Annotated in this window: 61 protein-coding genes; 22 read left to right on the forward strand and 39 right to left on the reverse strand. The window is 57.4% G+C overall.

Annotated features, from left to right (window positions below):
- A partial coding sequence (locus Q1K07_RS16220; protein WP_300313145.1) for an FAD-binding protein occupies positions 1-795 on the forward strand: 795 nt, incomplete at its 5' end.
- A gap of 137 nt (positions 796-932) precedes the next feature.
- Here the strand turns inward: Q1K07_RS16220 and Q1K07_RS16225 are convergent.
- The gene (locus tag Q1K07_RS16225; protein ID WP_300313147.1) at positions 933-1,397 is read right to left on the reverse strand and encodes an Lrp/AsnC family transcriptional regulator; all 465 of its coding nucleotides are present in this window, start codon (positions 1,395-1,397) and stop codon (positions 933-935) included.
- A gap of 226 nt (positions 1,398-1,623) precedes the next feature.
- On the opposite strand from Q1K07_RS16225, the gene Q1K07_RS16230 reads away from it, so the two are divergent.
- Together Q1K07_RS16230 and Q1K07_RS16235 are read left to right on the forward strand one after the other, a co-directional pair.
- Positions 1,624-2,352 carry an AzlC family ABC transporter permease gene (locus tag Q1K07_RS16230; RefSeq protein WP_300313150.1) on the forward strand — a complete coding sequence of 243 codons (729 nt, stop codon included), beginning with the start codon at positions 1,624-1,626 and terminating at the stop codon, positions 2,350-2,352.
- Between the two features lie 15 nt (positions 2,353-2,367).
- Positions 2,368-2,697 (forward strand): AzlD family protein, encoded by a 330-nt coding sequence (locus Q1K07_RS16235; protein WP_300313153.1) that lies wholly within the window; start codon positions 2,368-2,370, stop codon positions 2,695-2,697.
- 28 nt (positions 2,698-2,725) lie between these two features.
- On the opposite strand, the gene Q1K07_RS16240 is transcribed toward Q1K07_RS16235, so the two are convergent.
- The 4 genes from Q1K07_RS16240 to Q1K07_RS16255 all read right to left on the reverse strand — a co-directional run bounded on the left by Q1K07_RS16240 (position 2,726) and on the right by Q1K07_RS16255 (position 9,416).
- Positions 2,726-3,073, reverse strand: a complete 348-nt coding sequence (locus Q1K07_RS16240) for an antibiotic biosynthesis monooxygenase (protein ID WP_300313156.1) — start codon at positions 3,071-3,073, stop codon at positions 2,726-2,728.
- A gap of 27 nt (positions 3,074-3,100) precedes the next feature.
- Positions 3,101-6,169, reverse strand: a complete 3,069-nt coding sequence (locus tag Q1K07_RS16245; protein WP_300313158.1) for an EAL domain-containing protein — start codon at positions 6,167-6,169, stop codon at positions 3,101-3,103.
- 153 nt (positions 6,170-6,322) lie between these two features.
- Positions 6,323-8,200 carry an ABC transporter ATP-binding protein gene (locus Q1K07_RS16250; RefSeq protein ID WP_300313161.1) on the reverse strand — a complete coding sequence of 626 codons (1,878 nt, stop codon included), beginning with the start codon at positions 8,198-8,200 and terminating at the stop codon, positions 6,323-6,325.
- Between the two features lie 112 nt (positions 8,201-8,312).
- On the reverse strand, positions 8,313-9,416 hold the full coding sequence (locus tag Q1K07_RS16255) for a Xaa-Pro peptidase family protein (protein ID WP_366945087.1): 1,104 nt from the start codon (positions 9,414-9,416) through the stop codon (positions 8,313-8,315).
- Between the two features lie 267 nt (positions 9,417-9,683).
- Between Q1K07_RS16255 and Q1K07_RS16260 the strand changes: the two genes are divergently transcribed.
- Together Q1K07_RS16260 and Q1K07_RS16265 are read left to right on the forward strand one after the other, a co-directional pair.
- On the forward strand, positions 9,684-10,406 hold the full coding sequence (locus Q1K07_RS16260; RefSeq protein ID WP_300313165.1) for a YebC/PmpR family DNA-binding transcriptional regulator: 723 nt from the start codon (positions 9,684-9,686) through the stop codon (positions 10,404-10,406).
- Positions 10,407-10,596: 190 nt separating this feature from the next.
- Entirely contained in the window at positions 10,597-11,736 is a 1,140-nt protein-coding gene (locus Q1K07_RS16265; RefSeq protein ID WP_300313168.1) for a GGDEF domain-containing protein, read from the forward strand.
- Here the strand turns inward: Q1K07_RS16265 and Q1K07_RS16270 are convergent.
- Both Q1K07_RS16270 and Q1K07_RS16275 read right to left on the reverse strand, forming a co-directional pair.
- On the reverse strand, positions 11,651-12,430 hold the full coding sequence (locus Q1K07_RS16270) for an META domain-containing protein (RefSeq protein WP_300313171.1): 780 nt from the start codon (positions 12,428-12,430) through the stop codon (positions 11,651-11,653). The genes Q1K07_RS16265 and Q1K07_RS16270 overlap by 86 nt on opposite strands.
- A gap of 42 nt (positions 12,431-12,472) precedes the next feature.
- Positions 12,473-12,937: a DUF4399 domain-containing protein gene (locus Q1K07_RS16275; protein ID WP_300313173.1), complete on the reverse strand. Its 465-nt coding sequence runs from the start codon at positions 12,935-12,937 to the stop codon at positions 12,473-12,475.
- A gap of 478 nt (positions 12,938-13,415) precedes the next feature.
- Here Q1K07_RS16275 and Q1K07_RS16280 point away from each other — a divergent pair, with 478 nt between their 5' ends.
- Positions 13,416-13,721 carry a hypothetical protein gene (locus Q1K07_RS16280; RefSeq protein WP_300313176.1) on the forward strand — a complete coding sequence of 102 codons (306 nt, stop codon included), beginning with the start codon at positions 13,416-13,418 and terminating at the stop codon, positions 13,719-13,721.
- Between the two features lie 124 nt (positions 13,722-13,845).
- Here the strand turns inward: Q1K07_RS16280 and Q1K07_RS16285 are convergent, their stop codons facing one another.
- Complete coding sequence (locus Q1K07_RS16285) at positions 13,846-14,685, reverse strand: sulfite exporter TauE/SafE family protein (protein ID WP_366945088.1); 840 nt, start codon at positions 14,683-14,685, stop codon at positions 13,846-13,848.
- A 76-nt stretch (positions 14,686-14,761) separates the two neighbouring features.
- Between Q1K07_RS16285 and Q1K07_RS16290 the strand changes: the two genes are divergently transcribed.
- Complete coding sequence (locus tag Q1K07_RS16290) at positions 14,762-15,532, forward strand: helix-turn-helix transcriptional regulator (protein ID WP_300313178.1); 771 nt, start codon at positions 14,762-14,764, stop codon at positions 15,530-15,532.
- Between the two features lie 10 nt (positions 15,533-15,542).
- On the opposite strand, the gene Q1K07_RS16295 is transcribed toward Q1K07_RS16290, so the two are convergent.
- The 3 genes from Q1K07_RS16295 to Q1K07_RS16305 form a co-directional block, all read right to left on the reverse strand.
- Positions 15,543-16,448: an NAD(P)/FAD-dependent oxidoreductase gene (locus tag Q1K07_RS16295; RefSeq protein WP_300313181.1), complete on the reverse strand. Its 906-nt coding sequence runs from the start codon at positions 16,446-16,448 to the stop codon at positions 15,543-15,545.
- A gap of 120 nt (positions 16,449-16,568) precedes the next feature.
- Positions 16,569-17,006: an Rrf2 family transcriptional regulator gene (locus tag Q1K07_RS16300; protein ID WP_300313183.1), complete on the reverse strand. Its 438-nt coding sequence runs from the start codon at positions 17,004-17,006 to the stop codon at positions 16,569-16,571.
- A gap of 127 nt (positions 17,007-17,133) precedes the next feature.
- Positions 17,134-17,850, reverse strand: a complete 717-nt coding sequence (locus tag Q1K07_RS16305; protein ID WP_300313186.1) for an NAD(P)H-dependent oxidoreductase — start codon at positions 17,848-17,850, stop codon at positions 17,134-17,136.
- A gap of 115 nt (positions 17,851-17,965) precedes the next feature.
- Between Q1K07_RS16305 and Q1K07_RS16310 the strand changes: the two genes are divergently transcribed.
- A complete protein-coding gene (locus Q1K07_RS16310; RefSeq protein WP_300313189.1) occupies positions 17,966-18,862 on the forward strand; it encodes a LysR substrate-binding domain-containing protein in 897 nt (298 codons plus the stop codon).
- A gap of 2 nt (positions 18,863-18,864) precedes the next feature.
- Here Q1K07_RS16310 and Q1K07_RS16315 read toward each other — a convergent pair whose 3' ends face one another.
- Positions 18,865-19,758 carry a dihydrodipicolinate synthase family protein gene (locus tag Q1K07_RS16315; RefSeq protein WP_300313192.1) on the reverse strand — a complete coding sequence of 298 codons (894 nt, stop codon included), beginning with the start codon at positions 19,756-19,758 and terminating at the stop codon, positions 18,865-18,867.
- A gap of 143 nt (positions 19,759-19,901) precedes the next feature.
- The gene (locus Q1K07_RS16320; protein ID WP_300313195.1) at positions 19,902-20,678 is read right to left on the reverse strand and encodes a helix-turn-helix transcriptional regulator; all 777 of its coding nucleotides are present in this window, start codon (positions 20,676-20,678) and stop codon (positions 19,902-19,904) included.
- A 104-nt stretch (positions 20,679-20,782) separates the two neighbouring features.
- Between Q1K07_RS16320 and Q1K07_RS16325 the strand changes: the two genes are divergently transcribed.
- Positions 20,783-21,934, forward strand: a complete 1,152-nt coding sequence (locus Q1K07_RS16325) for a multidrug effflux MFS transporter (protein WP_300313197.1) — start codon at positions 20,783-20,785, stop codon at positions 21,932-21,934.
- 17 nt (positions 21,935-21,951) lie between these two features.
- Here Q1K07_RS16325 and Q1K07_RS16330 read toward each other — a convergent pair whose 3' ends face one another.
- Both Q1K07_RS16330 and Q1K07_RS16335 read right to left on the reverse strand, forming a co-directional pair.
- Positions 21,952-22,305, reverse strand: coding sequence for a VOC family protein (locus Q1K07_RS16330; RefSeq protein ID WP_300313200.1), 354 nt, complete (start codon positions 22,303-22,305; stop codon positions 21,952-21,954).
- A gap of 115 nt (positions 22,306-22,420) precedes the next feature.
- Positions 22,421-22,786 carry a MerR family transcriptional regulator gene (locus tag Q1K07_RS16335; protein WP_300313203.1) on the reverse strand — a complete coding sequence of 122 codons (366 nt, stop codon included), beginning with the start codon at positions 22,784-22,786 and terminating at the stop codon, positions 22,421-22,423.
- A gap of 88 nt (positions 22,787-22,874) precedes the next feature.
- Between Q1K07_RS16335 and Q1K07_RS16340 the strand changes: the two genes are divergently transcribed.
- Positions 22,875-23,690 (forward strand): aminotransferase class IV family protein, encoded by an 816-nt coding sequence (locus tag Q1K07_RS16340; RefSeq protein ID WP_300313205.1) that lies wholly within the window; start codon positions 22,875-22,877, stop codon positions 23,688-23,690.
- A 72-nt stretch (positions 23,691-23,762) separates the two neighbouring features.
- Here the strand turns inward: Q1K07_RS16340 and Q1K07_RS16345 are convergent, their stop codons facing one another.
- The 4 genes from Q1K07_RS16345 to Q1K07_RS16360 all read right to left on the reverse strand — a co-directional run bounded on the left by Q1K07_RS16345 (position 23,763) and on the right by Q1K07_RS16360 (position 26,559).
- Entirely contained in the window at positions 23,763-24,443 is a 681-nt protein-coding gene (locus tag Q1K07_RS16345) for a phosphoribosyltransferase (RefSeq protein WP_300313207.1), read from the reverse strand.
- Positions 24,444-24,583: 140 nt separating this feature from the next.
- Positions 24,584-25,486 (reverse strand): carbon-nitrogen hydrolase family protein, encoded by a 903-nt coding sequence (locus Q1K07_RS16350; protein ID WP_300313209.1) that lies wholly within the window; start codon positions 25,484-25,486, stop codon positions 24,584-24,586.
- 55 nt (positions 25,487-25,541) lie between these two features.
- Entirely contained in the window at positions 25,542-26,150 is a 609-nt protein-coding gene (locus tag Q1K07_RS16355) for a GNAT family N-acetyltransferase (RefSeq protein ID WP_300313213.1), read from the reverse strand.
- Between the two features lies 1 nt (position 26,151).
- Positions 26,152-26,559: a ketosteroid isomerase-related protein gene (locus Q1K07_RS16360; protein WP_300313216.1), complete on the reverse strand. Its 408-nt coding sequence runs from the start codon at positions 26,557-26,559 to the stop codon at positions 26,152-26,154.
- A gap of 173 nt (positions 26,560-26,732) precedes the next feature.
- Here Q1K07_RS16360 and Q1K07_RS16365 point away from each other — a divergent pair, with 173 nt between their 5' ends.
- Entirely contained in the window at positions 26,733-27,647 is a 915-nt protein-coding gene (locus Q1K07_RS16365) for a LysR family transcriptional regulator (protein ID WP_300313219.1), read from the forward strand.
- 48 nt (positions 27,648-27,695) lie between these two features.
- On the opposite strand, the gene Q1K07_RS16370 is transcribed toward Q1K07_RS16365, so the two are convergent.
- The 6 genes from Q1K07_RS16370 to Q1K07_RS16395 form a co-directional block, all read right to left on the reverse strand.
- Positions 27,696-28,703, reverse strand: a complete 1,008-nt coding sequence (locus tag Q1K07_RS16370) for an ArsA family ATPase (protein WP_300313222.1) — start codon at positions 28,701-28,703, stop codon at positions 27,696-27,698.
- Between the two features lie 128 nt (positions 28,704-28,831).
- Positions 28,832-29,134, reverse strand: coding sequence for a cory-CC-star protein (locus Q1K07_RS16375; protein ID WP_300313224.1), 303 nt, complete (start codon positions 29,132-29,134; stop codon positions 28,832-28,834).
- A gap of 14 nt (positions 29,135-29,148) precedes the next feature.
- On the reverse strand, positions 29,149-30,828 hold the full coding sequence (locus tag Q1K07_RS16380) for a carbon starvation protein A (RefSeq protein WP_300313227.1): 1,680 nt from the start codon (positions 30,826-30,828) through the stop codon (positions 29,149-29,151).
- Between the two features lie 258 nt (positions 30,829-31,086).
- Complete coding sequence (locus Q1K07_RS16385; RefSeq protein WP_300313230.1) at positions 31,087-31,659, reverse strand: nuclear transport factor 2 family protein; 573 nt, start codon at positions 31,657-31,659, stop codon at positions 31,087-31,089.
- Complete coding sequence (locus tag Q1K07_RS16390; RefSeq protein ID WP_300313233.1) at positions 31,656-32,096, reverse strand: Atu4866 domain-containing protein; 441 nt, start codon at positions 32,094-32,096, stop codon at positions 31,656-31,658. The genes Q1K07_RS16385 and Q1K07_RS16390 overlap by 4 nt, the downstream gene beginning before the upstream one ends.
- 10 nt (positions 32,097-32,106) lie before the next feature.
- Positions 32,107-32,826 (reverse strand): SDR family oxidoreductase, encoded by a 720-nt coding sequence (locus Q1K07_RS16395; protein ID WP_300313236.1) that lies wholly within the window; start codon positions 32,824-32,826, stop codon positions 32,107-32,109.
- A 111-nt stretch (positions 32,827-32,937) separates the two neighbouring features.
- Here Q1K07_RS16395 and Q1K07_RS16400 point away from each other — a divergent pair, with 111 nt between their 5' ends.
- On the forward strand, positions 32,938-33,813 hold the full coding sequence (locus Q1K07_RS16400; RefSeq protein ID WP_300313239.1) for a LysR family transcriptional regulator: 876 nt from the start codon (positions 32,938-32,940) through the stop codon (positions 33,811-33,813).
- A gap of 104 nt (positions 33,814-33,917) precedes the next feature.
- On the opposite strand, the gene Q1K07_RS16405 is transcribed toward Q1K07_RS16400, so the two are convergent.
- Positions 33,918-34,805: a LysR family transcriptional regulator gene (locus tag Q1K07_RS16405; protein WP_300313242.1), complete on the reverse strand. Its 888-nt coding sequence runs from the start codon at positions 34,803-34,805 to the stop codon at positions 33,918-33,920.
- Between the two features lie 149 nt (positions 34,806-34,954).
- Between Q1K07_RS16405 and Q1K07_RS16410 the strand changes: the two genes are divergently transcribed.
- Both Q1K07_RS16410 and Q1K07_RS16415 read left to right on the forward strand, forming a co-directional pair.
- The gene (locus tag Q1K07_RS16410) at positions 34,955-35,569 is read left to right on the forward strand and encodes a glutathione S-transferase family protein (protein ID WP_300313245.1); all 615 of its coding nucleotides are present in this window, start codon (positions 34,955-34,957) and stop codon (positions 35,567-35,569) included.
- Positions 35,570-35,671: 102 nt separating this feature from the next.
- Entirely contained in the window at positions 35,672-36,082 is a 411-nt protein-coding gene (locus tag Q1K07_RS16415) for a VOC family protein (RefSeq protein WP_300313248.1), read from the forward strand.
- Positions 36,083-36,185: 103 nt separating this feature from the next.
- On the opposite strand, the gene Q1K07_RS16420 is transcribed toward Q1K07_RS16415, so the two are convergent.
- Both Q1K07_RS16420 and Q1K07_RS16425 read right to left on the reverse strand, forming a co-directional pair.
- Positions 36,186-37,214: an alpha/beta hydrolase gene (locus Q1K07_RS16420; protein ID WP_300313251.1), complete on the reverse strand. Its 1,029-nt coding sequence runs from the start codon at positions 37,212-37,214 to the stop codon at positions 36,186-36,188.
- On the reverse strand, positions 37,211-38,155 hold the full coding sequence (locus tag Q1K07_RS16425; protein ID WP_300313253.1) for an MBL fold metallo-hydrolase: 945 nt from the start codon (positions 38,153-38,155) through the stop codon (positions 37,211-37,213). Before Q1K07_RS16425 ends, Q1K07_RS16420 begins: the two co-directional genes overlap by 4 nt.
- 73 nt (positions 38,156-38,228) lie before the next feature.
- Between Q1K07_RS16425 and Q1K07_RS16430 the strand changes: the two genes are divergently transcribed.
- Entirely contained in the window at positions 38,229-39,152 is a 924-nt protein-coding gene (locus Q1K07_RS16430; protein WP_300313254.1) for a LysR family transcriptional regulator, read from the forward strand.
- A 114-nt stretch (positions 39,153-39,266) separates the two neighbouring features.
- Here Q1K07_RS16430 and Q1K07_RS16435 read toward each other — a convergent pair whose 3' ends face one another.
- From Q1K07_RS16435 to Q1K07_RS16450, 4 genes are all read right to left on the reverse strand, one after another.
- Positions 39,267-39,617: a molybdopterin cofactor-binding domain-containing protein gene (locus Q1K07_RS16435; RefSeq protein WP_300313377.1), complete on the reverse strand. Its 351-nt coding sequence runs from the start codon at positions 39,615-39,617 to the stop codon at positions 39,267-39,269.
- Entirely contained in the window at positions 39,506-41,308 is a 1,803-nt protein-coding gene (locus Q1K07_RS16440) for a molybdopterin cofactor-binding domain-containing protein (protein WP_366945089.1), read from the reverse strand. The genes Q1K07_RS16435 and Q1K07_RS16440 overlap by 112 nt, the downstream gene beginning before the upstream one ends.
- A 202-nt stretch (positions 41,309-41,510) precedes the next feature.
- Positions 41,511-41,960, reverse strand: a complete 450-nt coding sequence (locus tag Q1K07_RS16445) for a (2Fe-2S)-binding protein (RefSeq protein ID WP_300313258.1) — start codon at positions 41,958-41,960, stop codon at positions 41,511-41,513.
- Positions 41,957-42,754 (reverse strand): SDR family oxidoreductase, encoded by a 798-nt coding sequence (locus Q1K07_RS16450; protein ID WP_300313260.1) that lies wholly within the window; start codon positions 42,752-42,754, stop codon positions 41,957-41,959. Before Q1K07_RS16450 ends, Q1K07_RS16445 begins: the two co-directional genes overlap by 4 nt.
- A 202-nt stretch (positions 42,755-42,956) precedes the next feature.
- Here Q1K07_RS16450 and Q1K07_RS16455 point away from each other — a divergent pair, with 202 nt between their 5' ends.
- Entirely contained in the window at positions 42,957-43,880 is a 924-nt protein-coding gene (locus Q1K07_RS16455; protein WP_300313263.1) for an AraC family transcriptional regulator, read from the forward strand.
- 26 nt (positions 43,881-43,906) lie between these two features.
- On the opposite strand, the gene Q1K07_RS16460 is transcribed toward Q1K07_RS16455, so the two are convergent.
- Positions 43,907-44,758 (reverse strand): putative RNA methyltransferase, encoded by an 852-nt coding sequence (locus Q1K07_RS16460; protein WP_300313266.1) that lies wholly within the window; start codon positions 44,756-44,758, stop codon positions 43,907-43,909.
- A 299-nt stretch (positions 44,759-45,057) separates the two neighbouring features.
- Between Q1K07_RS16460 and Q1K07_RS16465 the strand changes: the two genes are divergently transcribed.
- Positions 45,058-46,638 carry a DHA2 family efflux MFS transporter permease subunit gene (locus Q1K07_RS16465; RefSeq protein ID WP_300313269.1) on the forward strand — a complete coding sequence of 527 codons (1,581 nt, stop codon included), beginning with the start codon at positions 45,058-45,060 and terminating at the stop codon, positions 46,636-46,638.
- A gap of 29 nt (positions 46,639-46,667) precedes the next feature.
- Positions 46,668-47,825: an HlyD family secretion protein gene (locus Q1K07_RS16470; RefSeq protein ID WP_300313272.1), complete on the forward strand. Its 1,158-nt coding sequence runs from the start codon at positions 46,668-46,670 to the stop codon at positions 47,823-47,825.
- 286 nt (positions 47,826-48,111) lie between these two features.
- On the opposite strand, the gene Q1K07_RS16475 is transcribed toward Q1K07_RS16470, so the two are convergent.
- Complete coding sequence (locus tag Q1K07_RS16475) at positions 48,112-48,852, reverse strand: dienelactone hydrolase family protein (RefSeq protein WP_300313274.1); 741 nt, start codon at positions 48,850-48,852, stop codon at positions 48,112-48,114.
- Between the two features lie 214 nt (positions 48,853-49,066).
- Between Q1K07_RS16475 and Q1K07_RS16480 the strand changes: the two genes are divergently transcribed.
- On the forward strand, positions 49,067-49,774 hold the full coding sequence (locus Q1K07_RS16480) for a class I SAM-dependent methyltransferase (protein ID WP_300313277.1): 708 nt from the start codon (positions 49,067-49,069) through the stop codon (positions 49,772-49,774).
- 14 nt (positions 49,775-49,788) lie between these two features.
- Here the strand turns inward: Q1K07_RS16480 and Q1K07_RS16485 are convergent, their stop codons facing one another.
- Both Q1K07_RS16485 and Q1K07_RS16490 read right to left on the reverse strand, forming a co-directional pair.
- Entirely contained in the window at positions 49,789-50,103 is a 315-nt protein-coding gene (locus Q1K07_RS16485) for a metalloregulator ArsR/SmtB family transcription factor (RefSeq protein ID WP_300313279.1), read from the reverse strand.
- Between the two features lie 21 nt (positions 50,104-50,124).
- Entirely contained in the window at positions 50,125-51,093 is a 969-nt protein-coding gene (locus tag Q1K07_RS16490; protein ID WP_300313282.1) for a cation diffusion facilitator family transporter, read from the reverse strand.
- 263 nt (positions 51,094-51,356) lie between these two features.
- Here Q1K07_RS16490 and Q1K07_RS16495 point away from each other — a divergent pair, with 263 nt between their 5' ends.
- From Q1K07_RS16495 to Q1K07_RS16505, 3 genes are all read left to right on the forward strand, one after another.
- Positions 51,357-51,626 (forward strand): helix-turn-helix transcriptional regulator, encoded by a 270-nt coding sequence (locus Q1K07_RS16495; protein ID WP_300313285.1) that lies wholly within the window; start codon positions 51,357-51,359, stop codon positions 51,624-51,626.
- Complete coding sequence (locus tag Q1K07_RS16500) at positions 51,616-51,999, forward strand: HipA N-terminal domain-containing protein (protein ID WP_300313288.1); 384 nt, start codon at positions 51,616-51,618, stop codon at positions 51,997-51,999. The genes Q1K07_RS16495 and Q1K07_RS16500 overlap by 11 nt, the downstream gene beginning before the upstream one ends.
- Before the next feature lie 302 nt (positions 52,000-52,301).
- Entirely contained in the window at positions 52,302-53,519 is a 1,218-nt protein-coding gene (locus Q1K07_RS16505; RefSeq protein ID WP_300313291.1) for a hypothetical protein, read from the forward strand.
- Positions 53,520-53,736: 217 nt separating this feature from the next.
- On the opposite strand, the gene Q1K07_RS16510 is transcribed toward Q1K07_RS16505, so the two are convergent.
- The 3 genes from Q1K07_RS16510 to Q1K07_RS16520 form a co-directional block, all read right to left on the reverse strand.
- Positions 53,737-53,889 carry a hypothetical protein gene (locus Q1K07_RS16510; RefSeq protein ID WP_300313293.1) on the reverse strand — a complete coding sequence of 51 codons (153 nt, stop codon included), beginning with the start codon at positions 53,887-53,889 and terminating at the stop codon, positions 53,737-53,739.
- Positions 53,890-53,891: 2 nt separating this feature from the next.
- Complete coding sequence (locus Q1K07_RS16515; protein ID WP_300313296.1) at positions 53,892-54,629, reverse strand: zeta toxin family protein; 738 nt, start codon at positions 54,627-54,629, stop codon at positions 53,892-53,894.
- A gap of 125 nt (positions 54,630-54,754) precedes the next feature.
- Positions 54,755-55,060, reverse strand: a complete 306-nt coding sequence (locus tag Q1K07_RS16520; protein WP_300313299.1) for a hypothetical protein — start codon at positions 55,058-55,060, stop codon at positions 54,755-54,757.
- Positions 55,061-55,265: the final 205 nt, after the last annotated feature.

Below are 55,265 nucleotides of genomic sequence, written 5' to 3' on the forward strand. Positions count from 1 at the left end.
AAGCTGGATGGCGTAAGCAAGGTGCGCGTGGCCGACAATGCCGTGTATGCGCATCAACTGGCCGAACCCCTGGCGGATCTGCTTACAGCGCTGGCCGATGACTACAGCCATGTACTGGCGGCGGCTTCCACCACCGGCAAGGACGTGCTGCCGCGCCTGGCCGCCTTGAAGGACGTGGCGCAGATTTCCGAGATCATTGCGGTCGTAAGCGCCGATACCTTCCAGCGTCCGATCTACGCCGGCAATGCTATTGCCACGGTGCAGAGCAGCGATGCGCTCAAGGTCATTACCGTGCGCCCCACGGCCTTCGATGCCGTGGGCCAGGGCGGTGGCGCGAACGTCGAAGCTGTAGACAGCTCGATCAATAACACCAGGGTCGACAACACCCAGTCCCGCTTCGTTGGTGAAGCACTGGCGCAGAGCGACCGTCCAGAGCTGGGCGCCGCCAAGGTGGTCATCTCTGGTGGTCGCGGCATGGGTAGCGGTGACAACTTCAAGCTGCTCGACGGGATGGCCGACAAGCTGGGTGCTGCCATCGGCGCCTCGCGTGCGGCGGTGGATGCCGGCTTCGTGCCCAACGACATGCAGGTCGGTCAGACCGGCAAGATCGTGGCGCCGGAGCTGTACATTGCCGTGGGTATCAGCGGTGCCATCCAGCACCTGGCCGGGATGAAGGATTCCAAGGTCATCGTGGCGATCAACAAGGATGAAGAGGCACCGATCTTCTCGGTAGCGGACTACGGCCTGGTCGCAGATCTGGTCGAGGCACTGCCCGAGTTGGAAAGCAAGCTGTAATAGCTACGAGCTACAAGTTACGAGTTACGAAGACCGGACCGGGACTCCTTCGCCGAGACATGCGCTCGGCGAGGTTCTTTGTTTCATAGATTCTTGAGTTCATGGGCGCTTTGATTCATGGAACCGCTGCGCCCAATTCAAAGCTCGATCTTCAAGGTGTGCTTGACCTTCTGCATCGGGATATCCGTCTTGATGCTGTGCACCCCCGGGATGTTCGACAGGTGCTTGACCTGAAACTGGCGGTAGGCTTCCAGGTCAGCCACGGCAATACGCAACTGGAAGTCGCAATCCCCTGCCATCAGATGACACTCCATCACCTCAGGCATGCCCTGCACTGCCGCAATGAAGCGATTGACGGTGCCCTCGTCCTGGGCCCCCAGCCACACCCGGGCAAATACCGTCAGGCCAGCGCCTACCTGGGCCGCATCCAACAGTGCCACATAGCCTTCTATGACACCCGCCTCCTCCAACCGCCGCACTCGCCGCAGGCAAGGTGAAGGAGAAAGGCCGACCCTCTTGGCCAGCTCCACATTCTGCAGCCGCCCATCTTCCTGAAGCGCATTCAGGATACGCCGATCGATACGATCCAGCTTGATTGGCACGAACAATCTCCTCAAGAAGGATATTTGGCATTCAATGCCAATATTTTTCTCAAATGGAAAATAAAAGCAACCACATACCACATCAAAAGACGTATATTAGCCGCTCTTTATACTTTGGTTGGAGCTGCTCATGTCTTCCGATGCGATGCACGCACAAACGATTGATTCTGAAACGTCTTCATTCGACGCTTCATCCAGAGAGAGCAAAGATGTCAGGCGTGGCCTCATGGACGCCCTGCCCGTGATGATCGGCTTCATTCCCTTCGCGCTGGTACTGGGTGCACAAGCATCGCAGAAAGGCCTGAGTATCGTGGAAGTGCCACTGATGACCGGGCTGAACTTCGCTGGTGGTTCGGAATTTGCTGCCATCGGGCTATGGACGTCGCCACCGCATCTGGCCCTGATCCTGGCAATTACCTTCCTGGTCAACAGCCGTCACCTGCTGATGGGCGCAACACTCGCTCCCCTGCTGCGCCACTTACCCAAGCGCAAGGCATTCGCAACACTGTTCTTCATGTGCGATGAAAGCTGGGCCATGGGCTTGTCTCATGCACGCAAGCGTGCCGAGGCCGGCCACATGATTCCCTTCAGCCTGCCTTATTATCTCAGCCTGTCTGCTGGTCTTTATCTTACCTGGGTCGTGTTCACGGCACTGGGCGCTTGGCTTGGGCCAATGATTGGCGACATCGAGTCGCTGGGTTTCGATATGGCCTTTCCTGCTGTATTCCTGGTCTTGCTGCGCGGAATGTGGAAGGGCTTTCGCCAGGCACGCCCCTGGTTAGTCAGCCTGGTTGTCGCTGCCCTGACCTATCTGCTGGTACCAGGTGGATGGTATGTGGCTGCTGGAGCGCTATCCGGTATTGTCGCAGCGTATCTGTGGGTGGAAGAGAAAACAGTGGAAGAGAAACCGGTGCAAGAGAAACAGATGGAAGAGAAACAGGTAAAAGAGAAATAACTGGCCGAGGCTAACATGACCGAGACTGACCTGATCGAGACTAATCTGATTGATACCACGGTTCTGCTCACCATCGTGCTGATGGCCTGCGTGACCTATTTCACTCGCATTGCAGGGTATCTGGTAATCCGCCGTGTTTCCCTCAGCCAAAGAGCCATCACCGTACTGGAGGCCGCGCCAGGGTGCGTGCTGGTTTCCGTCATTGCTCCCTACTTCGTCTCCGAGCATCCAGCGGATCTGGCAGCATTGGTCATTACCCTGCTTGCCGCAACTCGCTTTTCCCTCCTGCCAACGGTGATCATCGGTATCGCTTCGGCTGGCGTGCTGCGTCACCTGCTGGCATGACGCAGCACGCCAACATGAAGCTGGCCACCTATAGGCCATACTCCCGTTCGACCTTGCAGATACGGACACGAAAGGTGCTGTACCAGCGCTCACGCCCGAGCTTCTGGGCTTCACGGTGTTCGAGATTGGCCTTCCAGGCAGCAATAGCTTCCAGGCTCTGCCAGTAGGATACCGTGATACCCACGCCCTCCCGGGCAGACTCCACACCAAGGAAGCCTGGCTGCTGGCTGGCCAACGCAACCATGCGCTCGGCCATCTCGCCATAGCCATCATCGCCTTCAGTGCGCAATGAAGTGAAGATCACCGCATAATACGGCGGCTTGGGGGTATTGGCTGGAACAGTGCCCATGGGGGCAGTCGCATTGCTGTCGGCCATGAAAACCCTCTTGTCGGCGGGGAATCATCATGCGCAAAAGGTCTCTGAACCCTGGTCAAGAGGCGCGGGGATGCTGAACAGGTAACCCTGAAAGCAATGGCAGCCATTTTCCAGCAACCAGGCACGTTGAGCTTCGTTCTCCACACCTTCTGCAATCACATCGAGTTCGAGAGTATGGGCCAGCGCAATGGTGCTTGCCACAATGGCTGAACTGGTACTGTTGTCCAGCACGTCGCGAACGAAGGACTGGTCGATCTTGAGCTGGTCCAGAGGCAAACGCTTGAGATAGGAAAGCGACGAATAGCCGGTACCGAAATCGTCGAGGGCGAAGGTCACCCCCAGGGACTTGAGCGCTATCATCCGTTGACGGATATCCTCATGGTCATCCATGAACAATGATTCCGTCACTTCGAGCTTGAGCTTGTTCGCAGGGGCTTCCGTTCTCTGCAGGATTTCATCGACCCGCTGCACGAAATCAGGCGCATGGAACTGCTTCGGGCTGACATTGACCGACAGGGAGAGGGTCGCCCGCGCTTCGCTCTGCGACCAGGCCACCAGCGTTCGGCAGGCCGTTTCTATCACCCATAGGCCAATCTGGTGGATCACCTGCTGTTGTTCGGCGATGGGAATGAACTCCGAGGGAGGTACCAGGCCGCGCAGAGGATGACGCCAGCGTAGCAAGGCTTCAGCACCGATGGTCTTGCCGAATTCATCCACCTGGTATTGATAGACCAGGAAGAGTTCCTCATTGCCCAGTGCCTGGCCCAGATCCTTCTCCAATTGAGTCTGCTGCCGGATGCGTTCCTGCATCTCCTGATCAAAGAAGCAGGCCATGTTGCGCCCCAGGGACTTGGCCTGGAATAACGCCATATCAGCCTGACGCAACAACTCATCTGCCGTTGCATCATGGCGAAACAGGGTAATGCCGATACTGGCAGTGACGGTCAATGTATGGCCCGCCAGGGCAATGGGTTGTTCCAGAACATCCAGCAATGTCCGGGCAACGCATTCTGCCGCTCGACACTCCACCGGCGTACTCGTTTCCAGCTCACCGATCAGCACGACAAATTCATCGCCGCCAAAACGCGCCAGGCTGTCACCTTCCTGCAGAACCGATTCCAGGCGCTGTGCAATGCATTTCAGCAATGCATCACCACCTTGGTAGCCCAGTACCTCATTGACCTGCTTGAAGTCATCCAGATTGAGGAACATCAGGGCACCAAATCCCTCTTTGCGACAATGACTGACCAGGGCCCTATCGATACGCTCCAGCATCAGGCGTCGGTTGGGCAACCCCGTCAATGTATCGAAGAAGGCCAGTTGATGAATCTCCCGCTCAGCCGCCTTGCTCTCGCTGATATCGCTCAGGGTTCCTACAAAATGCGTGCACTGTCCGCACTCATCCTGTACCGCACTGATGGTCAGCCACTGGGGGTAGGCTTCACCATTCTTGCGCTGACTCCAGACTTCTCCCTGCCAACTGCCATATTTCAGCACTTCTTCCCACAGCCGCTGGTGAACGCCCTCTTCGTGCAATTCGGAGTTGAGCATGCACGAGGTCCTGCCCACGACTTCACTTTCCATGTACCCAGTGATCCTGGTAAAGGTATGGTTGACCTTGAGGATATTTCCTCGAACATCAGTGATCATCATTCCGAGGTGGGGTTCAAAAGCTAGCGCAGCGATACGCAACTGCACCTGCTGGGCCTGCTCCTCGGTTACATCCCGCACCACGGCCAGAATACCGCGCAGCTCACCATGCTCCTCGTATACAAGAGGGCTCAACAGGGCACTGAAAAAGCGCCGCTCGCCTCCCAGCTCAAGGTGATAATCGACAAGTTGGGGGGCCCGGGTTGACTCGATATCGGAAAGGGCTGCATCAATCTGTGCAGAAACATCCGATGGCAATACATCGAGAATGTTCATGCCAAGCAGCTCTGATTTCGGTCTCAGAAGAACATCTTCATCTCCGGCATGGACATAGATGAAATGCCCCTTGGTATCGAACACGAAGAGCATATCCTGCATCGAGCCGATCAGTGCTCGCAGACGAGCCTCTCGACTCATGGCATCTTCCTGGGCCTTTTGTCGCTCCATCACTTCATGCTGCAAGGCTTCCTTGGCCTGCCACAGGGCCAGGATGTGTCGCAACAGCCAACCTCCCAGCAACGCCAGCAGCAGTCCAGCAAAGACCAATGCCCATAGACGCTGGGTCCAGCCAGCAAGGAGCTCATCGGTTCCCTGTCCCGCTATCACCAACAAGGGAACAAAGTCCGTACGATGCGCAACATAGAGGCGGTGCTTGCCATCCACACGCGATGCTCTGGAATACTCCCAGGGGCTTTCCCCTTCCTGGAAGCTGTCTGTCGTGCTGGCTGCCGTGATCACATCACCAAGTCCCACTTTTGCGGCTGGGTGACGCATCAACAAGCGTCCATTGGAGTCGATGATGGCAATGCTTTCCCCAGGCTGCAGGTCGATCTCGCGCAGCATTCCATCAAGCTTCATCGGTACGATACGCGCCACCGCCAGGGCGCGGACCTCGCCACTGGCATCACGCAGGCGCAATGCCATCAGGATACGATAGCTCTTCGCCTGCTCCGACCAATACAGGGGGGTGATCAACACATCGCTGTGTGTTGATGACTGGAATCGAGGGGGAGACTGCTCCTGCCACAACTCAGGGGGAACGCTGGCCCCGGCGCCAGAGCTGGCGATGGTCTTGCCAGCAGTATCCATGACAAACAATTCATCGATGAAATCTAGACCCGCGCCGCGCTTGCGCAGGAAAGCGCTGACCTCATCGGAGTGCTTCATGACCACCGGCTGCCCTGCGGTATCAAACAGATCGGACAGCCCTATCAGCACTTGCTCCGCTGTAGAAAAGGAGCGCTCTACCAGTTCTACGACCAGGTCACCTTTGGCGTGAAGGCGTCCCCGCGCACCTTGAATCTCCGCAACATATTGCTCGCGTAGCAACCAGACAATGCTGTAGAGCATCACCAGCAGGAAAGCAACGTACAGCACGACAGGCCGCCAGTGCCGCCCAAGGGGCCGTCTTGAGGAGGAAAGCCCGAATGAAATACTGACTGGCATTGCAATGCCTCATAGGTAAAACGAAATGCATCACCTGCACCTGCTGGCCTTTCTCCCCGAGCAATGAATCCATTCGGCAAAAAGCCTTGGTTTTCCAGCTTGCTCAGGTCGATGCATTCTACGCTTACCTTAAGTGGCATCTTCTGCCTTCGGTCAAGCCTCCTCCGGAACCTCCACATCAATTCCCAGGAAGCCGCCGGACTGGCGCCGCCACAAGGAGGCATAGAGCCCACCCGCCGCCAGAAGACTGGTGTGATCGCCCATTTCTACGATGCGCCCTGCATCAATCACCACCAGGCGGTCCAGCATGGCAATGGTCGAAAGGCGATGCGCAATGGCAATCACTGTCTTGCCTTCCATCAAGGTATACAGTTGCTCCTGGATGGCCGCTTCAACCTCGGAATCCAATGCAGAAGTGGCTTCATCCAGTACCAGAATCGGCGCATTCTTGAGCAGCACGCGGGCAATGGCGATACGCTGCCGTTGCCCGCCTGACAGCGTGACACCGCGCTCGCCTACCAGCGCATCCAGGCCTCGGCGACCATGAGGATCCACCAGTGATTCAATGAAGTCGCAGGCATGAGCCTGGCTCACTGCCCTCCAGATATCCTCGTCGGTGGCGTTCTCGCACCCGTAGCGCAGATTGTCCCGCAATGATCGGTGCAACAAGGAGGTATCCTGGGTAACCATGCCAATCTGGTGACGCAGCGATGTCTGGGTGACTCGGGAGATATCCTGGCCATCGATCGTGATACGCCCTTTCTCCAGGTCATGAAAACGCAGCAGCAATGACGCCAACGTCGACTTGCCTGCCCCGGAACGTCCGATGATGCCAACTTTTTCGCCGGGTGCGATGTCGAGATCAAAACCATCGAAGACACGTACCCCCTGGCGACGGCCACGGGAATAACCAAAATGCAGGCTCTCGAAATGGATCGCGCCATGATTGACACTGAGTTGCGTGGCGTCCGGAGCATCCACCACTTCAGGGGGACGGGACAGGGTATTGATACCGTCCTGAACGGTACCGATGTTCTCGAACAGACCAGCAACTTCCCACAAGATCCAGTCGGACATGGCACGTACCCGCATGACAAGAGCAATGGCAACGGCCGTCACTCCTGGAGACACCCATTGCTGGTGCCAGGCAAGCACCGCCAGTCCCGCCATGCTGACGAGCAGCATCGTATTGAGCACCGTCAAGGTGACGGTCAGCCCCGTGGCCAGACGCATCTGTCGATGCACGGTACTCATGAAGACGTCCATGGACTCCCGGGCATAGTTCTGCTCCAGCGTCTCGTCTGCAAACAGTTTGATGGTCTGGATGTTGCTGTAGCTATCTACCACGCGGCCCGTCATCACTGCCCGGGCATCAGCCTGCTCCATCGACACCCGGCGCAGGCGTGGAATGAAGTGGCGCATCAGCCCCACATAGCCCACCAGCCAGATCAACAATGGCGCCATCAGCCAGGGCTCGGCGCTACCCAGCAGCAGCAGTGCGCCGGTGAAATAGACCAGCACATAGACCAGCATATCGAGGAGCTTGGTGACGGTTTCGCGCAACGCCAACGCGGTCTGCATCACCTTCTGGGAAACGCGACCAGCAAACTCGTCATGGAAGAAGGCCAGGCTCTGACGCAGCATCAGACGGTGCGACAGCCACCGCCCCAGCATCGGGTAGTTGCCGAAGACACCTTGATGCGTCAGCAAAGAACGCATCAACACCAGCACCGGCACCCCGATCAGAACCAGGACACTCAGGACCACCAGCTTGAGAGCATGCTGCTCGACAAAGGTGTCACGATCCGCCGTGGACAACCAATCGACCAACGTCCCCATGTAGTGAAAAAACAGTACTTCGGCTGCCGATACAAGAGCCGTCGCGATCGACATGGCCAACAGCAGGCCAAGGAATGGCCGTGAATAGTACAGCACAAAGGGCCACAGCCCCTTCGGCGGGGTCCGTGGCTCTTCCTCAGGATAAGGGTTGACCAGATTCTCGAAGAAACGAAGCATGCATCGGGCCTCCATGCCGAAACAGGAACCCGACAGTGTAGCTCAGCCTTTTCTGTTAGCGGGATTTTTCTGTTAGCAGGATGCCATCTTTCTATGGGTTCTGTGGATGGCGCTCGGAGGGGTCACGTCATCGAATCACCAATTGTCCATCGTGGCGGGTGATCGGTACGGCCCCCCGTTCGGTGACACGTACCGTATGACTCAGGCCTATCCCCCAGCGCCCAGGAGAACGCAGGCACAACGGTAGATGGAAGACCATGTCCTTGGCCAGGTGCCGTTGCTGACCGGAAGCGATAAAGCCCGTGCCTTCTACCCAGCTGGGCGGAAACTGAGCTCCGACCGCATAGCCGAACACGCCCGAGTGGAACAGGGTGTCCCGCCATGGCACCAGCTCTTCCGCTGCCATCCGGGCAACCTCTTCAAAGCTGGCGTCAGGCTGCATGGCATCGCACAATCGCTGTTGAAGCCGACGACATAGCTCGGCTGCCCGACTCATCTCATCATCAGGCTGTCCGATAATCGCTGTTCGCATGCAAGGAGCCGTATAGCGCTGCCATACTGCGCCAAATTCCAGAAACACGACGTCGCCCCGGGCAATGACATGGCGTTTGTGATTGACATGGATGAGGCCACTACGCGCCCCCGTGGTGACAATGGGTCCAAGGCTGAAGAACTCACTGCCGGCAGCCAGCATCGTCCGTGCGCCCTCCGCCGCCACTTCATTGTCATGCACGCCTTCCGCGACCATATCGAGAGCAGAGGTCAGGCCCGCGTCGGTCATTCGAGCGCTGCGCTCCAGGCAAGCCAGTTCCCGCGAACTCTTGACCAGGCGCAGCTCAGCCATCACTGCGGCGGTTCGGTCAACAAAGCGTTCACTTCCCAGGCGTGCCTGCAAGCGCTGTAACACACCAGCACGCAGGCCACTTCCCAGCCCATCGAAGCCAACCTGGCGACAGCCACTGAGCGCATCAGCTAGCGGCCCGATCACCTCTTCCGGCGCTTCCCAGCGATAGCTCACCAGTTCGTCGACCTTGGCCGTCACTACGGCTGCGCCCGTCTCGATGGATGCCACCTGCAGCAAGGTATGTGTATCCGTCACCACCAGCGCGGCATGCACCGAGACCTCGAAAGTGTGGTACCCACACAGATAGAAGATGTCAGCAGCGGAAGACACCAGCAGGGCATCCAGTCCTTCACGCTGCATGACTTCTCGCACGCGGGCAACACGCATGTCGAATTCTTCCTCCGGAAAGGGAAGTTCGCTGCGCGCATGGCAAGCCAAGAGCATTTTCCGATAATCAAGATGATCCATGGCAAACTTCGCAGACCTCGGTCACCATTGTTCACTCACGAAAGTTCCCCCACGAAGTGTAGACATCACCCTCATGGTTCGACCAATGCCTTTCGACTGAACACGCCCCGGGAGAATTTAGGGCTGTTCGCCCAGGGCAGCGTTTCGTAAAATCCCATCTTGTGTTTCACATTACAGGACAACGCAATGGGCAGGGCCTTCCAAAACCGCAAGGAATCCATGGCCAAGACGGCTGCGGCCAAGACCAAGGTCTACAGCAAGTATGGGCGTGAAATTTACGTATGCGCCAAGTCCGGGGGTACCGACCCCAACGGCAACCTGGCACTGCGCGGCCTGATCGATCGTGCCAAGAAGGACCAGGTGCCCTCCCACGTCATCGATAAAGCCCTGGACAAGGCTTCCGGTGTCGGTGGAGAGGATTATTCACCGGCTCGTTACGAAGGCTTCGGTCCGGGCAATATCATGGTCATCGTCGAATGCCTGACCGATAACCCCAACCGTACCTTCGGCGACGTGCGCGCCTGCTTTACCAAGACCAAGAGCAAGATCGGCACTCCCGGCAGTGTCAGCCACATGTTCGACCATCTGGCGATCCTGGCCTTCCCTGGCGACGATGAAGAAGCCGCCCTGGAAGCGTTGATGGAAGCGGAAGTCGATGTCACGGATATCGAAAACGAGAATGGTCTGATCACCGTCTTCGCTCCACCGACCGATTACGCCAAGACCCGTGAGGCTCTGCGCGCTGCTTTCGGTGACGTGGAGTTCGAGGTCGATGAGATTCAGTTCCTGCCTCAGGCCGCCACACCGCTGGCAGACGATGACATCCCGATGTTCGAGAAACTGCTGGACATGCTCAACGAACTCGACGATGTGCAGAACGTCTACCACAGCGCTGAGCTGCCTCAGTAATTTCTCTGATCAGTGTATGGCTGGTCCATATCGTTCCGGCACCCACTTCGTCTCATACGGTTTAGTAGCAGTGGGCCGGAACACTTGCCTTATTCTTTTTTCTTTCTTCCTCCCTACACTGACTGATTCAGCTCTCTGCTAAAGTACTATACACTTGTCCCTGCACAGCACGGTGCCTGAATCACGCTTTATGCCCCCATTTTCGGTTCCTGAACTCAACGTTGTCCTCGCCCAGGAATATCGCAAATCAGTGCTTGTTCAGTGGACGGCTGTCCTTGGCGCACTGGCGCATCTTTCCTTCATCCCCCTGTTCTGGGTCTATGGGCATCCTTATCTTGCGCTGCTCAATGTGCTGAGCGTCAGCATGTGGTGTGCTTCCCTGGTTGCCAACTACAAGGGAGCCCATCGACTTGCCATCTATCTGATTGCCACTGAGGCATATGGCCATGCTGCCATTGTCACAATAGTGCTGGGCAACATGTCCGGGTTTCATTATTACCTGTTACCTCTGGCTTGCCTGGCAGCACTCAGCCCAGCCATTACCCGCTGGAAGTCGGCATTACTGGGCATGCTGGGCATGCTGCTGTTCATTCTGCTGGAGCGCCTGCCCGCCGGATTCACCCCGCTTGAAGTCGCTCCGGGCCTCCCCTCTGCCATGGCTACCGTCAATCTCACTGCGGCCCTGGCCGGGATGGTGTGCTTCGTCATCATCATCAGCTATCTGATTGAAAAGCAGGAAAGAAGCCTGACCAAGATCGCCACCCGCGATGCGCTTACGGGGCTGTTCAATCGTCGTTTTGCCACTGACTATCTGCGCCAGCTCATGGAACAGCAACGCCGATCGCCATCACCTTGCTGTCTCGCACTGGTCGATGTCGATCACTTCAAGCTGATCAATGATGAATATGGACATCGGGTCGGTGACAAGTGCCTGGTACAGATGGCGGACATGTTGACGACTCACTTTCGCCGCTCCGACACCCTGTGTCGCTGGGGAGGCGAAGAGTTTCTGTTGATCTTCCCCGGCGCAGGACAACGTGAAATGTTGCCCGTCATAGAGAGTTTCCGCGAGCGTCTCAGAACCCAGCCCCTGCAGCACCAGGGCAAGCAGATCATCGTCACGATCAGTGTGGGACTGACCAATGTCACGCCCGGTACGGCCCCTGACGCTCTGGTCAACCAGGCCGATAGCTTGCTTTACCAGGCCAAGGCAGAAGGCCGGGATCGTATTGTCAGTGGCAGCGTCAAAGATGAACCACCTCAAAACGTGCGACCACGCTCCCCCGGGAATCTCGAAAGTTCAAGCGATCAGCCAAAACCCGCCAACTAACGCTCTGTTGCAGTACATCGATAAATGCCTGCTGCTGTACCGATGTCTGAGCAGGGCAGTCTGAGGTTTCTGGCTTGCCCAGTTCCGGGGATATATCAATGGTCCGGGCAGAACGCTGATAGCTGCCTGACAACCATTGACACCCTCCTGACCCTGTCAGGCTCATGTCAGTGGAACGTAGCACCAGATAGGGTTCTCTCTGGCCTGCCGATACCGAGACTGCCTTGCCCTGAATTTCGATCAGACGCCAGTATCGATTCTCCAGCGGCTCACCGACATACTCTGGTAGACGAGTAAGCCTGGCACTGGGCTCAGGATCACCGTCCTCCGTTTTCATCAGGGTCAAGTCACCATTCGGTTCGATCTGCCATCGCACCTTCTGACCATCGACATCCAGGACCAGAAGCCCATCCGGCTCCACCGTCCATTGTCCCTGGTCATGAAAACGCCGAAGCTCCCCCGGGCCCAGATAGACCCGCTTGAGAGCGTAGTCGAGGAGGTGAGAATCGCCACCATCATCGAACAGGGACAGTTCGTAGCGAATCGCCTTGCAGTCATCGCAGGGCAATTGCCCCAGGTAGCTGGCCGGCAGCGCCCCCAGTGGCGAGGGCGCTGTTGCTTGGGTCTGATCTGTGCAGGCCACGCAGAAAAGTGCCATACCCAGCAGGGCAGCAAATATTGAAATCCTTTTCATCCTTACCTTCCTGCATTGCCTGTACTCACCGCTGCGACTATATCACTCCACCTGGATGGTGATGACATCCGATGCGACGGGCGGATCGAAGCTGACATGGCGATAGTCATTGAACAGCAACTGCAGAGTATGCTCTCCCGGCTCCAGCTCCAGCGTGGTTTCTGTCTGACCACCACCGAAGTGAACGGTATTGTCAGTAGCTGGCAGAGGAGCATCCAGATCCAGCGATTCAAGAGGTGTGTCGATCAACACGTGATGATGGCCAGTATCTTCCATTTCGACACCGGAAGGTGCCACCCCCATACCTTCCAGCCCCATGCGTACAGTGACCGGACTGGAAACGGTATCGCCATCCGCAGGTGAAATGAAATACACCTTGGCATCTTCTGGCGCTGCCAGTCGTTCCATCGAATCCTGTGCCATCGCCGATGAGGCCAGCCCACCACTTGCCAAGGCCAGCGCCAACATGGCCATGACACCACGATGCTTGTAGCTATTGCTGTGCATGATTCCCTCCTGTTCTTCCTTTTCCTGAATCTCTCCGGATAGAGAGACTTTCCACTTTACCTGCATTCTCCAGGCAAGGTCGGCTGCTTCCTGCTCCAATATGCAAGAATGCGCATCCAGTCTAGCAGCCTGAAACCGACAAGGACGCGACATCGTTTGAAACAACGCGCCCACCATGTTGTCCGACATCATGATGCCCAGCACAACATAGACCACCCTGATGCGCCAATACGTCAGGCTACGGCGACATCAAGCGACGTTGCGTCTCTTGTTTCCCATCCCCCAGCGAGGACTCACTAACGTCTTGCTCCGCATCAGTGAAGACATGGAGATTCGCGCTGGTAGAACAACAAACAGCGTGGCAACCTGTCCAAGGACACTTATGCTGTAACCAATACCTGCACTACCTCATCCCCCACGAAGGAGCAGACAACCGACACGCGCTAAATCATCCCTACAGCCAGCAAGGAGGTTCGCTATGAAGGTGTACAAGGCAGAGTGGCAATGCACCCTGAACGTCACCGAAGGTGTGGACGCATCAGCCGGCTGGAGATACCGATTGGCTTGGTATCTACGCAATATTGCGGAACGTATTGATGGGACGCAGCGCACCCTGACGCTTGATCTCAATGTCTGCCCTGAGATCGAACGTGAAGAGGTTGATACCTGCCTGGGCAAGGGCTTTGCTGTCTCTCAGCAATTGATCATGGAACTTGCCCAGCATGCTGCCTGCGAAAGTGCCATGCGCGATACCAAGGCGGAACTTTTCGATGGCGATGAATGATAGACATGCCTCTTGTCATCCGGGTTTCCCATCCACGCTTCGATAATGAATGACGACTCCACCAGCAAGCACTTACTTGCAAGGTGCTAACTTGCAAAGTGCTTGCTGGAGGAGTGCAGGTGGATCAACCGATCACGAGCATGACCAGCAGAACCAGAACCAGCAGCAACACATAGATCTTCGCGTGGGCATGATCCGGGATACGGCCAATCCAGGTTGAGGCAAGCTGAATGCCAAGCCATGATCCCAATGCCAGCATCATGAAGGCCCTCAGATCGACATACCCTGCATGCCAGGGTCCCAGAGAGACATCATGCCTGGCCAGCAACACATAGGTGGCCGTCGCCGTGATGGCCATCGGTAAGGATAACGGATTGGCCATGGCCGTCGCCGCCGTCATGCTTGCTCCCCTTCTGCGCATGAGCGGAACCGTCATCACACTGCCGCCCACCCCCAGGAAGGCAGCAATGACACCGATGGCCGTACCTGCCACAGCCGTGAACGAACGCCCCATCGGACGCATGAGCGACGTCTCTGTCTGCATGAACCCGGGTCGCAGGATACTGTCCATGATCGTGACGACCAGATAGACAACGAAGGCCCAGCGGACCCAGGACCCACTCACTGCCTGCGCTGCAGCCGCTCCACCAACAGCACCGATGGCAATGTAGCCGATCAGCGGCTTCACTTGATGCCATGATAGTGTTCCCGCCCGCTGGTGCCGCCAGGTCGATAACAGAGCAGCAAAGATCATCACCGCCGTGGAAGTGGCCACGGCAATATGCATCGCAGATTGGCCGACTACACTGTCTACGCCATTGCTCATGACCAGCATGGCATACATCAGCGGAACAACGACGAAGCCTCCGCCGAACCCGAACAGCACCGTGGTGACACCCGCCATGCCTCCACATAACAACAGCACGCTATACACTCGAAGCCCCCATCCGATGATGTGTGCCATCGACGATAGCTTGTGCCGCACTGGCTGACTCTCGAGGGTTAGACAATAATCATCTTGTTTCAGCCAAGAGAAGACGATGCTCAACATCCCTTTGCACAGCGTGGATCACATCGCACGCCCTATCGTGGCCATCGGCACCGACTACGCTAGCGGCACATTGCTCGATACTCATGACCACCGTCGCGCTCAGTTCCTGTACGGTATGACAGGCTTGATGGAAGTCGAAACCGATGATGGGAGCTGGGTAGTACCACCCTATAACGGCGTCTGGATTCCTGCGCGAAAGCGCCATCAGGTACGCATGCACGGCGTCAGCACGCGTAGCCTGTACATAGAACCAGAAGCTGCACCACGCCCTTCCAGCTATTGCGAAGTCCTGGTCGTTTCCCCCTTGCTGCATCAGTTGCTGCTGGCATCTGCCAGCATGCCTGCTCGGTATGAAGAAGACGGACGCGATGGCGCCCTGGCACAACTGCTGCTGCATGAGCTGCGCCTGGCACAGACATTGCCACTGTTTGCCCCACTGCCCCGGGAGCAGCACCTTGCCAGGCTGTGCAAGCATTTCCTGCAGCAACCCCATATCGGTACCCGTCCTGAGGACTGGGCCCGACAACTGAACAAGAGCCAGCGTACCTTCAGCCGGCTGTTCCGCCAGCAGACAGGCATGTCGTTCGCCACATGGCGGCAACAGGCCTGCCTGATGGCCGCACTCCCCAGACTGTTGTCCGGTACGCCGGTCACCCAGGTGGCGCTGGATCTCGGTTATGACAGTCCCAGTGCCTTCTCCAGCATGTTCCGCAGAGTCCTGGGAAAGTCACCTACGTCATTCGTGCACACATCCGCGTGATACGCGCGCGTCACGCGAAGATGAGCTTGCGGTGTGCCGATATTCCCGCTTGGGCACCATCCCCCAGAGCAAAGGTCACGCTGCCTGCCATACGCGCGGCATCACCACACGCGAACACACCAGGCACTGAGGTTTCCTTGGTATCATCGGTGACGATATATGGCCCCATGGGACCCTCTTCCATGGCACAGCCCAACTGTTCTGCGATCGGGCTCGCCATGCGCGTGCGGCTGGCGATAAAGATGCCATTGAGTGCGACCTGCCGATCATCCAGCAACTCGATCGTTGCTGTATCGACAATACGCTTGATGCCTTGCGCTTCGATGGTCACGCCTCTGTCAATCAATGCCTGACGCTCGCCGGGGTCGAGCTCCCATGCTTGATTGGTGAACAGGGTGACATCCCCCCAGTCCGGCAGCATCATGGCATGGTGCAATGACATGGGGCCCACGGCGATCACACCGATACGCCCTTGCTCCAACTCGTATCCGTGGCAATATGGACAGTGGAATACGCTTTTCCCCCAGCGTGGTTCCAGCCCTTCAATATCGGGCATTTCATCGACCACTCCTGTTGCAATGACCAGCGTGGCAGCCCGAAAGCATTTACCCGACGCACTTTCCACTTCAAACCCCTGGTTCCCATGACGCGCCTGCAGTGCCGAATCTTCCAACCACTCGACATTGGGGTATGCCTCCACCTGACGTCGCCCATCCAAGGCAATGGCATCAGGCGAGCGCCCATCCTGGCCGACCACGCCATGGGACGATGCAGCAAAGCGATTGCGGCGTATCCCGGCATCCATGACCACCACACGCCTACGTGCCCTGGCCAATTGCATGGCCGCCGACTGACCGGCATAACTGCCGCCAATCACGATGACATCTGCATCTCTTGCATGTCGCTCAATGGTCATGATGGTGACTCCTCGGGGGTTGGAAATAGCGTGGGAAATAGCGTTTGGAACAGGCCTGAAAAGAAGGTTGGGGCAGGCTGAAGCAAGCGTTGAGATTGCGGTCGTGACGGAGGGCTGGCACTAGGCTTGAGACTGGATACGAAAGCGCCGATTGAAATCGTCCGACAGGTCAGCCAGCGTGACATCGCTCAAGCGTTCGATCAGCAACGCTTCAGCATCACGGAAAGCCTCATCGAGCGCCTGGTTGACTGCCTGCTCCACCAGGCATTGTGGGTCCTCGACTCGGTGCCCCATGGCAAATACCGATGGTGTGCCCACGGCATCATAGATATCGCGCAACGTGACCTGCTTCAGGTCACAGGTGATGGACCAACCACCGCCGTGCCCTTTTACCGAATCGACATAACCCAGCTCACGCAGTCCGGCGAGCATACGCCGCACCACCACGGCATTGGTGTGCAAGAAAGCGGCCAACTGCTCGGAAGTGAGCGGCTGACCGCTATGCGCCATGTGCAGCAGCACATGAAGGACGGAGGAAAGTTTGCTGTCTTTTTTCATGTAACAAACAATAGTACATGAAATCCGATCAAGCAAGCGCACCAGACAAAAGCACCAATAGAAAAAAGCACCAATAGGAAAAAGCACCTCTAGACAAAAACACCTGGAAGCAGCAGCGACCGCATTCTCAGTCAGTCAGGCACTCCTGGTCTCTGTGCTGAACACCTTCAAGCGGCTTGTCACCGAGCTTGGCCACCAGCTCATCAACGGCTGCCTCCCCTTGCCGGATCGAAGCTGCCAGACGGTGGTCAGCAAACTCGTCGTACTCGATGGCCGCTTCATGCACATCGGTCACGCCGATGTACGCAAACGCCGTGCGTACCGATGACTCCACATGATTGCGATGAGCGATACGCCCACCAAGCTGATAGCCGTAGTCGCCACGCGATGAAAGAATCACCAGGCGTTTCCCTGCTTCCGCCAGCAATGGCCAGTAAGGTTCGCCCTGTCGACTTCTATCAAAACCGAATGTACGTCCCACACGTACGATATTGTCGATATATGCCTTGAACTGCGCGGGAGGGCCGAAGTTGTACATCGGCACACCCGCCACGATGATGTCGGCCTTGAGCAATTCATCAATCAGCACATCACTGGCACGCAGCTCCTCATGCATCCAGTCTTCGCGAGCATGTTCGGGAGTGAAGGCAGCATGTATCCATTTTCCCGTGATGGGAGATGGTGACTCCTGGCCGACATCTCGATAGATCACTCGTGTTTCCGGGTGCAGGGTTGTCCATTGCCTGACAAAGCGAGAAGTCAGTCGGCGCGAATGTGAACCATGGGCAACCGTGTCAGAACTTCCCGAGCGAGCGCTGGCATCGATGTGCAATAGCGTGGTCATGTGCATCAAACTCCTTTCAGGTGATATATATTCATCAACTGCAAGTCTTGATGAAGCCAATGCAACAAACAAACGACATGTTCTCAGCACATAGATGATATGAGATCACCCATATATGAGCATGCGACTTCCCTCGCTGACATCTCTTCGCGCGTTTGAGGCGGCAGCACGTTTGCGCAGTTTCAAGAAAGCGGCCGAAGAACTCGCCGTCACACCGATGGCCATCAGCCACCGCATCCGGGATCTGGAGGAATACTTCGAAAAGCCCCTGTTCCTGCGCAAGGTGCGGGCAATCGAACTGACTGCCAATGGCCAGACGCTATTCACGGCCGTGCGCAACGGCCTGGAGAGTATTGCCGCGGGCGTCGAGCAAGTGCGCAATGCGGGCCGCGCATCGGTCACGCTATCCACGACACCGGCATTCGCGAGCAAGTGGCTGGTGCCAAGGCTGGCATCCTTTCAGGCAGAACATCCCGATATTGACCTGCATGTTCATGCTTCCAACACGCCGGTCAACCTGAATGCCGCAACGGCAGATCTGGCCATCCGCTATGGCCATGGCCCTTTTGAGGGCCTGATATCGACCTTATTGATGGAGGATCATTTTGCCCCGGTTGCCTGTCCCTCGCTGCTGACGACACTCGGTCAGGATGCTACGCAGTGGCCCTTGATCCACTTCGACTGGGATCGCCCCCTGATGGTAGATCTGACCTGGGATGCCTGGGCGCAGGCTGCGGGATATGCCTCGGCAAGCCTGGAACATGGCATCTGTTATTCCGAGGAAAGCCACGCCATTCAAGCCACCGTTGCGGGCCACGGGGTGGCGCTATTGAGCCTGCTGCTGGTGGAAGAAGAACTCGAGCAAGGGCTGCTGCAAGTCGTCTCTGAGCCGGTTCTCAAGGGAATGTCCTATCACATCCTCAAGTCCCGCAACCGCCCGACATCAGAAGCCGTTGCCACCGTGGAAGCATGGCTGACGCGCATGTCTCGATACGCGCCAGAAACTTCATGACATCATGCCAGTTCCAGTGCTTCGAGAAGTGTTGCCAGCTTCTGTCTGCTCGGGCCTTCCAGCGCCTTGAGCGGCAGAGGCAGGCATGGCGACTCGACCAGTCCCTGAAGCTCGGCGGCAGCGGCCATCACACGCAGACTTCCACCATACTGGCCAAACAGCTCCCACAAGGGTTGCAAGCGCTCGGACAGGCGCATGGCCTGGTGAGCATCGCCCTTCTGTGCAGCACGCGTGATCGCCAGCGCTGTCTTGGGGAATAACCCGCCGATGACCGAATACCATGCATCACAACCTGCGTTCAGGCCCGTTGCTGCCAGGACATCACCGCTGACGCCAATGGTCACATGCGCTGGAATCAGGGCCCGCAGGCGGTCGACTCGTGCCTTGGCTGCTTCGGGATCTGCCGGAACGCCGGGAATCTTGATCGAGCCTACGTTCGCTAGCTGAGCAATACGACCATGCAGTTCGTCGCTGAATGTAAAGTGCGTGGTCGTCGGGTTATCGTACACACATAACGGCACGGAGAGGTGACGCGTCACATTTTCAAAGAGGCCGAAAACCTCATCTTCAGACAACTTCTGATACGACATTGGCGCCAGCAATACACCGCTTGCCCCGGCTTTTTGTGCATCCTCAGCCGCATCCAGCACATCACGGGTACGCAGAGCGCCGATACCGACGATCACCGGTACCTTGCCGGCCTGTGCTACTGCAAGCTGTGTCACTTGTTCCCGCTCAGCGCGATTGAGATAGGCATAGCTGCCCGTCGATCCAAGCGCTCCGATGGAGTCGACCCCAGCAGCAACCAGGCGATCGATCAGCCGGGCAAACGCCGCCTCGTCAATGCCGCTCTCATTCATCGGTGTCAAAGGAAAAGCACTGAGTCCGGAAAACATCGAGAAAGCTCCCTATTTTTGTGGTCGATATCGAATAGCTGTCGGAATCGAAAGGCACAAGTACCACATCGGCTTCACCACTCAAGTGCAACGCTCATCCTTGGCAGGTTGCACCGAGCCATGACATTGTTCCACTGATACTATCACTCCGAGCTTTCATGCCGAGTTAGATAAGCCCGAGGAGAAAACCCTGTCATCTTGCGGAAGAAAGCGATGAAGGCGCTGTCGCTGGTGAAGCCAAGCACACTGGCCACTCCCGTCGTGCGCTCTCCTCTTGCCAGTAACTCAATCGCCTTGATCAAGCGCCATTGTTGACGCCATTGTTGATAACCAAATCCTGTTTCGCGGCGAAATATCCTACCAATAGTCCTTTCACTGGCTCCCACCTGAGTGGCAAATATCGCCAGAGGAGGTGGTAATTCGTGCAACGACATTCTGGCAAGACGACTATCCATCGGTAACGGCAAAAGCGTAGGCTCCCGACGTGCTGCATGAATTTCATCCAGGCATACCGCTAAAAGATGGGCAGCGGGCCCTCCTTGCCAGTCGGTATCGAAGCGCGATAGAGCAATACGCTCCAGAATAGCCCTCAACAACGGCGTCACCTCGAGCACCTGGACACTTTCCGGCAATCCCCTAACCTGTTTGGTATCGAGGTAAATGGACCGATAATCCACCGTCTCCATCATCTCAGCCCGATGGGGTGCCAAGGGAGGAATCCAGGCAACACGCGTCGGCGGCAGCATGCATAATTGGTTCGTCAGGGTAATGCGAATACAGCCCCGCTGGGCAAACAGTAGTTGCCCCATGTGGTGCTGATGGACACCTGAGTCATGATGCCTCAGGTCGGCTGCGATACCCACCACAGGTTGTCCCAACACATCCGGTGAAAAAACGTCATCAGCCTGCAACCATGCCATAGCTGTCCGATCTCAAACATTTATTGTCACAATTGTTGTAACAGGTCATTTAATGCATGTCTAAGATCCATCGCCTCATATTCACTTACAGGCGATGAAAGATCATGCAACGCCCCTCTCCTCCCGGGCTTCCATTGGCCACAGCGCTGATGATGTTCCCACAGGTCGTCGAGACCATCTATAGTCCAGCATTACCCGATATTGCCCGAGGTTTCTCCGTCACTGCGGAGCATGCGGGACAAACGCTATCGCTGTACTTTCTCGCCTTTGCACTCGGGGTGGTGACATGGGGGCGCACATGCGATCAATGGGGGCGGCGTCCCACCATGCTGGCAGGGCTGTCACTCTACGGCGTAGCCTCTTTGGTTGCCTTGTTGAGTTCCAGTTTTGAATGCCTGCTGATAGCAAGAATGTTGGCGGCATTTGGTGCAGCCGTAGGCTCAGTGGGTACGCAAACCATGCTTCGCGACAGCTATCATGGCGAAAAACTGGCCCGCATTTTTGCGTTGATGGGGGTGGCACTGGCTGCCAGCCCAGCTCTCGGCATGATCAGTGGCGCCGTACTGACAGATTATTCCGGTTATCAGGGTGTGTTTACTTGCCTGGCCATGCTCGCCGCAGTGTTGCTCGGCTGGTCCACTATCATGCTGCCAGAAACTCGTCCCCCGCGTATTGCCAGCGTATCGCTTACCCAGACGTTGATGATGATGCTCAAGGACCAGGATATCTGGAGAACAGCCCTTCTCGTGGCGTTATTCAATGTATGCCTCTTTGCCTACTATCAATTAGCTCCCTTCGACTTCAAGAGAATGGGGCTTTCGAATGAAATGTTTGGCTATAGTGGCATGGCCATGGCCTGTGGCGTTGGCCTGGGAGCACTGTTGAACCATTATCTGCTCAAGGCAGGGTGGTCATCGAGCTTCCTGGTGTTGCTGGCAGCATTGCTGGTCTTGATAGGCGCGATGGGAGTAACTATTGCATCGACATGGAGATTCATCATGCCGATGGTTCTGGTCGTGATGGCCTATGGCATTGCCATCCCCAATATCCTGGCAACAGCACTAGCGAATTATGCAGACCGCAAAGGAACAGCAGGCGCTGTGCTTGGCCTTCTCTATTATTTGATGCTAGGTATCGGACTGATGATGACTTCCGAGATACAGCGCCTTGGAGAAGTACTTTTCTGCTGCGGTATTGGTGCGTTGCTCTGCGCAACTCATGCGCATTTTGCAACACTCAGAAAAGCGACAAGCTGACATCCGAGCTTATTTTTTCAACACCCATGCTGCAAGATATTGACCAGCTTGCCGAAAGGATCACGAACGTAGAACCGCCGTACTCCCCATGGTTCGTTTACTGGCCCGTATTCAATAGCTACACCCGCACGGTGGAATCTGGCCAACGCAGCATCCAGGTCATCGACTTCGATCGACAGGTCAGGTACTGGCGTCCCTGAGCCGCCCTCGGTTCCAAAGCTTACTTGAACTGTCATCGTCGCGCCCGAGCCATATGTCTGGAACCAGCCATGATCCATGATCAGCTCAAGACCCAGTATGTCACCGTAAAAGGCCTTCGCTTTCTTAAGATCTGATGTCGCGACATTGGACATGATACGTTTGACTTTCATGCACCGCCCCATCCATATATTCCGTTTTAAAAGAATTATTTTTAAAGATTTTTGTAAGAACCAGCACCAAAGTCAGCTTCATTAAGCTTGCTTTCACATCGCATGATCGAACCATTTATTCCTGGCCGATTCCATGTTCTATTTCATATAAAAACGTCTCCAGAACCTTACGGCTTTGCGCGAGCTCTTGCGCCTTCTGGTCGGCCAGGCGAATTTGCTCATGCAAGGTATTGCGCAGCTCGTCACATGGTTCGAAGATGGGTCCGTCGCCTCTCACACAGGGCAGGAACTGACGAATCGTCGCCAGCGTCATGCCTGCAGAGCCCAGCAGTCTGATCCGCTCGACCGTGCGAACCTCTGCGGGGTCATAGTCACGATAACCGCTGGCGGTACGGTGCGGCTTGAGCAGCCCTTCGGCCTCGTAATAACGCAGCATGCGAACACTTACACCAGTGCGCTTCGATAGTTCGCCTATCTTCATCTCTGCATTTCACTCCCTTGACTCTGACAGCACTGTCAGGGTTTATGGTAGCGGCTCTTTGATGTGCATCCACACGGGAGCAAACGACATGTCCAATGAAGCCAGCCTCTACCAAGCTCAGCTCAATGGCCGTCCAGCCACACAGGAAGAACTGGTTCCCCTGGCCTTTTCAGGCTTCGCCCACTTTACGGCGATGCAGGTGCGAAACGGCAAAGTCAAAGGGCTGGACCTGCACCTGGAGCGCCTGCGCAACGCCTCCATCGAGTTCTTTGGCAAGGCGCTACCCGACGAACCGTTGCAGTCCCATATCAAGACAGCCATCGACAAGAGCCCAGAAGACCTGTCATTGATCGTGACCGTCTTTTCTCGCCATGGCGAGTTCACCGCAGACAGCATGGATGTGGAACCCTCGGTTTTGGTTCGTACCAGTGCCCCATCCAATGGCCCTGAAGGGCCGCTAAGACTGGGCATCGTGGAACACGAAAGGCCGCTGGCTGCCATCAAGCATGTTGGCGAGGCCGGCAAGACCTATTACCTGCACCAGGCCATTCGCCAGGGCTTTGACGATGCCGCGTTTACCGATCGCCATGGTCGCTTGAGTGAGGCGACCATATGGAACCTGGCCTTCTGGGACGGTGAAAGCGTCATCTGGCCAAAGGCGGACATGTTGCGTGGCACCATGATGAGCATCGTTCAACGGCAACTGGAACGGCTTGGCATCCCCCAACGTCATGAAGACATCAGCGTCGCGCGCCTTGCCAATTTATCCGGCGCAGCGGTGATGAATTCATGGACACCAGGTATTGCCGTCACCGCCATAGGGATGCATGACATTGCCGAAGCCACCCCATTCATTCGCTTGCTGCATGAAGCCTACGAAGCAGAGCCTGAAAGCGCCTTCTGAGGTCCTCTGAATTGCCTGTACCTCTATCTGCATGACACGGCATCGGTCATTGCGACCATTGCATTCTGCCAGTCAATCAGCGTTATCCTGGCTTGCCGATGTGGCAATCTGGTCACCTTCGGCAAGCCAGGCGATGACCTGCTGATCACTCACCTGCTGAAAGTCGTCATAGTAGGGGCTGATGGAATAGAAAAGCTCAGGACTTTCGATGCAGACAATCTCGTCGACTTCGCTTCGCAACTGCTGCAGCGTATCCTTGGGAGCCACGGGAACCGCCAGCACAAGCCTGTCCGGCTCGGCCAGACGCAATGCCTTGAGTGCAGCACGCACCGTGGCGCCAGTGGCGATCCCATCGTCGATGACGATGGCCGTCATGCCCTTCACACTGACGCGCTTGCGCCCTTTCAGGTAACTCGACCGGCGACGCTCGATTTCCCTCAGCTCATGGGCCTTGAGCACCTCGAACTCTTCGTCGCTGACGTTCGCGTGCTGCTTGATATCCTCATTGACCACCACCTGAGGCGTATCACCATCGACCACTGCCCCCAGTGCCAGTTCGGGCTGGTAAGGTACTCCTATCTTGCGCACGAGCAGCAGATCCAGGGGCGCCTGGAGCACTTTGGCAATTTCCAACGCGACAGGCACGCCACCACGCGGCAACGCCAAGGCGACCGGTTTCGCGTAATGCCTTTCCTTGAGACGTTCTGCCAGAAGCTGCCCCGCTTCCGTACGGCTGGCAAAGTGGCTGCCCATGATGACTTCCTGACGACATGTGCGCTGAACGACACTCGCCGTTTATCTATCAAATCTCACCGATGACCAAGCAAGTCTGCCATTCACCTACCAAGTCTAGTCCAGGGGAAACAGGGCATAACGAAGATTCGCCTGGCATTTCAGTCGACCGCCTCGTCCACTTTTCCCGTCTGCAGGATGGCTTGCCGACACGCTGGCACAAACTGCCCTTCCCAATCCCGGTCCACGGCGACCTGGGCCTGAACCCGGCTCTCTTCGAGCGCGTCAAAGTCAAGGTCGGCCACCGCCCACACCTGGTCACCCTCGGTGATGGCAAGAATGCCGTCGTCGGGAAAGCCATGGTCCATTGGCGCATAGAGCGCGGCTTCTCCGGTATTCGTATCCAGCGCCGGGCTCCACTCGGCATCCCCCGCGGTGACGGCATGTGCCACGAACATGCGGTTTTCCAGTGCCCGCGCCATGCAACCCACGCGTACCCGCGTGGCACCGGCAGCCAGGTCGGTGCAGCTCGGTACAAGCAACAGGCGGGCGCCTGCCTCTTGCTGAGCCCGCACTGGTAGAGGGAATTCCGAGTCGTAGCACACGGCAATACCGGTACGGATGCCGTTCATGTCGAACACGTTCAGGACATCGCCGCCATCGATCACTTCGGCAGCCTTTTCAAAGCCGGTCAATTGAAGCTTGTCCTGATATCCCTGTCGTCCGTCTGGAGCGAACCACCAGGCGCGATTGCGATAACGCCCATCACCCACTGCGGTAAGGAAGGTGCCAGCCTGGATGATCAGGCCCAACTCCCGGGAGAGATCTGCATACAGCGTTATCCAGTCCTGCTGGAAACGTTGCAGTGCCACCAGCGACTTATGCATGTCTCCCCGGATATCGTCCGCAAACATTCCTGCCAGTTCGAGTGAAAGGTACTCGGGCAATACTGCCAGTTCCGCTCCCGCCTGCCGGGCTTCCGACAGCAACTGACGCTGCCGGGCAGCGAACTGCGTAAAATCTTCCGGTGCCTGTACCGGATACTTGGCTACGGCGACTCTCATGGTGTCTTGCTCACAGATGTCTTTTCCGGGGATATCTTTCTCGCGAATCTCTTGCTCAATGTACCTTCTCCAAGGGACGCAGCCAGAAGGTCAGGGCTTGCTCTGTTTCTCGCTCGTCCCCGATCTGTTTCCAGGCCAGCTGCATCTGCATGTCGGGATGCCGAACGTATCCACGGCGGGTCCAGAATGGATCATTGGCACGATAACCGGCAGGACGCCGTGGATCATCCTCGCTGCGATCGACCGCAGCGAAAGCTGTCCACTTGAAGGTGCCGAGCGCACGGGCATGCGCCTCGCGCTCGTCGAAGAAGCGATGGCCCAGCCCTTGGCCGCGATATTCGGGCAGCAAGATGGATTCGCCGAAGTAGAAGACATCGTCCATGTCCATGCCACGCTCGAGGAATGGTGCCTGGAAATCCGTTTCCGCCTCAGCCAGCGGCAGGCCAGTGGATGCACCGACGACTCGCTCGCCATCCAGCGCAAGGACGAGCAGTGCATCTGATGCACGGGTGTAGGTCTGCAGATAATTGGCTTCGTAATCCACATCGCCATCATAGAGATAGGGATAGTCGCGAAACACGTCGATGCGCAGCTGTGCCACCTCTGATAGCCACTCAGCGATGTCACCTCCGCGACACACGATCACCTGCAGGCCAGCACTCACCTCAGGCATCTCCAGCGACCTGCGCCATCCAGTCACCCAGGTTGTAGTAGTTGGTGACTCGCGTGATCTGGCCATCTCGAATATCAAAGAACGCCCCACCCGGCAGCACATAACGCTGACCGTTCGCCTCGGGCAGCCCCTCGTCGGTGACCCGATAGATGCCATGCACGACATACTCGGCCCCCGCCCGTGAACCATCGGCACTTGGCATCACCACGATGTCATGCAGCTGCTCGCTGTAACTGCGATCCATGCGCTCGAGGAAGGTACGGAAAGCGTCGCGTCCGATTTCGCGCTCGCCCTGGTTGAGATCGTGCACGACATCATCTGACAGCAGCGCGAGCATGGCCTCGCGATCGCCACGATTGAACGCGGCGTAGTAGGCATTGATCAGGTCCAGCGTGTTCATTCAGGTCTCCACATTGTTCGATCCGCTCTGCGAGCCATTCAATGGCCGGGCAGCAGTATGAAAAGGCATGCGCATCGCTGTATATGGAATCATGTCGATTTCATAATTCCAGTTTGTGGAACAAAAGTCGTGGCATAGAATGACCCAGAATGGGGCCAGGTCGGAGCGTCACGATGCAGAACGAACTCGAATTGCTGCGGATCTTCCGGGCAGCCGCGGAATCACCGAGCTTTCGTGAAACGGCGGTTCGGCTCAGCCTGTCACCCCAGGGCGTCACGCGTGCCATCCAGCAATTGGAAGCGCATTACGGCGAGTTGCTGTTTCATCGCAATACGCGACAGGTGCGGATCACCGCCTTCGGCGAAACGCTACTCGCCCGCTCTCGCCCCGTGCTTGAGCAGTTCGAGGACCTGTGGCGCCCTCCCGGCACGAAAGAGGATGTAGCCCTCAGCGGTCTGGTCCGCGTCACCGCACCACATAGCCTCGGTGCACGAGCCGTATTGCCCGCCATGCAGCATGTCGCCGCCCATCACCCCGGTATTGTGCTTGATCTGCGCCTGTCAGACCGTATCAGTGATGCCGTCGATGAAGGCATCGATGTCGGCCTGCGGGTCGGCTTCATGCGTGATAGCCGATTTGTCGCCCGCCAGGCAGGTCAGATGCAGCTGCATACGGTGGCCAGCCCAGCACTTATCGAGCGTGTCGGAACACCACATGATATCGACGCCCTGGCCCACCTGCCTGTCACGGCGGCACTCGATATCAACACCGGCCGCCCCTGGCCCTGGTACTTCAAGGGCGGACGGCAATGGGTGCCGCCATCACCTGCCGTGATCGCCGACGACGCAGACATGGAGATGGGCGCCGTGCTGGCCGGTATTGCCTTCGCCCAACTCGCTGACTACATGGCCCACCCCTACATCGCCAGCGGTAAACTGGTGAAAGTCCTTGAGGATCAGGCACCTCCCGCATGGGGCTTGTACGTCTACCGGCCTCAACGTGGGCCTGTTCCCGGGCGCGTGCGAGTCATGTTCGATGCCTTGTCCAACGCCGTCAGCGAACTGGCTGACTTTTCAGGCCAATGCTAGGTTGTTGACCCCACTCCACGGCCGAACCACCATCGAACAGGCCATCCGTCAGAACCCCTCTTCCTCAAGGTAATCTGCCAGAGATTCCAATATCTCCAGCCCCTGTACATCGGTGGGCAGCCAAGGAAGTCGTGGCCGCGGCAAATGGCCAAGCTCGGTGTCGATACGCTCGAGATAGCGAGCTTCCTGTTCGCGACGGGCACTCAGGAAATCACCATCGGCCTGCACAGGAATCACACGGTTGACCAGCGTACCGGCCACCGGAATATGTACCTCTTCCAGTGCTGCCACTGCGCGCACGGTTTCGAGAATAGGCAGACGCTCCGGGGTCAGCACGAAAAGAAACCCTGTCTGCCCAGCAGACTCGATGCATCGCCGAGCACGATGAAAGAGCCGGCGCCGCTCGATCAGCGTACGAGCCACATCACGGGTTCGCTCGTCGAGGTCGGACAGCGGATCCTCCTGAGGATCATCAAAGGGGGTGGAGACATCTCGGCCGCGCTTGGGTGTCAGGTGGGAAAGGACCTTGCCGAGCTCCTTGGACTTGCGGTTATGGGCCAGCAAGCCATCGGTCCAGGCGACCATGGCTTCGGGAAGACTCAGGAGTCTCAAAGTATGGCCGGTAGGTGCCGTGTCGATGATGAGCAGGTCATGGTCAGAGTCATCCTCGGTGATCAACCGCGACAACCGCTCCAGCAAAGCAGCCTCCTGAGTCCCTGGAGATTGCCGGGTCATACGCATCTGACGCTCCAGTTCCTTCATCATTTCTGGGGCAGCATAGCGGCGCATCTGTTGCGTAACTCTTGTCAGGTAGGATTCCACCTCAACGTCGGGGTCAATCTCCATGGCCTCCAGCCCGGGTAGCAGGCGTCGTGGAACATCGCCCAACTCACGGTCGAAGACATCCCCCAGGCTATGGGCAGGGTCGGTGGAAACCACCAATACTCGCTGGCCGCGCCGCGCCGCCAGCACCGCCAGTGCAGCAGATACGGTGGTCTTGCCTACGCCACCCTTGCCCCCCACCCACAGCAAGCGCTTTTCCAGTAACGCTTTCATGCACCCTTTCATGGCTTTTCCTGTGTCCATTCCACGCCCTTTCCATTGACGCAATCATCCTCAGCAGCGGAGACAGGAAGACCATTGCGCGGTAGCAGTTATGATGCTTATGGGAAACGCTGAATAAATCAGCAGCACCTGAAATGATCGAGCGGCGAATGCTCCATGCCCATGCGCTTGTGCCAGTCGTGGAAGCGCTCCAGCAGCAGCGGCTGAAGCTCCAGGGTGTAGTAGGCCACCGGGTTGGGCATCCCCATCATCTCGGAGAATACCAACAGCATGAACAAGTCGTCCTCATCCCGCTGGGCCCGGGCGATGGCGCCACGATAGCGGACAGAATAGGTTTCTTCCGCGAAGAATCGAGCCTGGCTCAGCCAGGCTCGAACCCGTTTGAGGCGCGGATCATGCTCCTTGTCATCATCATTATGCATTCGCTACCTCCCGCTCAGTCCTGCTCGGCGGCCACCTCTGCACGGGAGCGCTTGAGTGCCGCAGCGCATTCCATGGCCACCAAGATGGCGGCAATCAGCACCACGATATCCATCAACAGCAGGAAGATATTGCCCTGCTCGTAGAAGGTCCGCAGCTGGAGCAGCAGCGCGCCGATGGTCATCACCAACAGGAAGCACAGCGGTGCCAAGGTGTACCACATAGGCCGCCGCAGACGTACCAGCATCACCGTGATCACCAACAGAGTCAGGCCCGCCAGCAACTGGTTGGTGGTACCGAACAAGGGCCAGATGATCATGCCCCCGGAACCATCAGCGCCACCAGCCCCAAAGGCCAGCAGCAGGCAACTGCCCACAGCCAGCAGAGTGGCCGGTGCCCCCTTCTTCATCCACGGCAGGTTATATATCTCGCCCCACTCCTGGAAGATATAGCGCTGCAGACGCAGGCCAGTATCCATGGTAGTGCCGGCGAACAGTGCTGCCATCACCGTAAGCAAGGTCGCTGCCGTGGCCTCAGGCATCCCCAGGCCGTTGTGGATGATGAAAGCTCCACCTTGGACAAAGGCCGTGACGCCGCCGCTGCCGAAAGCGGTATACATCGCCTGCCAGTCGGCAACAGAGGCAAAGCCGGCGGTTGCAGCCAGAATGGCGGCCAGTGCCAGCATGCCCTCGCCCACCGCACCGAAATATCCAACAAAACGGGCATCCGTCTCGCGATTCAACTGCTTGGAAGTGGTGCCTGAGGAAACCAGTCCATGGAAGCCCGAAATGGCGCCACAAGCGATGGTCACGAACAACAGTGGCAACAGCGAAGGGGTGCCAGGCGGTACGTCGGTATTGAAGGCTGGCGCCACCAGAGTGGGGTTGAGCAGCACCACGGCACCGTAGAGCACAATCAGGCCGATAAACAACTGCAGGCCATTGATGTAGTCACGGGGCTGCAACAACATCCACACCGGCAGCAACGAGGCAATGGCAGCATAACCGAACAGCAACAGAATCCAGGTAGCGTTGCCGGAAAGGCCAGGCATCACCTCGGTCGGCATCTGAATCGGCACGGAGGGTCCGACCCAGATCAGTGCATAGAGGACAATGACCCCCAGCACCGAGACGACAGGCAGGCTGAGAATACGCCGATAGATCAATTGGCCAATGATCAGGGCTACCAGAATGGCGCCCCACACCGGAACCACGGCGCTGGAGAATTTCATCATCAACCCGGCGATGACCACCGCGAACACCGCGTTGACCATCAGCAGAACCAGGAAGATGACAATCATGAATATGCTACGGGCACGCTTTCCTACCACATCGCCGGTCAATGCCCCCACCGACTTGGCCCTATTGCGCACACTGGCCCAGATGGCACCGGAGTCATGCACCCCGGCAAAGAAGATCGTGCCTAGCACCACCCACAAAAAGGCTGGCAACCAGCCCCAGATCACCGCAATGGCAGGTCCGACGATAGGTGCCGCCCCGGCCACAGAAGTGAAATGGTGGCCCCACAGAATAAAGCGGTTGGTCGGCACGAAGTCGATACCGTCTTCATATTCATGGGCAGGTGTCTTGTAGTCGGGATCGAGTCGATAGATCTTCTCGGCGATGAACTTCGAGTACACCAGGTACCCTGCCGCCATTGCGGCAAGACCCAGGACCAGCAGAACGATGGCGCTCATTCGACCCTCCATTATTGTTGTGGCAAGACCAGTCTGTCATGAATATAGCGATAGTGTTGTCACCATGGGGTACAACTATAGTCATGCTAACTATCATCATGATGCATACAGATCTTGCCTTTATTGGAAGATCATTCCTTTATTTGCTGAATGAACTCCGTCTCTCCTCCCTCTAGTTGTAGGACATGGGAAGGCTGTAGGACATGAAAGCCTGTAGGCCGCACTATGCAGGACCTTGGAATATGACCAACAAACTTATCAGCCCTCCTTTGGCTCATTGCTGCTGACGGCTTCACGGTACGCGGCGAGATCAAGGAACGCTTCAGCTCGGGTCACCACGCCCTTTTTCATCCAGAAGATCCACACAAACTCATTGCGGTAAGGTGCCCCGGAAGTTGTCGTTGCACTGCCATCGAAGCGCACGATGACAACGTCTCCTTCCGCCCAGATCGCGTGTACTTCAGGCACGACCGGGGTCTGGAGCCGACGCACCAACGGTGCCGATGCACGCGACACGAAATCCTTCCTGCCGTTGTAGGTACCCGCGACCGGATCCGAACCGTGAATTGTCCAGACGACATCATCTGCGAGAAGGTCATTGAAGACACTTTCCCCATTGGCCCATGCCTCGAACGCCCGTCGGACAATGTCACGATTACGCTCGGCTTCCGCTTGCTTGTCCGCTTCCGGGGAAACCACTTCCTGTCCGCTTGGCTGGGACAGTGCCGGTGCCACAGTCAGAAGCGGCATACCCCAGGCGACGGCATAGATGAAAGCAAGCCGATAGAGTGGACGAGGCTTGTGCACAAACAAAAGCGCTCTACTGTTCATTGCTCCGTCTCCTCTCGGTGCATGATCATTCCTGCATGGTGCAGCACGCCGTTGATGAAGGTTCCGTCGGCGGTGAACCCTGTGTCGTCCCAGTACTCAATATCATTTCCCATGATTTCGTAGCGGCCCTGATAGGCCTTTTCTCGCGTTCCACGCGCCTCGACATAACGACCATTGGCAAGCAACTGATGGCGGATATAACCATCCTTGGTGACCCACATGCCGACATAGGAATGGCTTTGTGCATTGCTTTCGATAGGTTCCCGATAGTGTTTCATTTGAGCGAGACTCCTTTGTCGAGAGACGTCTGTATCAGAGTGCTGAGCAAACCTTTCAGCCTGAGAAGAGGCAGAAAATGAAGCCATTCCCAGCGCCAGCACAACAGCAATCGTTGGCAAAATAGACCGGAAAGCGGACCTGGATTGATGAGTGCACATGACCCATCTCCTACATCGCGGCGGTAGGGCGAACCACGATCTCGTTCACGTCAACATCCTCTGGCTGTTCGATCGTATAGCGGACCGCCCTGGCGATCGCATCCGGCTGCAAGGCAATGGCCCGGTATGTCATCATGGCCTTGGCGGCAACCGGGTCAGTGATCGTGGACGCCAGCTCACTCTCGACCACTCCGGGATGGATACAAGTGACGCGGAGCTTGTCATTTTCCTGCCTCAGCCCGTCCGAAATTGCCCGTACGGCATACTTCGTCGCGCAGTAGACAGCCGCCGTCGGCACGACACTCAAGGCTCCGACAGAAGCGATATTGATAATGTGTCCTGCTTCTCGTGCGGTCATTTCAGGTAGAACCGCGGCAATACCATGCAATACACCCTTGATGTTGACGTCGACCATCTGCTCCCACTCGTCGGTCTTCATCGAACTCATGAGGGACAGCGGCATGATGCCTGCGTTGTTGATGAGTACATCGACACGCCCCCAAGCTGCCCGGGCTGCATCGGCAAATGCGCGGACACTATCGCGATTCGTCACATCGAGATAGCGAGTCAACACCTCGCCGCCGCTCGCCTCGATCTCTGCGGCAATGCTCTCGAGTCGATCCACGCGCCGGGCACCCAGCATGATCTTTGCTCCGCTACCGCCAAGTTCACGCGCGATTCCTGCGCCGATACCACTGGATGCCCCCGTAATAAGAATGACCTTGTCCATGCTGTACTCCATTGTTGGGTGACGTGGACAAGAGTGGACTTTTACGCCTGTCGTCGGTATCTATCACTCACTGGACTCAATGGTTAGCAGCACTGGACAATGAAAATCGACATGAACCTTCTGCCGCTGTTTCTCGCCGTCGCAGAAGAAGACAACTTTCGCGCAGCCGCTGATCGGCTTGGCGTGACTCGATCGGCCGTCAGTCAAGGGGTGCGGCGCCTGGAGGACACCTTCGGTACGGCTCTCGTCATTCGCACGACACGATCAGTGCACCTGACCGAGGCCGGGGAGCGCCTGCGCGAAGCTCTGTCACAGCCGATATCAGACATCACAACAGCGCTCGATCAAGTGGCAGCAGAGGATGAGCCGCGCGGACTCCTGCGAGTAGCCGTTACCTCCATCGCTGAGCGATTCCTGTCCGGCCCGCTCATCGCGAGCTTTGCCCAGACATATCCCAGAGTGACGATAGACGTCACTGTCACGGACGAGGAGTTCGACATCGTGGCTGCCGGGTTCGATGCCGGTGTCAGGCTGGGAGAAGTCATTGAACAGGACATGATCGCAGTACCGCTGACAGGCAACCAACGCGAAATGGCGGTCGCAGCCCCTTCCTATCTCACGACTCATGGAGCTCCAGCACATCCACGTGACTTGGTGCATCATCGCTGTATCGGCTGGCGACCGGCTCCGAACGTTGCCCCTCACCGCTGGGAGTTCGAAGAAAACGGAGTTCCCTTCGATGTCGCTGTCGAGCCACAAATCACTACCAATGACCTGCGTTTCATGCTTCGTTCCGCGCTGTGCGGGGCAGGGATCACCTTCGCGACGGAAGATACCTTCCAGCCCTATGTGGAAACCGGCCAACTCGTTCCACTGCTGCAGGACTTCCTGCCGCCATTCCCCGGCTTCTTCCTCTACTTTCCACAGCGCCACAATATGTCACCCAAGCTCCGAGCACTGATCGATCATGTCCGGCAGTGGCAATAAGCCACCGAGGTTTTCGATTCGCTCTCCGCGACAGATATCTTCGCCACCGTTCGGAATGAGTCCCCTGGTCGAGGATAGGGCACGGTAGAGATCCCTCTTACCAACTACAGCGATATCCCCTGCAAGTGACGCTTCGCGGCTTCAATAAAAGCACGTACGTTCGGGTGATTCTTGCGCCCACTTTGAAACAGCAATGAAATGGGGAGAGCGGGTGCCGCATCATCGGTCAGGAGTCGTTCGAGTCGGCCTGCCGCGACATGATCGGCGATTTGATAAGACAGCGTCCGAACCACACCGAGCCCGGCGACCGCAGCGGAAACGGCTGCATCCACATTATTGACTGACAGACGTGCGGGGTGCCCGGAACGTCGGGCATCGTCGAGCCCCCACCCACGATGCGGCCCGGCCTCGTCCTCGATTCGAATCAGGTCATGATGGCGCAGGTCGGACAGAGACATCGGCCTGCCACGAGCCGCAAGGTAGTCCGGGCTTGCGCTCAACACACGCTGAACCTGACCCACTCGCAGCATGTGGAGCGAACTGTCGGGCAGATCAGCGATACGAATGGCGATATCAATGCCTTCCTCGACCAGGCGGACCACCCGATCCAGCAACAGAAGCCTGACCTGAAGATCGGGGTACAGCCGTAACAACTCGACCACCACAGGCAGAACGTGCAACCGGCCAAACATGACCGGAGCCGTTACCGTCAGTGTTCCGCGTGGCGTCGACTGCCCACCCTGAACGATGTCGACTGCCGCATCGATCTCGGCAACGCCTGCCCGACACCGTTCCAGAAACAGCGCACCTTCTTCCGTCAGCCGCACACTGCGTGTCGTGCGCATCAAAAGCTGAACGCCAAGACTCGCTTCCAGCGCCGCAATCGTCCGAGTCACCGTTGTCGGCGACATCTTCAGCCGTCGCCCCGCTTCAGCGAAACTTGCATGCTCCGCCACACAGATGAAAGTTCTCAGTGTTCGCAGCCTGTCCATCGCCCTCTCTCTATTTTTATTTCCCTATTTCTCCTCTGCCTTCAAAGATTATTGTCAGAAATCGCAATAATGAAATGCAAATTTGACGGATTGTCGCGTTTTGGAACGAGGGACAGAATGAAGACATTGTTGCCAAGAGGATAATCACCGTGAAGCTCTACTATTACCCACTGTCCGGACATGCGCACCGCGCCGCCCTTTTTCTCTCCATCACGGGTATCGACCATGAGCTGATCGAAGTCGATCTGCCAGCCGGTGCCCACAAGCAACCAGACTTCCTCGCGCTCAACGCATTCGGCGAGGTTCCGGTGCTTGACGATAACGGCACCATCATCGCGGACTCACTTGCGATCCTTGTCTATATCGCGAGGAAAATCGGTCCCTCCCACTGGTTACCCACGGACCCGGCCGAGGAGGCCCAGGTACAGCGTTGGCTCTCGGTTGCAGCGGGAAAAATCGCCTATGGCGTCTGCGCCGCTCGGCTCATCACTGTATTTGGTGCGCCTTTCAACGCTGACGAAGTGATCGAGCGCGCGCACGCCACACTCGCTGTCATGGAGCGGACGCTGGCAGACCACCAGTGGATCGCCGGAACTCAAGAGCCCAGCATCGCTGACATCGCACTGTATAGCTATGTCGAGCGGGCGCCGGAGGGGAATGTCGACCTGTCTGGATATCCAAGAATCCAGGCTTGGCTGCGCCAGATCGAGGGTCTCCCCGGCTTTATTCCCTTCCAGCGGACCCGTGCCGGTCTCGAAGCCTGAATCGATCTCTTTTTGTCAGGAGTCATCAACCTATCAAGAGCCAGCAACGTATCAAGAGCCATCAACGTATCAAGAGCCATCAACCTATCGGGAGACATCAACATGCGTTTTGACACACTACGTCTCGATCATGTCGGCATCCGCGTCACGGATCTTGCGGTAGCAGAGGACTTTTACGCCAAGCTGGGCTTCTCGCGCGATCCCGAGGAGTTCTCTCCAGAGGCCAAGGCCTGTGGGCTGGTACATCCCACGGGTCTGCGAATTCACTTGATCTACAACGGCCAATCCGCCGAGGAAGGCAACGTGCTGCTTGATGCGCCGATCAAACGGCCCGGCTACACGCACGCCGCCTTTATCGTCGACAACATGGACGAATTGGTGGAGTGGCTGGCGCGCGAAGGCATCGACATCAGCGAAGGGCCGGTCATGATGGGCCACGGCCGCCGTAACGTCTGCTTTATCCGTGATCCCGACCTGAATGTCCTGGAATTCAATGAGATATTGGTGCACTAGGGTGATGGACCGTGGACAACGACTGTTCCTTTTCCGTTTGCTGGCTGAAGGAACAGTCGTCGCTGAAAAAGGCGATTTCTTATCTGCGCCCCCCTCTCCCCCTCTATATCCCACTTGCTGGCTCTCGCAAGAAGGCGATGATGGCGTCGAAGGCCTGCCAGCGGCCGGGCTCCATCAGGATCATATGAGTGCCGCTGCCGATCTCGACCCAACGTCGATAGCTAGCGTTGCCAAGACGCGAGAACAGATCCTGTATCATGTCGAGTCGCACATCCTGGTCCCACTCGGCATGCACCAGCAGTACCGGAGCGGTGATGGTACCCGGGTCATAGAGTGGACGACCGCAAAGCCAATGTTCACGGGTATCCTGGATGGCCCCGCCGGGAGCTCGAATGGTGCCCGGTTCGGGAGCCCCCAGATCGGTGGCATTGGTCACTACAGCCCACTGTTCGAACCAGCCTGATGGCAACAGGGCCTCGTGCTGTTCTGTCGGCACCCCCGTCAACCATGCCTCACGGAAGGCATCGACACGCACGGAACGCCAAGCCGTCAGCGGCTGTCCTGCATCGATGCGCAATGGTCGACTCGACAGCCATAACGGTGCTACCAGCACCAGTTTTTCGATGTGCTCGCCATGCTGACTGGCATAGATCCCCGCAACCGAGCCCCCCCAGGACATGGCCACGAGATTGAGGCGCTCGATGGCATTTTCGTCAAGCACGTATTCAACTGCCGAAGCCAGATCTCGCGCTGCGACCCGAGCCGGTGTCAGTGGCGGGTTGGCATCGTATGGGGCTGACATCTCGCTCGGTCGGGTCGAGCCGCCGTAGCCCCGGGCATCTACTGCCCATACGTCAAATCCGGCCATGGCCAACACGTCCATGAACGAAGCACCATCCACAGGAACGTCGAACAGGCTCTCGCTGGGAAAGGTGGCACCGTGCATCAGCAGCAGCGTGTTGCGCGAGCTCGGCTCGTGCATATCGGAACGGCGTCTCCGGCGTAGCTGCAACTGGATACCGGAAGTATCACTGTCAATAAGATATGTATCGCGACGTACTTCATCTCGACCTGGTTCATCTCGACCTGGTTCATGTCGACCTAGTACATCCCTCGAGGCACCAATGTTCATGCTTGGACTCCCTGAACGAACTGCCAATCGAAACCCTGTGCATGTCGGCTGACCCTGCCGACGGAGCTGTCGCCGAAGTGTGTGGTAAAGACCAGGGCATCGAGCTCGACGGCTTGACGCATGGCCTTGTCACGGGATTGCCTTGCTGCCTGCGCGAACTCGCAATACACCGAGTTGACCTCGGGATATCGGAACTGCAATGGGTGGTGCATGATGTCGCCCCAAAACAGCGCCGTCTGGCCTTGGGAGGTCAAGGAGATGGAGGCATGGTCAATGCTGTGCCCAGGGGTGGAATGGAAGCGGAAGCCCTCAATCTCGGTATCGTCGATATCGATTCGCTGATCCAGCCCAGCCTCCACGATAGGCAGGACACTATCTTCAAAGACGCCGCCAATCGGCTCGTGCCCCGGCTCACCAAGCCCTGCCTGCCGCAGGATTGGTGTTACCGCCTCGCGTTCCTGGGAAAGCGCCCGGTTATACGCGTATTCACGTTCGGAAAAGACATAGCGAGCATTGGGGAAGGTCGCTACCCACCTCCCACCCTGTAGCGTGGTGTTCCAGCCAACATGATCGGCATGAATATGGGTCAACAGCACCAGATCCACCCTCTCGGGCGAGATACCGATCGCCTTCAGTCGTTCCAGAAAGGGTTGATCGAGCTGATGGAACAACGGTGCCGTTGGGCGCTGCTTGTCATTACCAGTGGCCGTATCGATCAACACGGTGTGCGTCGGCGTCTGGACCACCCAGGCGTGGATGCTCTGGCGCAGCAAGCCATGATCGGCGTCGAAGCTTCGCTCGCCCCAATGCATGGCGGCGCGGGCCAGCGCCTGGGAATCGCCTTGCGGGAATAACTGCTCGGTCTCGACAGTATCCAGGGAAAGTTCCGGCACCTTGGTGATCAAGGCATTGCCGACACGAAACGTTGTCAGAGGCGTCATGAGGTTTTCCTGTTGACTGATGACAGCAGCCAGGGTATCCCTGTCATTCCCATTAGAAAAATCGATTCAAAGAATGCAGCCAATTGATCACTTCGATCTTCGTAACTTTGACCTGAACCTGTTGATCGCCTTCGACGCGATGATGCACGAGCGCAGTGTGACCCGAGCCGCAGAAAGGCTGAAGATTCGCCAGCCGGCCATGAGCCACAACCTATCGTTGCTAAGAACCCTGTTTCAGGACGAACTGTTCGTGCGTGTAGGGACGGCCATGCAACCGACAGCGCGGGCTCAAGCATTGGCCAATCCGATAGCGCAGGCACTGAGTGCGATGCAAGCGATCATCCATGACACATCGGAATTCGATCCAGCACATGACCAGCGTATCTTTCGCATGGGGTTCTCGAGCGAGGTAGAACTGCTGTTGATGCCAGAGCTTGCTTCGCGCCTGCGTCAACAGGCTCCGGGAGTGAGACTCCATGGCCGCCCGGTGCAACAGCGCGATGTCTATCGCATGCTGGATGACCGAGTGCTGGACCTGGCGATCGGCTGCTTCGACAGCCAGGCCCAGCGTTATCGACAGCAATTGCTGTTCGAACAATCGCTGAGTTGCGTGTTTCACCCTGACATGATGGCACTCGGAGAGACGATCTCTCTCGAGGAATACTTGAACCTGCCGCATGCTCTCGTCAGCCTCAGCGAGAGTCTGCATGGCTGTCTCGAATCGGCACTCGATGCCGTCGGTGGCAAACTCAACGTGGCCGCTACCTCGTCGGAGTTCCTTGGCGTGCTGGGCATGATCGCAAACGCACCACTGATCGCCACGCTACCGACCCGAATGGCCCGACGTTATGGCAAGGCGTTCGGCCTGCAGGTGGCCCCGGTGCCAATGACGCTGACAGTACCCGACGTGTCCCTGGTGTGGACGGCGCAGGAGGATAACCACCCTGCATCGCAATGGTTGCGAAATGAGATTGCCGACATACTGGGACGGATGTAAATGGCACTGGACAGGAAGGACAAAGTGTTGATGATGGCGCCACCTTTTGGTCCGATTCAACCTGTGCATGCTCCAGATACATCATGAGCCCTCGATGGTCTGTCTTCGCCTGCGCTAACCCTGGACGTGATCGGTCAACGGCAGGTGGCGGATCCGCTGCCGCGAGGCGGCGAACAGCGCGTTGGCCAGCGCAGGCGCGAACGGGGGGATGCCCGGCTCACCCACACCACCCAGCGGAGAACCAATCTCCACGATGCTCACCTCCACCAACGGCGCCTCCCCGATGCGTAGTAGCGGATAGTCGTGGAAGTTCGACTGTTCGGCACGGCCGTCTCTGATCGTGACCTTCTGCCTCAGCGCCGCGCTGAGAGCATCGATGACGGCGCCCTGGATCTGCGCCTCCACCTGATCCGGATTGATGGCGTGCCCGCAGTCAATGGCCGCATGGACCCGCTCGACGTGAATTCCTTCGTCATCAGCCTGCGCCTCAACGACCTGGGCCACATAGGAGCCGTAGCTCTCGACCACTGCCAGGCCGCGCGCAACGCCCTCGGGAGCTGGCTCGCTCCATCGTGACATCTCGGCCACTCGGTCAAGGACAGCGAGCATCCGCTCCTGCCCCGCACAGTGGCTTCTGCGAAATTCCAGTGGGTCGCGACCCGCTGCCGCAGCGCATTCGTCCATGAAGCTTTCGAAGAAGAAGCCGTTGAAGGAATGAGCGATCGAACGCCAGGGGCAAAGCGGGATCGGCAGATCGACCACGGCGTGTTCCACGGCAAAGTTCGGAATGACGTAGCGCATGTCCGACAGGCCAGCAAGCGAGAAGGGATCGAGGTCGCGAGGTTGCCGGTCGCCTGCGCCATCTGCTCCGGATCGAAGCCATATTCAAGGCCCATCTGCGGTCCGGCGAGTCGGATACGCATGCCGGTGATGTTACCGGCTTCGTCCAGGGTTGCCTGGAAGCGGCACCTCATCGTCTGGCGGTACTGGCCCTGCTGAACGTCGTCCTCGCGCGCCCAGAGGACCTTGACCGGTCGCCCGTCGACGGCGCGGCTGGCAAGAGTCGCCTGCAGCGCGATCTCGCCATGGGTCTTGCGGCCGAATCCGCCGCCCAGCCAGGTAGTGTTGATGAAGAGGCGGTCTGCCGGTACCTGCAGGGCATTCTCCAGTGTCATTCTGAGCACGTCGTGCCCCTGCGTGCCGATCCACAGTTCTGTCCGCTCCCTGGTGGATTCGGCGGTGCAATTGATCGGCTCCATGCACGCATGGGCGAGTAGCGGTACCGAGTACTCGGCCTCGACGACCTGGCCATCGGTCGACAGCGCTGCCTCCGAATCTCCGCGCAAGGTAGAGACGGGGACATCGGGCCGGTCCAACGCCTCGCGAAGCATTCTGTCTATCTCATCCGTGGAAAGATGGTCTGCCGGTGTCTGGGTAAAGGTGATGTCCAGGGCGTCGGCAGCTTGCCTGGCCTGCCACCAGGAGTCAGCGACGACCACCGCACCGCGCGGCACTCGTACTACCTCGATCACTCCTGGCATGCCAGAGACACTACTCTCGTCGATCGACTCAACATCGGCAGAAAAGACCGGGGCGAGTCGGACAGCGCCATACAGCATCCCGTCGCGTTCAACGTCAATCCCGTAGACAGCCTTTCCTGTCACCTTCGCCGGTGTATCGAGGCGTGGTATCGAGCGTCCAGTCAACGTTCGTTCGCTGTCGGGACGCAGGGTCGGTTCCTCCGGCACCGGCAGCGCCATGGCGTCTTCCACCAGCTCACCGAAGGGAATCCGCTGGCCACTGTCGGCATGAATGACAAAACCGTCCTCGGTATGCAAGGCTGCGGGCATTACTCCGAGACGCTCGGCCGCCGCCTGCGTCAACATCTCCCGCGCCTGGGCGGCTGCGAGACGCAACGGTTCATGCCAATACCGGATGCCGAACGAGCCCACGGAGCGCATCTGCCCCATCACCGGAACCCTGTAGGCGGCCACCGGTTGCTTCGGCATGTCGACAATGATGCTGGACCAGTCGGTGCCAAGCTCCTCAGCAAGAATCTGGGCCTGGCCAGTGTGGGTGCCCTGTCCCATTTCGCAGGTGGGGAGCAGGAAGGTCACCTGACCACTCGTATCAATGCGGACGAAGGCTAGCGACATGCCAGACCCTTCCTCCTGCTGTGCCCAGGCCATTGGTAGACGAAGGGGAACAACGAGGGCGGCTCCAGCCACGGCTAGAGTGCTGCCCAGAAAGGATCTACGGCTGAGGGAGAAATGATGCGGTTTCATCGTTCTACCTGCCCTTTGAGTAAGCGTTGATGTAGAGCGGAGCGCGTTGCTTTCGGCGCTCAGCTTGCAAGGATCAGCTTTCGGAGGCTCGGTGAATGGCCGCCCGGATACGCACATAGGTGCCGCAGCGGCACAGATTGCCGTGCATCGCTGCATTGATGTCCTCATCAGAGGGATTCGGGTTTCGTGCCAGAAGTGCCGCCGCGCTCATGATCTGCCCCGACTGGCAGTAGCCACACTGAGGCACGTCAAGCTCGGCCCAGGCGCGCTGGACAGGGTGCGAACCATCCTCGGACAACCCTTCGATGGTGGTGACGGATCTTCCCTCAACCCCGGATAACGGGAAGGAACAGGAACGCACCGGCTCACCATCCAGGTGTACCGTGCACGCCCCACACTGCGCGACGCCACAGCCGAACCTGGTGCCGGTGAGCTTCAGTTGCTCCCGGATCACCCAGAGCAGCGGTGTATCCGTTTCAGCGGTAACTTCCACCGCACGCCCGTTGATCGTGAATGCTGTCATGAATGCGACTCCTCGACCTGACCTGTGGTCTCATGCCGGGATGTGCCTGCACTCAAAGCACTCAGCATCTCGACCGCGTGATCGAAGTGTCCGTCACGCTCCGCCCAGCGCAGGAAGTTCACTCGTTCCACCAGGATTTCCCTGGGTGTTGGCTGTTCGCGGAACAGCATCATGACCTCGTCGATGAAGTCAGCGAGCGGCATATAGCCCTCTCGGGTCGACTGGCCAGGAGTGAGTTCAGTCTGCACCGCAGGAGGGGCAAGCTCGATGAGCTCGACCTTGCCCTTGAGTTGTTCGCGCAGGGACACCGTGTAGGAATGAAGCGCTGCCTTGGTCGCGTTGTAGGTTGGTGTGCCGCTCATCGGCACGAAGGCCAGGCCGGACGTTACATTCACGATCGCCGCATCGGGCTGGTTCACCAGATGGTCGGTCAATGCGTTCGTCAGCCGGATCGGCCCGAGCAGATTGGTAATGATCGTCTGCTCTGAGTCGCTCAGGTCACGGGGCCTGGACAAGTCCTCGCGCCGCATGATGCCAGCATTGTTGATCAGGACGTTGAGGCTGGGATGCTCGACGACGACACGGTCGACAAAGGCCATGATGGCCTCCGGATCCTCGATATCAACGACCATCGCATGCATGTCCTGTCGGTCGGCGATGGTTTCCTCCAGCGTCTCCTGGTGACGCCCCGCAACAATCACGGTGTTGCCAAGCTCATTGAAGCGCCGAGCGAGTTCTCGACCAATCCCGGAACCGCCCCCGGTGATGAGAATAGTGTTTTCCGATGTCTTCACTGTTTCGTCCTCTATCGGCTCATGGCCTAAAACGTAATCAATTCGACCACCGCGCAGTCGCCTGCGCTGGCATTGCCATTGTCACGATTCGGCGAGCAATAGGGCTTGCCTATACTTGCGCAAGACTTGCCTTATCCTGCAGTGGTGGTGAACGGCTCTCACCACCATGCTAAGTTCGAGACAACATGTGGGAGGGATGTATATGAACTCGCTCAAGCAGGCTGTCCGAGCTTATGCCAGCCGCCACGCCAATGGTGATGGCCTGGCGCTAACACCAGTGTCGGGTCTACGGATGATGTGCCTCGAAGCGCCGGTCGGCGACCTGCATTCGGTTTACAGGCCGCTGATTTGCCTGGTTCTGCAGGGTGCGAAGCGCTTGACCGTCGGGAAGGAGATACAGATCTTCTCTGCCGGTCAGTCGGTCATCGTGGGCGCAGACATGCCAGTGGTTGGGCGGATTGTGCAAGCGAGCCAGAACGAGCCTTATCTGGCGATAGCCGTCGAACTGGATATGGTGGTATTGCGCGAACTCGCCGCTCACATGGGGAGCCTCCCTGCTGGGCGCCCATCCGAGATGACGACGCTATTTGCCGAAGACACCGAAACCGCATTGCTCAATTGCGCATCACGGCTGATGCACCTGCTGGATCATCCCGAGGCGACGTCGATACTGCATCCGGGAATCATGCGGGAGTTGCATTACTGGCTGCTGTCGGGACCTCACGGTACTGCCTTGCGGGCACTGGCGGACCCAGACAGTCATGCGAGCCGCCTCGCTGCTGCCATCGCGATCCTCAGAGCCGAATACCGTTCGCGCATTCCCATGGAACGGCTGTCGGCAGAGGCCAGCATGAGCCTCACCTCGTTTCACAAGCACTTCAAGCACATGACCTCGCTGACACCAGGACAGTATCAGAAGCGGCTGCGCCTGATAGAGGCACGCCGCCTGATGCTCGACGAAGGTTTTTCAGCGAGCAATGCCGCCTTCGAGGTGGGGTACGAGAGCGTTTCGCAGTTCACGCGGGAGTACGGACGACTGTTCCAGGTGCCGCCGAAGCGCGATGCCCTGCGCCTGCGGAGCAAGCCGGCCCTTATCGAGGAGGAAAGCGAAGTCTGTTCGAATTAAAGTCAGTCACGTGGACAGTGAACTCGCTACGCAGCATGGCAGGTAAAACGCGTTATCCGCACATCCACGCTAACGCTCAGCGATTCCAACGCCGCGGCTCGTGCTCGCCCTTCGGCATTGGCACGGTGAAGATACGGCGTCATGGCCAGCAGATCAGCAATCTGTGTCGCATCGGCAAGATCGACGGCGTAACGCAGTGTCTCGCTGTCGCCTGTACGGACAAAGCCCTCTGGAACCGTATCGCTTTCACGACGCGGCGACTTGATCTCGGGATAGATGATTTCGCGCAATTCACGCAGGTGATCAGGGCCCGCCTCGACCAGAAGCAGCTCACCGCCTGACTTCAGCACCCGGGCAAACTCGGCGTATACGGGGAAGCCGAACATGCATAGCACCCGTTCCAGGCTGCTCGTCTGTACAGGCAATTGGGCGTTGGTGCCAACCAACCAAGTAGCAGACTTCCAGCTTTTGGCGGCAGCGAGCACCGCCCACTTGGAAATATCCACACCCAGTAGCGCCAGCTTTTGGTTATCACCAGCGACGCCTTCCAGCTCACGCAGGTAATAGCCCTCTCCACAGCCGGCATCAAGACAGTGCAGTGCCTCATCGGCAGGCGCGCCCTTCAGCACTGCCTGAGCGACGGCCTTGGCAATCGGCTGATAATGACCGGCATCGAGAAAACGGCGTCGCGCCGCGACCATTTCCTTGCTGTCACCGGGGTCACGGGAGCGCTTGCGCTGCACAGGCAACAAATGCACATAGCCTTGTCGAGCGATATCAAAACTATGGCCAGCCTCACAACACCAGGCACCATCGCGTCGATGCAACGGGCCTCCATCCAATGGGCAAGCCAGTGCGTCAAACGCTATTGTACTCATGCTCACTTTTCCCTCTTCATCATCCTGTAGGCGCGCAGGTCATCATCCAGCCACATATTGTAAGCCGCTGCAGCGCCTTTTACCGCAGCTACCGCACCAGCTTCTTCTTGCTGTCCCCCTGTTTCTTTCTGCCCCTGTGCTTCACTGCCAGGATGCGCTAGCATCCTTAGCATACGAATTATAAACCCGCTATTGCACGTTGATGACCCGCCGCTCACCCGGGCCGGTGTCCCTCTGGATACCGGCCTGTTTCTTGCGCGCCAATGGGTCCCTCCCCGACTGCATGAAGGAGAGTCTCCTTGTCGAATGACACCTCTCTGCGCGAGACGCCCCCGATGACCCAGGTGGAACGTCTGTTCAAGCGCTATGGCCCTCGCTATCGACTATGGGTAACGCTCACGGTGATGCTGGGCCTGGTAGCGCTCGGCATGTCGATCACCATCGTCAACGTGGCGATTCCCTATATCAAGGGCGCCTTCGGCATGAGCGATTCCCAGGTACAGTGGCTATCCACCGGCTTCCTGGCCTCCACCACCGTATCGCTGCTGGTCGCGCCCTGGTTGGTGGCCGCCATCGGCCAGCGTGCTACTTTCATGGGCCTTTTGCTGGTATTCATCGCGGCATCGATTCTCGGTGGTCTGGGCCAAGGCATGGCAACACTGGTCGCCGCTCGCATCATCCAGGGCGCGATGACCGGGCTGATCCGACCGGTGGCCATGCAGGCGTTGTTCGCTGCCTATCCCCCGGAGGGACGAGGCATGGCGGTGGCCATGTATGGCATGTGTCTGGGGTTGCCGTTGACGTTGGCAACGGTGATCGGCGGCTGGCTAGTGGAGAACTTCACCTGGCGATACGTATTCTTCATTACCCTGCCGATCTGCCTGGCGGCGGTAGTGATGGGCTATATCTTTCTGCCATCCCGTGAGCAGAAGGGGCCGCGCCCTCCTTTCGACTGGGCGGGTGTCGCCATGCTCTTCGCTGCGGTCTTCTCCATCCTCACGGCACTCTCCAATGGCCAGCGCTGGGGCTGGGACGATCCACGAGTGCCAGTGCTGGTGCTGCTCTCGCTACTCTGTGCCACGAGTTTCATTGCCTGGCAAAAACACGCCAAACACCCGTTGCTCGACCTGGCGATCTTCCGCTATCGGATCTTTGTGGTCGGCACCCTGGCGATGCTGCTGTTCGGCGGTGCCTTCTACGGCGTGATGTATCTGCTGCCACAGTTTGTACAATCGGTCCTGGACTACAGTCCCATTACCGCCGGGATGATCTTCGTACCATCGACAGCAGTGCTCGGCGTTCTGGTGCCGCTGGTTGGCTGGCTCAGCGACCGTCATCCACCACACTGGATCACCCTGCCGGGACTGGCTTGCACGGTGTTCTCGGTATGGCACATGGCGCAGATGGACTGGAATACTTCCTTCGCTTTCCTCGCCGGCAGCATGGCGATCATGTCCATCGGCATGGCGTCCTTCCCGCCACCCACGCTGTCCAATGCCATTGCTGCGCTTCCGCTGCAGCTTACCGGTCACGGCTCAGGAGCGATCAACTTCGCCATGCAACTGGGTGGAGCATTAGGTACAGCGGGCCTGGTCATTCTGCTCGACCGCCAGACAGCGCTGCATGGCCACCACCTGAATGCCGGCATCAATGCCAATAACGCCATGGCCAATGAACAACTCAGCTACTTGGCGGAGTTGACCGCACGCCTCGGCATTCCGGATACCCAGCAGCAGACCATGGCGGGTTATCTGACCGGGCGCCTGGAGTCGATCTGGGCCTCGCTCCTCGCCTACCAGGATGGTTTCTGGCTACTGGTAGGCGTCCTGTTGATCGTCAGCATTCCCTCGGTGCTGCTCAGCCGCTGGCGGTATGCCTAATCCTTTTCGCTCGTTCGAGGATCTTCGACATGACAACACCAAGCTCACAAGCCACATCCCGCCGCTTGCCCAAAGCCTCCCGGCTAGCACTGCTCACCCTGTTGGTGCTGGCCTGTCTGATCTGGGCTGGCTTGGCGATCCATCACCGCCTGACCCATGTCAGTGCCCAGGATGCGCGGGTGATGGCCGATCAAGTCACCGTCAGCAGCCGCCTGCCTGGCTGGGTCACGGATTTCACCCTGATCGAGGGAGACGCCCTGGCCAAGGACGACATGGTCGCCCGGCTTTACAGCCAACCGGATGAGCGCCAGCTCGAAGCACTGCAAGCAGGAGTAGCCGCGGCACAGGCCCGGCTGAACTACCAGAACTCACGTTTGAAGCTGTCCCAGGCGCAGCTCGAAGGCGGGGTGAATATCACTCAGCAGGAGCTGGAGGCCAGTCGAGCTGCCATGGATGCCGCCAATGCGCGTCTGGAGCAGGCTCGCAAGGACTATGAGCGCTCCAACTCATTGTTGGCCAGACACTCGGTCTCGCAGCAGCAACGTGACGAGGATTACTACGCCCTGCAATCTGCCCAAGCGGAGTCCCACCAGGCCACCCAAGAAGTGGCCGTCAGCCAGGCCCAGGCCGACAACGCTCAAGTCGGCTTCATCAACGGTTCGCAGATGCCTCTGCCCAATCCCGACGTGATTCGCGCCCAGTTGGAGATGGCGACTCAGGAGCTGGCCCAGGCCCGTTCCCAGGTGGCTCAGCAACAACTGCGCCTCAGCGACCTGCAAGTGCCAAGCCCGATCAGTGGGGTCGTCGACAAGACACTGATCGACGAGGGCGAATACATCAGCGCCGGCCAGCCGATCCTGATGATGCATAACCCCGACGCCCTGTGGGTCGAGGCCAACATCAAGGAGACCGATGTTGGCGAGTTGCGTCTCGGCCAGCCGGTCGACATCACCGTCGATGCCTACCCCAACGACGACTTCCATGGCCATGTCGCCGTCATCGGACGCGCCGCGACCAGCCAGTTCGCGCTGTTGCCGGACCCCAACCCGTCCGGCAACTTCACCAAGATCACCCAGCGCATTCCCGTGCGTATTGCCCTGGATGATGGCCCCATCGAGCTGATCGGCCCCGGAATGATGGTCGAGGTCGACATCGATGTCACCGTGGATGGCCAACGCCATGGCTGACACCATCGCGGCCATGGCATTCGGCTGAGACAAGGGAAGATACAGAGACAAGAGAGGGCAACGTGCTTGGGAAGCGCTGAATAAATCGACGAGCATACTCAAGCACAAGGCGCCCGGAGCACAACAACCGGAGCCTATGGGGTATAGGTGAGGATGGTGAGCACCGCGTAACGCAGTGATTGAGTAGCGCAGACATTTATGCAGTGTTTCCCTTGCCCTCATCATGGCGCCTGGAAGGGGAAAACATCCCTCTCCGCAATACGGCCTACCGTCTTTGCAATACGACTTAGCGAAGCGTGCGCTCGAACAGCTCGAACATCTCGGCCCACCCCTTGTCGGCCGCGACCTTGTCATAGATGGGGAAGTCCGGCTTCATCCAGCCGTGAGCCGCACCTCGATACAATTCACTACGATATCTCACCCCGGCATCGCTCAACGCTTTCTCGAAACGTTCGGCCATTGCCGGTGGGTAGCTCTTGTCATTGTCAGCCACGGCGATATACAACTCGGCCTGGATCTTCGGTGCCTGCAGATGCGGGCTGGTGGGCTGATCGGTGGCCAGGTTGCCGCCATGAAAGCTCACCGCTGCCGCCACACGCTCCGGATAGCTGGCAGCCACGGTGATCGCCATGCCGCCCCCCATGCAGAAGCCGACCGTGGCAATCTTGCCACCGATCACATCTTCACGCGCATCCAGATACTTCAGACACGCCTCGGTATCCGCTGCTGCCATATGATTGTCGGTGCTGGCCATCAGCGGCCCGATCACGGCACGAAAATCGTCACCGGCAAAAATCTCCTTCGGTACCAGCGGGCCATAGTTTCCCAAGCGGTAGAACAGGTCCGGCAACAGCACCAGGTAACCATTAGAAGCGATAGTTTCCGCCATCTGCTTGAGCCCGGGCCGAATGCCAAAAGCATCCATATAGACAATCACTGCATGCCATGGGCCTTGCCCTTCCGGGGTGAATACATAGGCAGGACATTCCCCATCCCTGGTCTGAAGAGTGATCTCGTCGTAAGTCATCGTCATGTCTCCTTGCGGCGGCGTCCTCACGCCTTGCTGATATGCATTCCGAGATAATGGATACCGCTCATGAAACGAGCCGCTCCCTCACTGGATCGGCCCATGGTAACAGTGAGCCGACGGTGATGGCCCAGTGACACCTCCCCCTTGCTTGGCGAGGCATGCGATTACATGTAACATCAAAGATTACGTTACATGCTCATCCGGAGGAAACATGCAACGCAAAGAGCTGGAAGCGATCTTCGATCAACAAGCCGCCGGCTACGATCAGCAATGGTCCAGACTGGCTCCGATTCGCGATGGATTGAACCTGCTGGTCAGCGCGGTGTTTTCCGGTCTTCCCGCCGATGCACGAGTGCTGTGTGTCGGGGCCGGAACCGGCTCCGAGATTCTCCACCTCGCACAGCGCTTTCCCGAATACCACTTCACGGCCGTGGAGCCTTCCGCGTCAATGCTGGAAGTCTGCCGCCGCCGCGCGGAGGAACATGGGATTGCCTCTCGCTGCGAGTTTCACAACGGCTACCTCGAAACCCTGGCACCCTCGACGCCCTTCGATGCGGCCACCTCGCTCCTGGTGTCCCAGTTCATCATGGAAGAAGAAAAGCGGTCGGATTTCTTTCGCGAGATCGCCGAGCGACTTCGGCCAGGCGGCTATCTGGCCAGCGCCGATCTAGCCTCGGATATAGACTCCATGGCGTATCAAAGCCTGCTGGACGTCTGGGTGCAACTGATGAGCGCCGGGGATGTATCCCCTGACACAGTAGAACGGTTCCGCGCCATGTACGGCCGCGACGTCGCGGTACTGCCGCCCGAGCGCATCAGTGCCATCATGACGGCAGGAGGATTCGATGCACCGGTGCCATTCTTCCAGGCCGGGCTGGTCCACGCCTGGTATGCCAGGCGGACATCGAGTGTCATTTGATGACGCCATAGACACTAGTCATCCATAGCATCCTCTTCCACATGACTCACCATGTCGACCAGCATGTCGCTTACATGGCTGTCGGCTACTTCGTAGAACACTTGCCTTGAGCGGCGCTCTCTTCTGACCAGCCGCGCTCCCCTGAGCAGGCGCAAATGGTGACTGACCAGCGTCTGGGACAGGTCCAGGCTTTCCGAAATATCACCCACCGACTTGGGCTCGCGCAGACAAAAGAACAGAATTCTCAGTCGTGTCGGTTCCCCAAGCAGATGAAAGGTTTCTGCCAGAATGGCAATGTCATTCTGTGACGGTGAATTCGTGTGACTCAATGACAGTCTCCTGCTGGGCGTTCAATGCTTATGTCCGCAACTGCCATGTCCATCGGCTGAATCCTGGGACAGGCTGCATGACTCAGATTCGTCACGCCAATCGAGAGCGACGGTGGCATGCTCAATCTCGAAACGCGACTTCAGTTCATGTTCGACCGATCTCACCACTGTTCGAGCGTCTGCATCGTCCTTTGGCTGCACATGCATCGTGGCCAGTGTACGCCCGGACGTGATCGACCAGACGTGAATATGGCTGACAGTGGCGAGCCCCGGCACGGACTCGGTGAGATGGCGCTCGATCAGCGCTGGCGTCGCATTGTCGGGAGCGCCTTCCAGCAGGATATGCAGCGATTTGACCAGAAGCTTCCAGGCACTACGCAGAATCAGCAAGGACACGACCACCGACAGAATGGGATCGATCGGTGTCCAGCCCGTGAAATGAATCACCACGGCCGCAACGATCGCGCCAACCGAGCCAAGCAGATCGCCCAGCACATGCAGGGCCGCACCCTTGATATTGACGTGTTCACTATCCCCGCGCGTCAAAATCCAGAATACAACGACGTTGATCAGAAGTCCGACGACGGCAACGCCCAGCATCGGCCCGGCAAGCACCGCATGCGGTGCCTGGAAGCGTTGCCAGGCCTCGTAGATGATCCACAACACAATGGCGAACAGGGTGACGGCGTTGACGAAGCCCGCAATGACCTCGAAACGCAGATAGCCAAAGGTCCGCTTGGCATCCGCGGCGCGTCGGCCAAAGCGAAAGGCCGCATAGGCCAGCGCCAGCGCCACGGCATCGGTCAGCATGTGCCCGGCATCGGCAAGCAGCGCCAGTGAGCCCGAGATAAGCCCCCCTGCCACCTCCACGATCATGAAGCTGAAGATCAGGAAGAACGACAACAGCACCTTGCGCTCGTTGCCCGCCGTGACCGTCGGCGCATGGGAATGGTCGTGGTCGTGATGATCATGCGAGTGCGAATGAGACATGCCCGCCCCCTCCTGGAACGATTCAATACAATACATGAACACATGTTCATATGTCGTACGTCAATATCCCTGCACGATATGGCCGAATGCCAAACGATCACGGGCAGAAGCGGTAGATGGTTGTGAATTGAATTACCGTACGGTAACTTTTCTTGCCAGCAGCATCTTAACCGACGAGATAATTACCGAACGGTAATTATCTCGTTGCGAGTCATAAGAATCATGCCTAGAATTACCGAACGGTAATTACCCATGAGCCTGCCATGCCAACACACAAACCCCCTGCCAAGTCCCTTCAGGCCGCTCCCATTCGCCACAGCGAAGAACTCGGCAAGCTGGTGCGTCAATTACGCACCGAACAGGGCCTGCTGCAGATCGACCTGGCAGGGCTGGCCGGCACCGGAAATCGCTTCATTGTCGACCTGGAACGAGGCAAGCCGACCTTGCAACTGCAAAAGGTATTGGACGTGCTGGACTTGATGGGGCTTGAGGTCATCGTGCGCCGCAAGGGTGATATTCGTCATGGCGAATGACAGCGCCCTGAAGGTTTACCACGGCGACGAATATGTTGGCCGACTGTACGATACTCAACCGTTACGCTTCGAATATGCCACTGAATGGCTGGAGCACCCTGAAGCGGTGAGCCTCTCGCCTTCATTGACGCTCTCACAGCGAGTTCACGTTGGCGAAGGAGTTCTGGCCTACTTCGAGAACCTGCTGCTGGAAGGTGATCAAATACGAACGCGACGGTGGCCCCAGTCTGATGTGCTGTCGCGAACTCCTGCTGCAGGTCGGCACACAGCCAAGGACTTGCAGCGGCTAATCGGCAACAATGACGCCATGCCAAGAACCTCGCTATTCTCTATACCAACGAAGGCCCTCGGTTGGCACAGTTCTACGACCTAATGAGCACGACGCTCTATCGCAAACTCTCGCGCTGCTTTGCGTTTCGAGTTGCAGCAGTCAACTAATAACTGATGCGGCTTGGTCACATCCACTTGTGTCCAAGCGAAGTCACCGCCTCTTCAAATGTGCGCAAAATATGCTACATTATCGATCACCTTTGATAGCGTCGAGATCCATCTTGGCTGAAGCTGGTGCTGTGTTGCTTGCGTTTTCTGCTCATAATAAGATTCTCGTGTCGACCTAATTAGAGCTTATCGCATAATCCAACCTTAGCTGCTCATTTCACTAAAAGCTGATAGTTCATGAAAATTCGCTACACGGTTCCATTCAAACGGAAAATAATCATCGACGACCACTGGGAAATCCCGATGCAAGGAGGAAAACTCCGGGTCATCGAAGAGGCTGGCTACGCTAAAGCTCTTGAACTCATCTTCGAAAAACAACCTCTTGAATACGCACCTTATATTCAGCTATCTAGTCAAGATGAGATGCCGACAACAATTACCCATCGCGATCTTCGCATGATATTCGTTAAGAGCCAACTCGATGATGCAGCTACGTTCCTAGAGTGCATATTTGACATTGAACTCAATACAGATGAGATCAATGCCAAATATGAAAGTGAAACTCCCGAGGAAGAAGCCGAACTCCAGATTAAGACTTTCTCGAAAGGTCAAAATGATACCGCTCTACCACTCTCCTTCGATATGCTTACGCGTGCTATCATGGCTGCTAACGAACAAAGTGCCCCCAAGTTTGAAGCGACATTTGTAAGAAGCGCACGGAAGGCACTACAGGCACAAGAGTTCATAAATTCCTTTCGTTATTCTTTCTTACTTATTGAATCTCTTTATGGTGACGGGAAGTTTAACAAAGTGGGCTTAAAAACCGCATTGAAAAATAACCAAGAGTTCCGAAATATCTTGGAATTAACTCTTAGAGAAGTCCCCCTGCCAAAGAGAAAAATCAACTCAGATACGGAAAAATTACTTTCCACTAAACCATCGATAGATGATGTGATTAATCATCTTGTCGAGAAGCGAGGGTTCTATTTCCATGGAAATATAAAACGAAGGAACGCCTGGAAACCCCACGAACAGCACGCTGCAAAGTCTCTGGCCTTCCTCGCGATAGAAATCGTATCAAGAATATCCATAAATGCAGCGGAACCAATATTCGCTCAAGAATTAACGAAACGCCACTTTGAAGATGCCATCCGCGTGGGAGCAAAAATCGTGTTTGAGATAGAGTTCAAGTTCCGAGAACCAGAAGAAAATTTCGATCACAAGAATCAGATCAATATTGAGAGTCCTGGAACAAAAGTAACGCCTAGATCCGCCTTTGAGGTTGCCCAACACTTTCTCAAAGTATTCCAACACAATCAGCCTGCATCAGCTCTCCATGAAGTAAAATGCACAGTTCAGGGGACCGGAGAAAAGGTGTTTGATCTTACTTTTTATACCATTGAAGATGAAGCAGAAAGAACCACACCAAATACTCTTAAAACGAAACCCTCCTAAAAAACCATATCAATACCATGCACCTTCTACTCGCATAGACATGGTATCATTACTTTTTTCATAGCATGCCTCCTACCTACTATGGAAAATTCCATTGATGATGTGGTTGGAGACTTTCTCCAGTAGCCAAATAGGGCAAGGGCGGCCATAAAGTCGATGGTAGACGATAAAGTAGAGCACACAGTGGAAGGCCGTTGACGAGGCTACCGCAAGTCAGTCAGCAGCTTCCTTTCTCTGCCTGCTCAATGACGCGCTTCTGGCGAGCGATGGCATTGTTGATGACCTTGCTACGCAGTGCCTGCTTCTGTTCTGCAGTTGCGTTGCGCGCAAAATGCGTCAGTGGAGTTGATTTCACGACTTTGTCATTCATGCTCAAGCCTCGTTTACGAGCAAGTCTTCCAACTGTTCTCGAGTGTAGCGCTCAGGAAGGTAGTCATCAATCGACTCGACGTCCGTCTCCCACCGCTGATTCGTGCCGTCGTTGTTCTTGATGATCATATCCAGTCCCACCTGTTGCCCGAATTCCTGCTTGATCCGCCTGGCGACATCCTGAACATCCAGGAACTGGCAGATGAAGCTGTCAATGGGGATATTCCTACCTTCGACCTTCTCGCGGCTACATACGAACTGCCACGCAAGAGTAGGCTCCTGATATACAAAGTAAATCTGCACATCACGTTCTTTATCCAAGGAGCGAGCAACATTCTCTCTTGCCACCTTGTAGCTAGCAAACGTGCCATCCAGGATGAACGACTGCCGCTGCTTCAGCATCAGATCATGGATCCTTGCCACCAAAGTGGAGACAGCACGCTGAAACAGCCAGGAATTGGCACCGGTGTAGCCCGGCAGCTCTTCTCTCAAGTCGTCAGGGTCGATTCGCAGCACATTACTCAAGCCATCCATTCCTTCTGCCCTGACTTCCTCGATAGCGGCAACATACTCCTTGGAGATCTCGGTCTTGCCCGCTCCGGGTGAGCCAGCCATAAAGATCGAAACGGGTCGCTCTTCCGGCGGATAGTCCTCGAGACTCGTTCGCTCCCGAGCGATTCGCTGTTTGTGCTGTTTGGCGTAGGCCACCGCATTGGCAATGATCTCCTCATCGCTGGCCATATTCTTCTCCCATGCCGACACGGTTGGTGAGGGTCTCGTCCTTGTAGGCTTGGGAGTAACGGGTACAGGTCTTCTTCATCGACGTTGCTTGCCTTGCCATGGGATACCTCATTCAGTGTACTGTCTTAATGGGGTGTCCACCGCTCCTGGGAAATGCCCACGGCGTCCGCCACATCCGTCAAACCAACAAGGTCTGGCAAGGCCTCGATCAGGCGCGCGGAAGGAACTGCACTTTTGACATCTGCCAGAGCAGTATGAAACGCCGCTTCAGCGTTATCCGCCTCCCGGGAGAACTCCAGCGCCAGACGACCAGGCAGCTCCACGCCCACCAGGGCGTCATCACAACCGGCGGCGCCCAAGCGCTCCACCAGCGCTTCCTGATCGCTATCACGGTCAGCCAACTGGTATTTCAGCGTAAAAATGTATTCCATGGCTCAACCCCAAGATTTCGTCTCGCTCCGGCGTTTGTGGGTAGAACATTTGTCCACCACTTTAGCGGAACGTCCTTGTCGGGCGCTGCGCCACGCGTGATACAGCAGATATTAACCCGGCATGCTTTTATGTTGGGTTAATGGCGGCACAGGGACGTGCCGCCGTCGGCCACCAGGCCGATGCGAGACCGCACCACACCAGCAG

Source organism: Halomonas sp. (assembly GCF_029263665.1).
Taxonomy (GTDB): domain Bacteria; phylum Pseudomonadota; class Gammaproteobacteria; order Pseudomonadales; family Halomonadaceae; genus Halomonas.

Excerpts from the sequence above, each read along its gene's own strand:
- Q1K07_RS16230 (WP_300313150.1), top strand. The coding sequence starts at position 1,624 with ATGGACGCCCTGCCCGTGATGATCGGCTTCATTCCCTTCGCGCTGGTA.
- Q1K07_RS16235 (WP_300313153.1), top strand. The coding sequence starts at position 2,368 with ATGACCGAGACTGACCTGATCGAGACTAATCTGATTGATACCACGGTT.
- Q1K07_RS16240 (WP_300313156.1), bottom strand. The coding sequence starts at position 3,073 with ATGGCCGACAGCAATGCGACTGCCCCCATGGGCACTGTTCCAGCCAAT.
- Q1K07_RS16245 (WP_300313158.1), bottom strand. The coding sequence starts at position 6,169 with ATGCCAGTCAGTATTTCATTCGGGCTTTCCTCCTCAAGACGGCCCCTT.
- Q1K07_RS16250 (WP_300313161.1), bottom strand. The coding sequence starts at position 8,200 with ATGGAGGCCCGATGCATGCTTCGTTTCTTCGAGAATCTGGTCAACCCT.
- Q1K07_RS16255 (WP_366945087.1), bottom strand. The coding sequence starts at position 9,416 with ATGCGTGTTGCCCGCGTGCGAGAAGTCATGCAGCGTGAAGGACTGGAT.
- Q1K07_RS16260 (WP_300313165.1), top strand. The coding sequence starts at position 9,684 with ATGGGCAGGGCCTTCCAAAACCGCAAGGAATCCATGGCCAAGACGGCT.
- Q1K07_RS16265 (WP_300313168.1), top strand. The coding sequence starts at position 10,597 with ATGCCCCCATTTTCGGTTCCTGAACTCAACGTTGTCCTCGCCCAGGAA.
- Q1K07_RS16270 (WP_300313171.1), bottom strand. The coding sequence starts at position 12,430 with ATGAAAAGGATTTCAATATTTGCTGCCCTGCTGGGTATGGCACTTTTC.
- Q1K07_RS16275 (WP_300313173.1), bottom strand. The coding sequence starts at position 12,937 with ATGCACAGCAATAGCTACAAGCATCGTGGTGTCATGGCCATGTTGGCG.
- Q1K07_RS16280 (WP_300313176.1), top strand. The coding sequence starts at position 13,416 with ATGAAGGTGTACAAGGCAGAGTGGCAATGCACCCTGAACGTCACCGAA.
- Q1K07_RS16285 (WP_366945088.1), bottom strand. The coding sequence starts at position 14,685 with ATGGCACACATCATCGGATGGGGGCTTCGAGTGTATAGCGTGCTGTTG.
- Q1K07_RS16290 (WP_300313178.1), top strand. The coding sequence starts at position 14,762 with ATGCTCAACATCCCTTTGCACAGCGTGGATCACATCGCACGCCCTATC.
- Q1K07_RS16295 (WP_300313181.1), bottom strand. The coding sequence starts at position 16,448 with ATGACCATTGAGCGACATGCAAGAGATGCAGATGTCATCGTGATTGGC.
- Q1K07_RS16300 (WP_300313183.1), bottom strand. The coding sequence starts at position 17,006 with ATGAAAAAAGACAGCAAACTTTCCTCCGTCCTTCATGTGCTGCTGCAC.
- Q1K07_RS16305 (WP_300313186.1), bottom strand. The coding sequence starts at position 17,850 with ATGACCACGCTATTGCACATCGATGCCAGCGCTCGCTCGGGAAGTTCT.
- Q1K07_RS16310 (WP_300313189.1), top strand. The coding sequence starts at position 17,966 with ATGAGCATGCGACTTCCCTCGCTGACATCTCTTCGCGCGTTTGAGGCG.
- Q1K07_RS16315 (WP_300313192.1), bottom strand. The coding sequence starts at position 19,758 with ATGTTTTCCGGACTCAGTGCTTTTCCTTTGACACCGATGAATGAGAGC.
- Q1K07_RS16320 (WP_300313195.1), bottom strand. The coding sequence starts at position 20,678 with ATGGCATGGTTGCAGGCTGATGACGTTTTTTCACCGGATGTGTTGGGA.
- Q1K07_RS16325 (WP_300313197.1), top strand. The coding sequence starts at position 20,783 with ATGCAACGCCCCTCTCCTCCCGGGCTTCCATTGGCCACAGCGCTGATG.
- Q1K07_RS16330 (WP_300313200.1), bottom strand. The coding sequence starts at position 22,305 with ATGAAAGTCAAACGTATCATGTCCAATGTCGCGACATCAGATCTTAAG.
- Q1K07_RS16335 (WP_300313203.1), bottom strand. The coding sequence starts at position 22,786 with ATGAAGATAGGCGAACTATCGAAGCGCACTGGTGTAAGTGTTCGCATG.
- Q1K07_RS16340 (WP_300313205.1), top strand. The coding sequence starts at position 22,875 with ATGTCCAATGAAGCCAGCCTCTACCAAGCTCAGCTCAATGGCCGTCCA.
- Q1K07_RS16345 (WP_300313207.1), bottom strand. The coding sequence starts at position 24,443 with ATGGGCAGCCACTTTGCCAGCCGTACGGAAGCGGGGCAGCTTCTGGCA.
- Q1K07_RS16350 (WP_300313209.1), bottom strand. The coding sequence starts at position 25,486 with ATGAGAGTCGCCGTAGCCAAGTATCCGGTACAGGCACCGGAAGATTTT.
- Q1K07_RS16360 (WP_300313216.1), bottom strand. The coding sequence starts at position 26,559 with ATGAACACGCTGGACCTGATCAATGCCTACTACGCCGCGTTCAATCGT.
- Q1K07_RS16365 (WP_300313219.1), top strand. The coding sequence starts at position 26,733 with ATGCAGAACGAACTCGAATTGCTGCGGATCTTCCGGGCAGCCGCGGAA.
- Q1K07_RS16370 (WP_300313222.1), bottom strand. The coding sequence starts at position 28,703 with ATGAAAGCGTTACTGGAAAAGCGCTTGCTGTGGGTGGGGGGCAAGGGT.
- Q1K07_RS16375 (WP_300313224.1), bottom strand. The coding sequence starts at position 29,134 with ATGCATAATGATGATGACAAGGAGCATGATCCGCGCCTCAAACGGGTT.
- Q1K07_RS16380 (WP_300313227.1), bottom strand. The coding sequence starts at position 30,828 with ATGAGCGCCATCGTTCTGCTGGTCCTGGGTCTTGCCGCAATGGCGGCA.
- Q1K07_RS16385 (WP_300313230.1), bottom strand. The coding sequence starts at position 31,659 with ATGAACAGTAGAGCGCTTTTGTTTGTGCACAAGCCTCGTCCACTCTAT.
- Q1K07_RS16390 (WP_300313233.1), bottom strand. The coding sequence starts at position 32,096 with ATGTGCACTCATCAATCCAGGTCCGCTTTCCGGTCTATTTTGCCAACG.
- Q1K07_RS16395 (WP_300313236.1), bottom strand. The coding sequence starts at position 32,826 with ATGGACAAGGTCATTCTTATTACGGGGGCATCCAGTGGTATCGGCGCA.
- Q1K07_RS16400 (WP_300313239.1), top strand. The coding sequence starts at position 32,938 with ATGAACCTTCTGCCGCTGTTTCTCGCCGTCGCAGAAGAAGACAACTTT.
- Q1K07_RS16405 (WP_300313242.1), bottom strand. The coding sequence starts at position 34,805 with ATGGACAGGCTGCGAACACTGAGAACTTTCATCTGTGTGGCGGAGCAT.
- Q1K07_RS16415 (WP_300313248.1), top strand. The coding sequence starts at position 35,672 with ATGCGTTTTGACACACTACGTCTCGATCATGTCGGCATCCGCGTCACG.
- Q1K07_RS16420 (WP_300313251.1), bottom strand. The coding sequence starts at position 37,214 with ATGAACATTGGTGCCTCGAGGGATGTACTAGGTCGACATGAACCAGGT.
- Q1K07_RS16425 (WP_300313253.1), bottom strand. The coding sequence starts at position 38,155 with ATGACGCCTCTGACAACGTTTCGTGTCGGCAATGCCTTGATCACCAAG.
- Q1K07_RS16430 (WP_300313254.1), top strand. The coding sequence starts at position 38,229 with ATGCAGCCAATTGATCACTTCGATCTTCGTAACTTTGACCTGAACCTG.
- Q1K07_RS16440 (WP_366945089.1), bottom strand. The coding sequence starts at position 41,308 with ATGTCGCTAGCCTTCGTCCGCATTGATACGAGTGGTCAGGTGACCTTC.
- Q1K07_RS16445 (WP_300313258.1), bottom strand. The coding sequence starts at position 41,960 with ATGACAGCATTCACGATCAACGGGCGTGCGGTGGAAGTTACCGCTGAA.
- Q1K07_RS16455 (WP_300313263.1), top strand. The coding sequence starts at position 42,957 with ATGAACTCGCTCAAGCAGGCTGTCCGAGCTTATGCCAGCCGCCACGCC.
- Q1K07_RS16460 (WP_300313266.1), bottom strand. The coding sequence starts at position 44,758 with ATGAGTACAATAGCGTTTGACGCACTGGCTTGCCCATTGGATGGAGGC.
- Q1K07_RS16470 (WP_300313272.1), top strand. The coding sequence starts at position 46,668 with ATGACAACACCAAGCTCACAAGCCACATCCCGCCGCTTGCCCAAAGCC.
- Q1K07_RS16475 (WP_300313274.1), bottom strand. The coding sequence starts at position 48,852 with ATGACTTACGACGAGATCACTCTTCAGACCAGGGATGGGGAATGTCCT.
- Q1K07_RS16480 (WP_300313277.1), top strand. The coding sequence starts at position 49,067 with ATGCAACGCAAAGAGCTGGAAGCGATCTTCGATCAACAAGCCGCCGGC.
- Q1K07_RS16490 (WP_300313282.1), bottom strand. The coding sequence starts at position 51,093 with ATGTCTCATTCGCACTCGCATGATCATCACGACCACGACCATTCCCAT.
- Q1K07_RS16495 (WP_300313285.1), top strand. The coding sequence starts at position 51,357 with ATGCCAACACACAAACCCCCTGCCAAGTCCCTTCAGGCCGCTCCCATT.
- Q1K07_RS16500 (WP_300313288.1), top strand. The coding sequence starts at position 51,616 with ATGGCGAATGACAGCGCCCTGAAGGTTTACCACGGCGACGAATATGTT.
- Q1K07_RS16505 (WP_300313291.1), top strand. The coding sequence starts at position 52,302 with ATGAAAATTCGCTACACGGTTCCATTCAAACGGAAAATAATCATCGAC.
- Q1K07_RS16510 (WP_300313293.1), bottom strand. The coding sequence starts at position 53,889 with ATGAATGACAAAGTCGTGAAATCAACTCCACTGACGCATTTTGCGCGC.
- Q1K07_RS16515 (WP_300313296.1), bottom strand. The coding sequence starts at position 54,629 with ATGGCCAGCGATGAGGAGATCATTGCCAATGCGGTGGCCTACGCCAAA.
- Q1K07_RS16520 (WP_300313299.1), bottom strand. The coding sequence starts at position 55,060 with ATGGAATACATTTTTACGCTGAAATACCAGTTGGCTGACCGTGATAGC.